This is a genomic window from Pseudoalteromonas carrageenovora IAM 12662 (genome assembly GCF_900239935.1).
GTDB classification, from domain to species: Bacteria; Pseudomonadota; Gammaproteobacteria; order Enterobacterales; family Alteromonadaceae; genus Pseudoalteromonas; species Pseudoalteromonas carrageenovora.
Window position 1 is genome coordinate 3,563,576 of sequence record NZ_LT965928.1, and the last position, 57,074, is coordinate 3,620,649.

Below are 57,074 nucleotides of genomic sequence, written 5' to 3' on the forward strand. Positions count from 1 at the left end.
ACAGAATATCGGCGCGTTATACCAACTCGCTTAATTAAGTAATCTATTTTGAGGCTGGAAAAACGTGTTGATAGCTAGGCAAAAAATTCGCTATTTAGTTATTCTAAATGAGAATTTTTTAACGCAGGTAGCGACACGTTTAGCCCCGCAAAATGATTAAGTATTATTGCACATTGGTATTATGTGCCTTTAGCAACGCCAATATGCGCTAAGCTATTTTCGTAACGCTTATGCCATCGGCGTACACTCCACCAGCTAAGCACTAAGGCTGTAGACCATACAGCAGCTAAACTTGGTACAAAGTACACACTGGTTCCACCAACCAATCCGAGTGGCGAAAATAATATATATAAGCTAACAATCAAGCTTACTAATACAATGGCGCAAGGTAATGCGTATTTCCAAGGATTAAGGTCTACCTCTGCTTTACGGGTAAATACCCAAGGTGTTGCAAGGGGTTTGTAGTAACCAATACCCAACATAATCGCGAGTTCTATAAAGAACAAAATGGCGTAAATATGGATAAAGTTAATGTCTACGTCCCACACAAATTTAAGCAAAGTGTAGGCAATAATATGGAAGATAATGGCCACTTTAGCGCCCAGTGCAGGCACTTTGCGGGTAAACAAACCCACTAATACAATTGTGATGACCGGAATGTTATAAAAGCCTGTAAATACACGAATAATGTGCCATAAACCTTCTGGCGCAAACATCAGTAATGGCGCAGTAATAAACGACAATATAGCAATTACAATACTGGTAATTTTGGCCACTTTAATTAGCTTTTCATCGCTTACTTTGTCTTTTTTCATTGGTTTGTAAACATCTAAACAAAACAATGTGGCTGCACTATTTAGCAGTGAATTAAACGAGCTAAATACCGCACCTAGTAGCACCGCTAAAAAGAACCCAGATAAGTACTGAGGCAGTACATCTTTAACTAAATGTGGGTAAGCTAAATCAATGGTTTGTAAGCTTTCGTGCTTGTAAAGGTGATACGCAATTACGCCTGGGATCATCATCATAAAGGGCACTAGCACTTTAAAGTACCCTGAAAACAACACGCCCTTTTGACCTTCTACTAAGTTTTTGGCGCCCAATGTACGCTGGATCACGTACTGATTTGTGCCCCAGTAAAATAAATTAGCGAGGATCATACCGGTAAAAATGGTGCCAAATGGCACGGGATCTTCACTGCTACCGATGGCGTTAAGCTTTTCGGTATCGGTGTTTACAAGTGTACTTAGGCCATCGGCAAAATTGCCATCGCCAAGGGCAATAAGCCCAAGTGTAGGCACTAAAATACCAATAATTAATAACCCAACACCGTTAATGGTATCTGATACTGCAACTGCCTTTAAACCGCCAAATACCGCGTAAATAGCGCCCACGGAGCCTACTGTAATAATGGTTACAATTAAGCTTGCTTGGTAGCTCATATTTAATAAGGTAGGTACATCAAACAGCCTAAGAACGGCGATTGATCCTGAGTACAAAACAGAAGGGATCGTTATAAAACAATACCCTACCATAAATAAGATCACCGTCATGCGGCGAACTGTATCGTCAAAACGATCCCGTAAAAATTCAGGTAAGGTAGAAAACGCACCGGCTAAATAGCGCGGTAAAAAGATCAGCGCCATTATAATAGTTGATACCCCAGCTGTTACTTCCCACGCCATTGAACTTAGGTTGTAACCATACGCTGAGCCATTAAGGCCAATAAGTTGCTCGGCCGATAAGTTAGTGAGGATCATCGACCCCGCTATAAATGTACCCGTTAAACCACGCCCCGCTAAAAAGTAGCCGTCTTGGGTGTTAACTTCCCCTTTGGTTTTTTGGTACGAGATATATCCTACCAGCGCCATAAACGCCAAGCACGATAGCAGTGTCATGGTAATGTTCATACCTTCCATCTTACGCCCCTTTTAGCTTACTTTACTCGGTAAAAAGTAAGCTAATATCTTTATTATTGTGTGTGTTACGTGTGTTGTGTGTGTTTGCTATTAACCGAGTTTTATTTTGGCCATGCTGTTAGCTGGCTCATGTCTTGCTCTGTGTGTTGAACCTCTGGGCCTAGCATGAGCGTATCGCCTTTACGAACAAATACGGCCATTTGTGTAAGCTCAAGTGTTTCTTCGTAATACTTGCCGCCTTGGAACGCCTGCCCATCAGGGAATCGCACCCACTCGCCTTGTGGTAAATAAAATTTAACTTTACCGTTTGGTACAACACATGGCACAACAAGGAGTTTTTCGCCGCACATAAATTGCTGATCGAAACTATGTGCCAGTACGTCATCAGGAAACGCCAGTGCCATAGCACGCTGAATAGGCAGCCCAGTTTGCTGCGCTTGCTCTGCACATTCTTGTAAGTAAGGAATTAACTGATAGCGTAATTTAAGCGCTGCAAATACCGCGTCACTTGCTTGCTCGGTGTATGACCACGGTTCGCGTGGGCCAATGCCATGTAAACGCATGTGCGCACTAAATACCGACGCTTGCGCCCAGCGAACATAAAGCTCTGCATCGCGCGTATCTTTGTAAAAACCACCAATGTCGGTTGCAAAAAATGGCCCGCCCGACATGCCCCACGCTAAGCTACCGCGAATGCTCGCTGCTAAACCTTGCCAATCGGCTTGTGGGTCGCCACCCCATTGTGCAGGGAAACGTTGGCTGCCAGTCCACGCTGAGCGGCTAAATAAAAATGGCCCTGTTTTGCAGTACTTTTCTGCGGCTTCATAAACGCAGCGGTTGTACAGCATGCTATAAACATTATGCAGTCTAATGCCGCTGTCGCCACTGTGCGATACCATGTTTTCGTCTTCTAGCTGTTCGCCAAAGTCTGCTTTTATCATATCTACGCCAAACTCAAACAATGGCTTGTGCGACTCCAGCCAGTATTCGTAAGCATCGGGATGAGTAAAATCTAAAATACCCGACTCCGGTAATGGCGTAAGTACTTCGCCAAATGGGCTTAAATCCCACTCGTATTGATACGCTTTACCTGTGCGTTTGTCTTTTATTAGCCAGCCGTTTTCGGCCGCTTTAGCAAATAATGGGTTGTTTACCGAGATCATTGGGTATTCCCACACGCAAATTTTAAAATCCATGGCTTTTAATTCATCAAGCACAGGTTTTGGGTCGGCGTAACGTGTTGGATCCCACTCAAAGGCAAAGCGGGTGTCGGTGTCTTGCCATGCACGGCCATCAAGAGTTATTACATCGCACGGCATATTTTTAGCGCGTACTTCGCGGGCGACACTTAATAGCTCGTTGGCGTCTTTGTAGTACGCTTTTGATAAAATAACACCAAAACTCCACTGTGGTGGTACCGGTGCAAAACCAGTTAGCTCGCAGTAGCGATTAATACTTTGTGCAGGCGTTTGCTCTTGGTATAAAAATACATCTAGCGCGTCGTCTTCTACTAAACACACATAAGCACGTTGCGACCAAAGCGCGTAACCTACACCATGTGTAACAGGCGCTGGTGTGTGTACAAATAAGTTCCAGCCCTCTGGGCTCCATGCATACGGTGTGTTTTTATAAGACTTTTCGGCGTTGACGCCTAGCGCATCGTGGTTGTATGAACGAATAAGTTGGCCGCGTTTATCAAGCTTGCCCCATTTTTCGCCAAGCCCGTATACGGCTTCGTCATAATTAAGCTCTAGGCTTAAAATCCAACCGTTATCGGTTTTAGCCAGTGGCGGTAAACGGTGCTGGCGCACAAAGTGGCCATCGGTTGCTGATTGCTGTACTAATTTATCGTTTTTATAAAGCTTAAAGTAAAACGGGTCGCTGTAAAATTCTAAGCGGTACTCACCGGCGGTGGCTGCAAAGCCTTGGTCTAATTTATTAAGTGATAGCGGTAAGTTTGAAGGGGTGGTGGTTAATATTTTAAACGTCTCGTCATGCGTGGTGCCTGCATTTAAACGTAAACCAAACTGGCTTATTGTAACGCTAACCTCGCCAAATTGAGTCGGTAAAACTAGCACATGGCCTTGTAACTTAGGCTCTGCAGTCAAGCGTGCTGGCTCTATTGCGTTCCAGTCTGGCTCACGTAATTCAAATGCATTCATGGGAGTTCCTTAACCAATTATTAGTCTTGTATAAGACACAAGTTAAATAATTGTAATCCCCATGTCAACGTAAATAAACTCAAGTTAAGTTAATTTACATCGTTACTTTTAAAATATACCCGGTGCCGATGTAGCCACCAGCGAAACGCCACTTAGGCCAAGCAATGCGATTGCTATTATACGAATCCATTTTGCATCGACGTAAGGCGTTAATTTACGAGCAAATTGCGTTACTAATAATACCAGCGGTATGGCCGCTGCAATTAAAAACATAATGTCGAGCTCGGGTAAGGTGCCAAATAAGGCAATACCAACACGGACTAAGCCACCAATGGTAAATACCGCAAGTAAGGTGCTACGTATGGCCTCAATAGACCAAGCTTGTTTATAGCACTGAAACACCAGCGGCGGCCCCGAAGTTGAAAACAGCCCGCCCAGCAAACCACTTACGCCGCCGGCAATTAAAAATGAGCTACTACTGCTTTGTTTGTTCGCTCTTTCACGGCCAATTAGCATTAAGCCACAACACAGCAAAATACTAATTCCTAAAATAAAGTTTAAAAATTGCGTTAAATGCGACGACATATATTCAAGCAGTATAAAACCTATCAGCATTAACGGAATGCCGGTATACAACATTAGTTTAAGCTCGGGAACTTTTACCGAGCTGCGGTTTTTAACCACCACCGTTGTGGAGTTAACCAAACCCAATAAGCTCACTAAAAATGTAGTCGCGGTGAGCGGTAAAACATCTAGCAGCGTAAAACTGGCAACCACCAGCAATCCAAAGCCAAACCCGCTAAGCGTTTGCATTATGGTGGCAAGGCTTAGGCACAGTGCCATAATCAATATGAGTTCTAACGAAATACTGAGCACTTTAAATTTCCTAGATGTGCGCTATTGTAGTGTAACGATTTGTTTTTAGGCATAATGTAAAAACAAACTGTATTGCAATAGTTCACAATTAATTGAGCTTGCGCAAAGATGCGCAAAAGTTTTCACCTATGATATAAATACAGGTGGATTATATTTAATGGTAAATAACAATGAGTAACTCTATGTTTGATCACAAATTAAGTGGCCCAAGCTTGGCTTTTCAACCACTTTACTTACAAGTGGCTGATTATATTAAACAGCTCATTGTAGAGAGACGCTGGGTTCCTGGCGAAGCATTACCAAGCGAATTTCGCCTTGCTGAAGAATTTAATGTAAGCCAAGGCACTGTTCGTAAAGCACTTAATTTATTAACTGACGATAAAATAGTCACTCGACGCCAAGGTGTTGGTACGTTTGTATCTGAGCATACCGCGCAAGATGCCTTGTTTAGGTTTTTTCCGCTACAGGCCGACGGTAAAGGCGCCGACCTACCTAAAGCCGAGCTATTATCAGTTGAGCTTTGCCCTGCACCACAGGATGTTATTGATGCGCTGCAACTTAATAAAAAAGACAAAGTCACTAAGCTTGTACGCAGACGCATTCTCGATAACGAATTTTGTATGAGCGAAACTATATATCTACCACAAAGCTTCTTTCCTGATATACATCAAAGTAGTGATATTCCGCACACATTGTATCATTACTACCAAACCAAATTTAACCAAACTGTACATAAAACCCAAGACAGCATTAAAGCCGTTTTAGCAGATGAAACCGACGCTAAACTACTGGCGATTAAAGCAGGCGAGCCACTTTTATTAGTATCGCGCATTACCGAATCAATCGAAGGTAAACGCATAGAATACCGTTTAAGCCGATGCCGTAGCGATCATTACCACTACCAAATTGAACTTGATTGATTCACCGCGTTTAGCCGCTAATTATTTATATTAGCGCACACTTATTAAATATTTTTTAAAGGCAGCAAACGCTGCCTTTTTGCTGCCTGCAGGTTTTTTAACTTAACCATTTACGACTTTAACGTTAACACAGTGTTGACACTGTTAGATTCGTATAATAACTTATGTCTTATACAAGACCTAAGTCATTATGCAATTTTAACAGGAATTCCCAATGAGTTCATTAAATAACATCCCTCCAGTAGGGTTCGGTTTATGGAAAGTAGCACAAGAAGATTGTGCACAAACAGTATACCAAGCCATTAAAGCAGGCTACCGCCACCTTGATTGCGCATCAGACTACGGCAACGAAGAACAAGTTGGCGATGGCATAGCCCAAGCAATTAACGACGGCCTTTGTACTCGCGAAGAATTATGGGTTACGTCAAAGCTATGGAACACCTTTCATGCGCCAGAGCATGTAGAGCTAGCCATTGATAAAACTTTGAGCGATTTAAAGCTTGAGTACCTCGACTTATACTTAATTCACTTTCCGATTGCGCAAACGTTTGTACCAATCGAAACACGCTACCCACCAGAGTGGTTTGTAGACCCAGATGCACAAAACCCACAAATGGAGCTGGCAAAAGTGCCGCTACACTTAACGTGGCAAGCAATGGAAGAGCAAGTACATAACAACAAAGCAAAACGCATTGGTGTGTGTAACTACTCAAGCGCACTTATTCACGATTTAATGACCTACGCAACAATTAAGCCTGCCATGCTGCAAATTGAGTCGCACCCTTATTTAACGCAAGAGCGAATAATAAGGCTTGCCAAACAGTACGATATTCCGGTTACTGCGTTTTCGCCGCTCGGTGCGCTTTCGTACCTTGAGCTTGAAATGGCCGATCAAACAGAGTCGGTACTTGAGCAAAGCGTAGTAAAAGCTGCGGCGCAAAACCATGGCAAAACACCAGCACAAGTTGTGCTGCGTTGGGGCGTGCAACGCGGCACTGCCATTATTCCTAAAACCTCTAAATTTGAACGCATGAAAGAAAATCTCGCGCTGTTCGACTTTGAATTAACAGAGCAAGAAATGGCGCAAATTTCTGCGCTTAATAGCAACCGCCGTTTTAACGACCCTGGGCACTTTTGTGAAGCTGCCTTTAACCGTTTTCACCCTATTTACGATTAGGATAATAAAATGTCAGCTACCGAACTTAACTATGCCCAAGTGCCTACTCAATTAACGTTTGATGACTCGGTTTTTCCGTGCATTGTGGTTAATAACAATAACGCCAGCACCGTTGAAGAAGCGGTAGCTTTTATTCGCGCTCACAAAAGCGAGTTGGCTAAAAAACTACGCAGCTCAGGCGCTGTATTGTTTAGAGGCTTTCCTGTTGATAGCGCCGAAACCTTTGATACGTTTTCAGCGGGGTTTGATTACGACAACTTTACGTACCAAGAGTCGCTATCTAACGCGGTACGTATTAACTTTACCGAGCGTGTATTTACCGCTAACGAAGCACCCAAAGATGTAGAAATTTACCTTCATCACGAAATGGCACAAACACCTATTTCGCCAAGTAAGCTGTTCTTTTTTTGTAAATCGGCAGCTGAGGAAGGCGGCGCGACACCGCTTTGTCGCTCAGATAAATTATTTAGCGCATTAAAGCAATTTGATAGCCAATTAGCCGATGACTTTGAGCAAAAAGGCTTAAAGTACACCACTTATATGCCCGCAGCCGACGATGCAACATCGGGCCAAGGCCGCAGCTGGAAAAGCACCCTAAGCGTTGAAACCAAAGACGAAGCGCATAGCAAACTTACCGAGCTAGGTTACGAGTGGGAATGGCTAGAAGATGGCTCTTTAAAAGCAATTACTCCGGTTTTACCTGCAGTAGTTACGCTTGAAAACGGCGTACAGGTTTTTTATAACCAACTTATTGCCGCTTACATGGGTTGGAAAGGCGTACGCGAAAATCCATCAGTTGCTATTACTTTTGGCGATGGTAGCGCTATTCCTAAACAAGGACTTGAAAAAATTGTTGAGCTATCAAAAGACTATACCTTTGATTTAGCATGGCAAGATGGCGATGTAGCCTTAGTTGATAACGAAATGGCTATGCATGGCCGTCGCCCATTTACTGGCGAGCGCAAACGCCAAGTACTTGTTGCCCTTACGGCAGCCAACGCCTAATGCAAAACTTAAGTGGTGCATTAAAAGTAAAAATTTCCCCGTTATGGCAAGGTGCCAGCATTGCTGCAATGACTGGCCTTGCCGCTTTATTTTTAAGTGAGCACTATGGCGCACCCGCTATGCTGTTTGCTTTATTATTAGGTATGGCGGTGTCGTTTTTATATCAAAGTGATAGCCCGTGCGCTAAAGGCATAGACTTTACTGGCACCACGGTTTTACGCGTAGGCATTGTTTTACTTGGCACACGTATAGCACTGGGCGATTTGGTTACACTGGGCTGGCAAACAGCCCTAATGCTAGCTGGCGCTATATTTACCACCATTATTTTGGGCGTAATACTTGCCCGTGTATTTGGTTTGCAAAAACGCTTTGGCGCACTCACCGGCGGCTCAGTCGCTATTTGTGGTGCATCAGCAGCACTAGCTATTTCATCTATTATGCCAAACAGCGAGCATAAAGAGCGCGATACGTTACTTACCGTAATTGGCGTAACGGCCATGTCGACCATTGCGATGATTTTATACCCTATTGTGGTTAACTACCTTGAATTTGATGCACATAACGCAGGCGTATTTTTAGGTGGCACTATACACGATGTAGCCCAAGTAGTCGGTGCGGGTTATTCGGTATCGCCCGAAACTGGCGATATAGCAACACTTACCAAACTAGTACGAGTGGCTATGCTGTTGCCAGTAGTACTTATTATGATGGTGGTTATTAATCGCTCAAATAAAGGTAACCATGGCGAGTTGCCAAAAGTACCAGGATTTTTAATTGGCTTTGTTATTTTAATGCTTATTAACAGCACCTTTAACCTACCAGCTATCGTGCTCGAAACCGCTAACGAGCTTTCTCGATTCTTTTTAATTGCCGCCATAGCCGCCATTGGTATGAAAACAAACTTAGGTAAACTCACCGAGGTAGGCTTAAAACCAATAATAATGATTATTGCTGAAACAATTTGGATAGCACTGTTAATACTTGGCTTTGTATTGTGTAGCTAAGCATTAAACCTTGAGCGTATTGAGTGGATTGCCTACAATAGCGCATCACTTTTTAATAAAGATTAAAACCATGACCGATTCAACAAAACCAGCATTACCTGATCAGCTTTCTATTAACCCACGTAGCAAGCATTACGTAGAAGAAGTGTTTGAACACGAAATTGGCGTAAGCTTAAATGGCAAAGAACGCTTTGACGTAGAAGAATACTGCATTAGCGAAGGTTGGATTAAAATTGCCGCACCTAAAGCGCTAGACCGTCGCGGTCAGCCATTACTTATGAAAGTAAAAGGTACGGTAGAGGTATTTTATAAGTAAGCTCAATCTTACTTAAATAAGCGACTCTCCTACGAGATGTCGCTTTTTTTATACCTATTGAAAAGCATTGAGCTTCTTTCATGTTAAATGTGATGAAGTTTCATTATGATTTTATTAAAAACATGGTTGAATAGCGCCATATTGTACAGATACACAAAGGCTTGTTATGAATAAACTCACTATTTTAGATGGCGGTATGGGACGCGAACTTAAGCGTATTGGCGCGCCTTTTACACAGCCACTGTGGAGTGCACAAGCACTAATAGAAGCCCCGCATTTTGTAACGCAGGCTCACCAAGGTTTTATAGACGCAGGCGCTGAAATTATTACCGTTAATAGCTATGCTTGTGTGCCCTTTCATTTAGGTGAAGCGCTATACCAAGCTCAAGGTGCAGCCCTTGCACAGCAAGCTGCCGTTATAGCAAAAGAAGTAGCTCAAAACGCTAAACAAAATGTATTAGTAGCAGGCTCATTACCACCCGCATTTGGCTCTTACCGCCCAGAGCTATTTGAGAGCGAACGCGCTTTTACTATTTTAGATACGCTATATAAAGCGCAAGACGAGCACGTAGATTTATGGATTGGCGAAACCATATCGAGCATTGAAGAAGCACACGTTATGGCAAGCGTACTTAAAGGCTCAAACAAGCCATGTTATTACGCATTTACCTTAAATGATGTGGTAAGCGAGCAAGCTAAACTTCGCTCTGGTGAACTGGTAAGTGACGCAGTAGCGGCTTTGCTTGAACAAAACGTTGCTGGTATTTTCTTTAACTGCTCAATCCCTGAGGTTATAGAGCAAGCCTTTAGCGATACTAACGCAGTATTAGCCAAGCAAAATAAAAGTGTTGTTTTAGGGGCGTTTGCTAATGGCTTTACACCTATAGCGCGCGACTACAAAGCCAACGAAGGATCGCAAGCGTACCGCGATATTTCACCTGCAGAATACCTAAATTTTTCAAAGACGTGGTACAGCCAGGGCGCAAGTGTTATTGGCGGCTGCTGTGGTATTGGTCCAGAGTTTATTGAAGTGCTGGCAAGCTGGAAGCAGGCACTTGAAAGCGCTTAAGCTTTTAGTGCCTTTATAAATATTAGGGCTTATTTGCTGTCACCCAATCAAGCCCTTGTATCGCCGTAGTAGGAAAGGCAGTTGAATGGCTCGCCCCTTCAATAACAACGCTTTTTAGTTCAATATTGTCACTGCTAAGTGCATTAATTTTTTGCATTAATTGCTTTGCCCCTTCCACCATATTTTGCCCTTCACTAAAGCTTGGGGTTTCCTTTGCCCCTACCGATATATAAACCTTTGTAGGCAATTTAGGTTTATTTGCTTGTAGCGCTAAAATCGCATTGTTATTAAACCAAACTGATGGGCTGCCAATTATATAATTATTAAATAAATCGGGCATCGTAAATAAAATAGTCACGCCAAATAAGCCGCCTAAAGAGTTACCTATATAGGTTTTTTGTGTGCTACTTGCTCGGTAGTTACTTTGTATAAACGGCAGTACAGTATTTTTTAAAAACAGCGCGTGGTTTTGAGCGTTACCTGTTTGTTTTTTCCAGCTTTTAGCCTTATTTGGTGTGTAGTCTCTAACTCGGCTATTAGACCCTTTGGAGCCTTTTTCGTAGCTAATGGCCACAATAATAGCCTGCTGCATTTTACCGGTATTCATAGGAAACCGCGTAGCTCCCGCCACAATAGGAAACGTATACGGTGCATCGGTTAAATAAATAACTGGATATATTTTTTCAGGGTGCTTTTTATATGACTTAGGGAGCTGAATAAAAACAGGATATACCCGATTGGTTGCGGGCTCAGTGAGCTCTATAACGCTGCTTCTAGGGATTTGGTAGGGGGTATTTGCGCTTAATTTAAAACACATTAAAGCGCAAAGTAACAGCAGGGATTTTAAAGCAGTATTCATTAACCTAAGCCAAGCATAATAAACCAATATTGGATGACTACTTTAACCCACTTATTACTTTAAGCTATTAAAAAATTTAAACACTAGGGTATTAATTTAAAGTGCTACACGTTAGTTGTTTGTAGCACTAACACCGCTAAGCTACCTGATCAGATTCATCGCCTGAACACGGGCAATTATCCTCATTTTGTTTAAGGCATTGTTGGTAATTAAACCAATGAGCCACAGCAATAAACGCTGATCCTATTAAGGTTAGCGCTTTTTCGGCTATTTCATGCCCTAGCAATACCGCACATATCATAAAAGACAGTCCAATAACGCCGCAGGCCATATAACGTTTACGCTTATGCTTTTTACAGCCTAAGCTCAGTGCTAATAAACTGGTGGGTAATACTGCTGCAAGAATCCATAAATGAAATTGTTCACTATCTATTTGCAGTACAGCAAAGCTTGGCAATAGCGCTAAAATAACCGGGGTTGCAAAACAATGCACTGTACACATTAACGATAACCCAATCGCCATACGATCCATAACACTTTGACTCGACTTCATTATTTCCTCTACTAAATTAGTGCCTCTACTCAAAAGCGTTACTTTTAAGGAGACATTTTAGTAACAACAGTTAATTACTATTGATACATTATAACATTTCTCGCATAATTGATATAATATAACATCTAACAAGGTAGTCAAATGAAACCTAGATCACAATTAGCTGTTCTCATCGCAGCTTTATTGCCAGCAAGTGTACTGGCATCCACAATTGAAGGCGTTGTTTTAAACAATCAAGGTAAAATAGTTACCAACGCAACCATAGAGGTTGAAGGTTCAGACCTTCAAGTAACCACCGACGAAAACGGTAAATTTGTTATTGCAGAGCTAAACAATGGCTTAAAAGAGCTTCATGTTGTGGCGCCAGGTTATGCGCATCTTCATCGCGATATAACAATAACGAATGATGAAACCCAATCGGTTACGTTTAATTTAAAGCGCTCGCCTATTGAAGTTATTGATATTGAAGCAACCCCTATTCATATGTCGGCAATGGAATCTGCCTCACCTGTTAGCGTTTTATCTGGCGAACAACTAAGACGACAACAAGCTGCAACACTTGGCGACAGCCTTGAAAAACTCCCAGGCGTTAATACTAACTTTCACGGTAAAGTAGCCAGTACACCAATTATTCGTGGTTTAAGCGGCCCGCGTGTACTCATAACTCAAAATGGCCTTGATGTAAGTGATGTGTCGCGCGTTGGTCCCGACCATTCTGTTGCATCAGAAGCGTCTACCGCACAACAAATTGAAGTATTACGCGGCCCAGCAACACTGTTCTATGGTAGCGGAGCGATTGGTGGTGTAGTTAATGTGGTAGATAGCCGCGTACCAACCGATAGCACAACACGCGGCGAGTGGAACGTAGAACATAACTCAGTAGATAACCAAAAAGTAGCCTCGTTTAATGCCACCACAGGCACAGACTCTGTGGCTTTTTACGCCGATGCATTTTGGCGTGAGGCCGACGACTACGAGGTGCCTGTAGCTGCCGATATAGATAGCGACGGTGAAGGCAATAGTGGCGATTACACTGTTGAAAACAGTAATGAAGAGTCTGACGGTTTTACTGTTGGCGCTAGCTACTTAATGGATAACGGCTTTATTGGCTTAGCAGTAGAGCAATTTAATCGTCAATACGGTATTCCGGGCCATACGCACGGCGATGAAGAAGAGGAAGAACACAGCGACGAAGAAGAAAGCGTATTTGCTGATTTAGAGCAAACAAAAGTGCAATTATTAGGTGAGTACAACCTAGATAATAAATGGCTAAACAAAGTAAACCTACGCGTTGGCCACACCGACTACGAACACGCTGAAATTGAAGGTGGCGCTGTAGGCACCACATTTAAAAACGAAACAAACGAATTACGCATAGACTTACTGCATAACCAATTTAGCGAGTGGAATGGCGGCATTAGCTTTCATTACAAACAAAGCGATGTTGAAGCACAAGGTGAAGAGGCCTTTACTCCTCCATCAGAAACCGAAAGCTTTGCTGTAGCGCTAATGGAAGAAAGACACTTTGGTGATTTTTTAGTGCAAGTAGGTGGGCGTATAGAGCGTGTAACCATTGAAGCAGGCGACGTGTTACTGCCAAATATTGACGCTCATGCACACGATGAGGCGCAAGAAGCCGACGAGCATGATCACGACCACGAAGAAAGCGCAGAAACCACTCGTGTATTTGACGTAGAGCACGAATTTACGCCAATCAGTTTATCGGCAGGCGTAGTGTGGGATTTTACACCTAACTATAATTTAGGACTTTCTGTATCGCGCTCTGAACGTGCGCCTTCTGCCTCTGAATTGTTATCGTTTGGGCCACACATTGGTACTGGCACTTACGAAGTAGGTGCACTATTTGATTTAGATGAAGACGGCCATTTAGGTTTATCTGATCAAACAATTGACCTAGAAACAGCCAATAATATCGATTTAACTTTTCGTAAAACCCAAGGTGATGTTGGCTTTATTTTAAATGCCTTTTACAACCAAGTAGATAATTACTATTACCAAATAGACACTGGTTTATTCGCTGAAAGTGGCCACGACCATGGTGATGAAGAAGAAGGCACTGACGAACACGACCATTCATCAGAACTACCGGTTTATTTATTTAAAACAGACGACGTAATTTTACACGGGTTTGAAGCGCAAATTGCGTGGCAGTTAACCGATGAATTTAAAGTAGATTTATTCTCAGATTACGTTCGTGCACGCCTTAAAGACGGCGGCGATTTACCCCGTACTCCACCGCTTCGTTTTGGCAGCGAGTTAAGCTATCAAACAGATAAACTCAGTGCACATATTCACGTTACTCGCTACCAAGAGCAAGACCGCACAGCCCCTCAAGAAACAGCAACAGACGGTTACACATTGGTTGATGCAAGCATCTCTTACGACCTTTCAGTATTAAATCAAGATATGTCTGTGTACCTACGAGGCACTAATTTAACAGATACAGAAGCACGCGTGCACAGCTCGTTTGTAAAAGATATAGCACCACGACCTGGGCGTAGTTTTGCACTAGGTATTCGCGGTTACTTCTAAAATAATTTTAAATAAAGGGAAACTAACATGAAAGAACTATACAAATTAAAGCTTATTGCACTGGCTATTAGCACTACATTTATTACAGCCTGTGGCGATGCAGAAACCAACATTGTAGAAAAAGATCCGATTGTTGTAGAAGACGAGCACGACCATGGCGATGATGATGATCACGACCATGATGACGGATACACAATTGATTCTTTAGGCAGGCTCGCTGTACTTGCAGATGACAACAACGAAGTAAGCTTTTTTGATTTAGACGACAACACACTGCTTGATACATTTACATTAAATGATGACTCAAACACCTTAGCAGCCTCGCCTGATTTTCGCTATGCGCTTATTGCCAATCGTACACAAGATTATTTAGGGTTTATTGATAGCGGCTTGTGGCGCGAAGATCACGGGGAGCACTTGCATGATTACAAACAAAGTCCTGCATTTAGTAGCTACGAGCTTACAAGTGGTAGTCGCCCTACACACTTAGTAAGTCACGACGGTCAATTAGCAATATTTTACGATGGTGATGCAGACTCAGGCACAGTTGCCTCTGTTGAAGTATTAACAGATAACGACATAACCAGCGCAACGACAACACTACCGGGTATTAGCTACGATATTAATATGCACGGTGTAGCAGAGCCTCGCGGTGAACATTTATTGTCAACACTTCGCCGCGATGATGCCGATAGCACATCGGTTGCTAAAGTACTGCCCGATCAAGTAGGTGTTTATCACTTTCATGATGGTGAATACGAACTTGAGCAAACTCTCAGCGTGACTTGTCCTGATTTACACGGCGCAGCACAAAACCACGACTACGTGGCATTTGGCTGTAGTGATGGTGTGTTATTAGCCCACCAGCACGATGAGGAATACGAAGCTGAAAAAATAGCGAACATTGCAGCCGTTGGCGATTTACGCATTGGTAGTATTTATGGCCACGAAGATAGCGAGACCTTTATTGGCGTAGCATCTGGCCATGGTGGCGGCGAAGCCGTAATTGTAACTATTAACCCAGCAACAGCACAAATGGAAGAACTAGAATGGCAACTAGCCGATGGCGCAAGTGCTGTGTCGTACTCTTTTTCTGCCCATGGCGAGCACTTTTTAATATTAGACAGCTTAGGTTTTTTAAATGTATTTAGCGCACACGACCATGATGGCGAAATGCATTGGGAGCTTGAAGGCCAAGTTGATATTACCGAGCAAGATGTATCAACCATGCCAGAGGGCATGAGCTTTAGCATGACAGTGGCGCAAAATGGTCAGTTTGCTTATGTAGCGGACCCTATTGCTCAGCACGTTGTGCAAGTACACCTTGAAGACTTAGAAATTGAAAGTGAGGTTGAGCTTACTTTTGCTCCTAGTGCAATTACTTGGCTTGGTATTGCGCAAGAGGAAGAAGAAGACGATCACGACCACTAATTTCACTCTTTAAAAAGAGTACTCCCTTGAAGGTTGGCGTTTTAATGCCAACCTTTTTTTATTCACATTTTGTAACAGACCTTTTATCGCAAGTGCATCGCTATTTATAACCTTATTGTTATGATGTAACAGCTATTAATATAGGATGTAATCCCATGAAAAAATTAACAACATTGGCGCTTGCCTTGGCTGCAGTTATCGCACCGAGCGTATCGGCCTATGAAACTAAAGACACTCGCTTACTACGCTTTCCTGATATTCATAACCAAAACGTGACCTTTGTTTACAGTGGCGATATTTATATTGCTAATACACAAACCGGCGAAAGCAAACGTTTAACCGACCACATTGGTTTTGAAACATTTCCTAAGTTTTCTCCTGATGGTAAGCGCATTGCATTTTCAGCCGAATATAACGGCAGCCGCCAAATTTATGTGATCAACAGCGATGGCTCAGGCCTTAAGCAGCTTACATACTACAACGATGTTGGCCCAATGCCGCCGCGTGGTGGCTTTGATTACCGCGTTTTAGATTGGACCGCCGATGGTAAAAATGTGGTGTTTAGAGCAAACCGCACACCATGGGGCAAACGTATGGGTCGCCCTTATATGGTCCCTGCCGACGGTGGCCTTGAGCAGCCTTTAGCTATTCCAGAAACTGGCGGCGGTATGCTCTCCCCAGATGGTAGCAAGTATGTTTATACGCCCATTGACCGTGAGTTTCGTACCTGGAAACGCACCCGTGGCGGCCGCGCGCAAGACGTATGGATTTACGATTTAGAAAATAACACCTCAGAGCAACTAACCACTAACCGTGCAACCGACCAGCAACCTACCTGGGTTGGCGACAACATTTATTTTGTATCTGACCGTGATTACACACTAAACCTTTACCAATACCGCAAAGGCAGCGAGCCTAAAAAGCTCACTAATTATAAAAACCTTGACGTACTTTGGCCCTCAGCAGGCCCTAATGCAATTGTGTATGAAAACGGCGGTTACTTATATCGCTTTGACGCAAAAACAAAAAAAAGCACTAAGCTGAGCATTAATATTGCCGGTGTGCGCCAATACGCTATGCCGTATAGCAAAAATGTGAGCGACTTTATTGATTCTATGTCGATTTCTCACGATGGCAAACGTGCTGTATTTACAGCCCGTGGCGAGCTATTTAGTGTACCTGTTAAACAAGGCCCTACGCGTAACTTATCGTACACAGATAAGAGCCGTGAAATAGACGCAAGCTGGTCGCCAAATGGGCGTTACATTGCTTACATGAGCGATGAAAGCGGCGAGTACGAAATTTACTTAAAAGATCGCAGTAAAAACAATGCCATTAAGCAACTTACTAGCAATGGTACCATTTGGCGCTTTACGCCTATTTGGTCACCCGATAGCGCTAAGCTATTGTTTGCAGATAAAAACAACACACTTTGGTGGTTAGATGCAAAATCGGGCAAGCAACACAAAATTGATACTGGCATTTACGACGAAGACGGCATTACTCAGTATACGTGGTCGCCTAATAGCCAAGACATTGTGTATGTTAAAAATAACGAAAACCGTTATGCCTCACTGTGGCACTACAACCTTAAAAAAGAAAAGGTGACGCGCCTAACAGACGAAATGAGTAACGAGCAAAACCCAACCTTTTCGCCAGATGGCCAATACCTTTACTTCAGCTCTGAGCGCGACTTTAACCTTGCGTTTAGCAGCTACGAGTTTGACTACATGTTTAACCGCGCCACCCGTATTTATGCGGCCGCAGTAAACGACAGCGTTAAACCGCTTATCGCCTTACAAAGTGACGAAACCACGATTGTAAAAGATAAAGAAGACGAAAAAGAAGATGACAAAAAAGTTAAAAACGCACTGCAAAGCAGCGACTTTATGCAGCGTGTTACCGCACTTAACGCGCCAGCGGGCGATTACCGTGGCTTAACCGCAGTAAAAGACGGCGTGCTTACACTTGCTAATGGCGCATTACAACTTATAGGTACCGAGCACGACAGTGAGCTAGAAACAGTCGCTAAAGGTGTTAGCAATTACACTATATCGAGCAATAGCGAGCACCTGCTTGTACATACAAGTGGCGGTTACAGCTTAATTGAGCCTAAACCCAAGCAAGACTTAGACGCCAACAAGCTCGATTTAAGCAAAATGACGCTTAAAATCAACCCGCAAGCTGAGTGGCAACAAATGTACGTAGAAGGCTGGCGCACATTGCGTGACTGGTTCTACGACGAAAACCATCACGGTCAAGATTGGGATGCTATTTTAGCTAAATACCAACCTATGGCTGATGCTATTAGCCACCGTAGCGACCTTGATTATATACTTAGCGAAATTGCTGGCGAAATTAACTCAGGCCATATTTACGTGCAATCGGGCGATATGCCAAAAGCCGAGCGTAAAAACCACGGTTTATTAGGCGCTAAGCTTGCAAGCGATCCATCGGGTTATGTAAAAATAGAGCAAATCTTTAAAGGTGAAAACTGGCATGACGATTTCCGCTCTCCGCTAGGCACTACAGGCGTAAAAGCACATAACGGCGATTACATAATTGCGGTAAATGGCCGCTCGGTTAAAGACGTGGCTAACTTTTACGAACTCCTTGAAAACACCCAAGGCGAGCAAGTGGAGCTGGTGCTAAACAGTAAACCGCGTAGCAAAGGCGCGTGGCAAGTAACAGTAAAACCTGTAGCCAGTGAGCAAGGCCTACGTTATTTAGGTTGGGTTAACTCGCGTGCAGCCTACGTAAATAAGCTATCAAATGGGCGTATTGGCTACGTACACCTGCCAAATACAGCGTATGAAGGTAACCGCGCCATGTTTAAAAATTACATGCCGCAAACCACCAAAGACGCCATGATTATTGATGACCGTTACAATGGCGGTGGCTATATTCCTGAGCATATGATCACCTGGCTTGCACGTAAACCACTTAACTATTGGAAACGCCGAGGCACCGAGCCGACTAAAACGCCACAGTTTGCACACGACGGTCCTAAAGCAATGCTAATAAACGGCTATTCAAGCTCAGGCGGTGACGCAATTCCTTACTACTTCCGCCAAGCGGGTTTAGGTAAGCTAATTGGTACGCGTACATGGGGTGGCTTAATTGGTATTTCTGGCAACCCTGCTCTTGTAGATGGCGGGCAAGTAATTGCTGCTACATTCCGTATTTTAGATACCCAAGGTAACTGGATTATAGAAAACGAAGGCGTTGCTCCTGATATTAAAGTGGTTGATCGCCCAGAGCTTATTTATAAAGGCCAAGATCCATCAATAGAACGTGCTGTACAAGAGTTATTAAAGGAGCTTAAAGAAAATCCTAAGCAACCTTTAGTGGTGCCACCAGCTCCGTCTAAGTTTTAATTTTCTGCAGAGCTAAACAAGCTAATACCAATAAAAAAACCCTGCAAATGTGCAGGGTTTTTTAATGGATGATTTAATTACTCATATAGTGTTAAAGCTTATTTTTTTCTCCAGCCACTCCATACGTCATCTTCTTGGTTGGATTTTTTCTTCTTTTTCTTACCTGTGCCTTCAGGCTTTGCCATTGGCTTATCGTTTTTAAGTGCTTGTGCTGCATCAAGATTTGCTTGGTTTACCGCAAAACCGGTTACTTCTTCACGCTCTAAACGCAGTTTGTTTTTTTTCTCGATTATTTTAAAGTGATGAAAGTCTTCGTAATCAATTAACGATAACGCTAGGCCAACTTCACCGGCACGGCCGCTTCGGCCAATACGGTGCATATAATCAGCGGGGCTGCGCGGTAAGTTAAAGTTAATAACAACAGGCAGTTTGGCAATGTCTAAACCACGGGCTGCTATATCGGTGGCTATAAGTACTTCGATTTCGCCCGCTTTAAATTTTTCTATTACGCGAGTACGCTCACTTTGGCCTTTATCACCATGAAATACCTGTGCGTTAATACCACGCTTTTCAAGCTTACCTGCTAAGTGCTCACAGTCTTTTTTAGCGTTTACAAAAATAAGCGCTTGGCGCCATTTATGCGCTTTAATTAAATGCGCTAAAACCGTAGTTTTTTCGCCTTTATTAACTGTAAATACGCGCTGTACAAGCGTGCTTTCGTCTTTACTTTGAACTTGTATTTCAACTGGGTTGGTTAACAGCTCTTGCGTTAATTGTGTGACTTGCTCTGGGAAGGTTGCTGAAAACAACATAGTTTGTTTTTTAGCAGGCATAAGCGCTAACAGCTCGGCAAGCTCTTCGGTAAAGCCAAGGCTTAGCATGCGGTCGGCTTCATCAAGCACTAAGGTCGTTACTTTATCGAGCTTAATAGCATTGCTTGAGATTAAATCGAGCAAACGCCCTGGTGTTGCCACGATAATATCGGCGCCGCCGCGTAGAGCCTGCATTTGTGTATTAACCGACACACCACCAAATACCGCCACCGTTTTAATCGCGCCATTAAAGTTAGCAGAATACGATTTAACGCTATCGGCCACCTGCGTAGCAAGCTCGCGCGTAGGTACCAAAATAAGCCCAGTGACAAAATTACCTTTGCTCGCTGCTTTTTTAGCGCCTTGCTCTAAAAATAGGGTTTGCAGCATAGGCAAAGCAAATGTTGCTGTTTTACCTGAGCCAGTATTTGCCCCCGCAATTAAATCGCTACCAGCAAGTACACTTGGAATCGCCTTAGCTTGAATTGGCGTAGGTTGGCTATATTCCAAATCGGTTAAACGAGCTTGTAGCTCTGGAATAAGGCCAAGATCGTTAAAGGTACTAGGGCTTGTTGCTGAGGTCATGAATATTACGGGCTCATTGCTAAAATAGTAGCCTGTAATTTTAGCGTATTTAGCGCTTATTAAGTAGGGATTAGTGATTTTAATGTGGTTTAAGTAATGGCTGCGAGCGTCGAGCTACAAGCTTCGAGGAAATTTGACTGTCACCGTGAGCACTCCAAACTTAAAGAGGCTTTCATAAAAAGCCAACAACTAAGTTAGCAATATTATTAGTTCTTGCTAAGTTCTGCTTGTAACCTAGCTTTTGTTTCTCTTAAATAATTTATATAAGGATATGAGTCATTTGTAATGGCTAAAGCAGATTCCATCTGTTCAAGCGCTTGACGAGTATCACCTTGCATTTCATAGCCATAAGATAAGGCTGAAAACGCATCGACTGATTTTGGGTGGTTTTTTATATTGTACTTAAACACCTCAATAGCACGGGAAAATTGCTTGCTGCCCGTTAGGTCATAACCAAGTGATCTAACAGCACGGTCTGGTGGCGCAGTCTGCTCGCCCCATTGTTGAGATAAGTTTTGATAATAAGCATCAATAGAGGTTACATCGTCAGTTAAATCACTTATGGGCATTTGTTTAGGCAAAAATAAGTTGTGATAGGCATTAAATGAACCAGCAACCGAAGTCAGGTTATGCGAGACACCATCAAACGCGTCACTAAAGAAGCGTAAATTTGGCAAGCTATTAGATTGCAAAGCTTGCTGCAGCTCATTATATCGCTCACGCATTAAGCCAGCTTCTTCACCAATATTTATATAAACATAGTTATTTAGGTTTTTTGATTTATTAATAAAGGCCTTAGTTGCTTTTACCGACGCACCATAGTTCCACCAAACGGCTGGGCTATACGCAATATGCGCTTGGAAAAGATCTTGGTTAGCTTGCATTGTATAAAGTGCAAACACGCCTGCCGCAGAGGCCCCTGCAATCACATTATAATTGTGCGTACGATAACTTTTATTAATTAAGGGCATAAGTTCTTGCTCAATAAATACTAAAAACTTTGCTGCACCACCACCTTCACCTACCGGGCCTTGTGGCTCTTTATTCACTGTAGGGTAAAAATCTCTGAGTCGATTGGTGTTTTCAACAGCGACAATAATAACCTCTGGCGCACGATTATCATTTTGCAAGCGCTCCATCACAGCACTTATAAGCGGTATGTTACCCGCACCATCAAGGCGATAAATGACCGGATAAACTTTGTTTGGATTAGCTTGATAACTCTTTGGAAGCTGGACTACAACTGTGCGCTCTTCGTTTAAAATTGCTGAATTAATAGTATGTATTTGTTGCGTATAGCTAATGGTTTGCTGTTTTAAATCAGGCTCTGCAAGTGTGCTACTAGAATAAAATATAAATAAACTACATATAAAAACAGCGGTTAATAAACGCATTACTAATCCTTTAGAAAATAGTGTGTTATTTAATCTAACAGGCTTTGAGGTACAAAAAAAGGCGCATTAAGCGCCTTTAATCTTCAACAAGTAATTACCAACCAATTGACCTTACTCAACCGTAACCGATTTAGCTAAGTTACGTGGTTGGTCAACGTCGGTACCTTTAATTACTGCTACGTAGTACGACAGTAACTGTAATGGCAGTGTGTAAACAATTGGCGCAATAATGTCGTCAGTATGGTTTACGTTGATTACACGCATTGTGTCGTCTGACTCAAAGTGTGAATCTTTATCTGCGAATACGTAGATAATGCCGCCACGTGCGCGTACTTCTTCTACGTTTGATTTAAGCTTTTCTAATAACTCATTGTTTGGCGCTACAACAATAATTGGCATGTCGGCATCAATAAGTGCAAGTGGCCCATGTTTTAGCTCGCCCGCTGCATAGGCTTCTGCGTGAATGTACGAAATCTCTTTAAGTTTAAGCGCACCTTCCATTGCAATTGGGTATTGCGAACCACGGCCTAAAAATAGTGAGTGATGCTTGTCGGCAAATTCTTCTGCAAGGTCTGCAATGCCATCAGCCAGTAGTAATGTTTCTTCAAGCTTAGCAGGTAGTACTTTTATAGCATTTACAATGGCACTTTGATCAAGCATTTTTTCTTGGGCTATAGACGCAGTAAGCATTAACAAACCAACTAATTGCGTTGTAAATGCTTTAGTAGAAGCTACGCCAATTTCAGCGCCGGCTTTGGTCATAAATGCAAGGTCAGATTCGCGTACAAGCGATGAACCCGGTACGTTACAAATGGTCATTGAGGCCATGTAACCTTGCTCTTTAGCTAAGCGTAATGCCGCTAGCGTATCGGCAGTTTCACCCGATTGAGAAATAGTCACAAGCAGGCTGTTTTCGTGTACATACGATTGGCGGTATCTAAACTCAGAGGCAATCTCAACATTACAGCTAACGCCTGCAAATTGCTCAAGCCAGTAACGGGCAACCATACCTGAATGGTATGACGTACCACAGGCAATAATTTGTACGTGTTTTACATCTTTAAATATTTGCTGAGCACTGTCGCCAAAGGCATCAATTGCTACGCGGTCGTCGTTTAAACGCCCTTCAAGGGTATTGCGTACCGCAAGTGGTTGCTCGTAAATTTCTTTTAGCATGTAGTGGCGGTAGTCGCCTTTGCCTGAAGCGTCTTGCGTGATGTTTGATTCAACAACTTCACGCTCTACAGCGTCGCCATTTTCATCAAAAATTTCAACAGTGTCACGTGTAATACGGGCTACGTCGCCTTCTTCTAAGAAGATAAAGCTACGAGTAACGGGTAATAGTGCTAGCTGATCAGAGGCAATAAAGTTTTCGCCAAGGCCTAAACCTATAACAAGCGGGCTACCTGAGCGCGCTACGATGATTTCGTTGTCGTTTGCTTTATCAAATACAACGGTACCAAATGCACCTTCAAATTGCTTAACAGCTGCTTGAACAGATGCAAGTAACGTAGTGTGTTGCTTACGAAGCTTATGAATTAAGTGCACCATTACTTCGGTATCGGTTTCAGATAAGAACTCGTAGCCTTCTTCTTTAAGTGATGCGCGTAAGCTTGCATGGTTTTCAATAATACCGTTATGCACAAGTGCTAGCTGGTTGTTTGATACATGCGGATGAGCGTTTTCTTCTGTAACACTACCGTGTGTTGCCCAACGTGTGTGTGCAATACCTGTATGACCGCTAACGCCTGCTTTCTCAAGTGCGGCTTCTACGTTCACAACTTTACCGACTGCTTTTACAGTATTTAGCGTAGAGCCTTCTAATAGTGCTACACCGGCAGAGTCGTAGCCACGGTATTCAAGACGTTTAAGGCCTTCAACTAAAATTTTGTTTACTGGACGTTCTGCAACCGCCCCAACTATTCCACACATAGTGTCTCCATTAATTTTTTAATTCTAGTAACTCGCTTTGTAGTTACTATTCAATAATCTCTGCACAAATTAGCTTTACACCACACGCCTCAATCGCTTTGCGTTTATCATCTGCTAAGCCAGTATCGGTTATTAATGTGGTTACTATTTTCCACGGTAATTCTAAATTTGGTATTTTTCGGCCAATCTTATCTGACTCAACCATTACTATTACTTCACGGGCGGCCTTTGCCATAACTTGGCTTAAGCCAACTAACTCATTAAAAGTAGTCGTGCCGCGTTTTACATCTATGCCGTCTGCACCAATAAATAGCTGATCAAAATCATAAGAGCATAATACGTTTTCGGCAACTTGCCCCTGAAACGACTCAGAATGCGGATCCCATGTTCCGCCAGTCATTAAAAGTGTTGGCTCGTTTTCAAGTGATAGTAAACGGCTCGCCACTTTAATCGCGTTGGTCATTACAACTAACCCGCGTTTATTTGCAAGCTCTGGGATCATGGCGGCCGTAGTACGCCCGCTATCAATAATAATGCGGTTATGATCTTTTATAAGTGCAGCTGCAGCCTTAGCTATTGCTACCTTGCGCTTAGAGTCTATTTCATCACTTACAATTTCTTTAGGCAGTGCAATAGCACCACCGTAACGGCGAAGTAACAGGCCACTTTTTTCAAGCGCGGTTAAATCTTTACGAATGGTTACTTCAGATGTTTGAAACTGCTCAGCGAGCTTTTCAACAGCCACTTCACCTAGCTCATTAACTTGAGCCAATATATTATGGCGACGCTGCTGTGTGTTTCGTTTAGTCATAAAGTAAGATATTAAGTTTCGTTTCGAAAGATGTGCAATTTTAAACGAAACAAGTTAAATGGCAAGTGAACGAGCAAAAATAAAGCAGCTTTCAACAAGTAATAATAAAGGTAAAATAGCTTTAGCATCTTTTAACTAAACAAAGAAACCATAATGCAGCCATTTAATAGCTTAAACAAAGAGCTTTTAGCCCTACGTAAACAAACAGGTGAAATATGCCGACTCTTTAATAAAAGCCCAAGTAAAGGCAATTTAAAACGTATTAAAGAGGTATTCGCTCAATGCGGTGAAGGGGTAATTATAGAATCAGGTTTTCATTGCGATTATGGTAATCAAATAACTATTGGTGATCGTAGCTTCATAAATATTAACTGTACTGTATTAGATGCCCCAATTAGTGAAGCTTCAATTACAATTGGTAATGACTGCTTAATTGGTCCTAACGTTCAACTCTTAGCGGTATCCCATGCCGTTAACCCTACACAGCGACTCAATAAAGAAAACTTTGCATCACCCATCACAATAGGAGACAACGTGTGGATTGGCGCTGGTGCAATTATTTTGGCGGATGTATCTATTGGGGATAACAGTGCTATTGGTGCGGGATCTGTAGTTACTAAAAATGTAACGGCTAATACGGTAGTAGCGGGTAATCCAGCTCGTGAAATAAGAGCACTATAAATTTTAATCAATGTGTTTTTTAGTGCTCGCCTTACAGACCTACGCGATAGGTATTGTATTGGATGAGTGTACATTACGTGTGCGTATTTTACTTTTCTTCAGACGTAAAAAAGCCCGACTATTGCTAGTCGGGCTTTATACAATTTGAAGTCGGTGCGCTACGCAGTAGAATGTCATGGTGCCCACAGCGCTCGAGAGTCACAGTGAAATGCTACACTATCTTTGTGTCGGGGCGGCCTTGTGCGGGGCTCGCCTTCGAGCTGTTTTGTTTGATGTATAGGAATACAAATGCCGTGGAGTACAGGATGTACGAGAGCGGCCACTACTGAGTTTGGCATGGGCTATTTACTAAACCCCAGACAGCAAAAAACCCGTTACATTGCTGTAACGGGTTTCTCTTATTTGAAGCCTGGTAATGTCCTACTTTCACATAGCAAATGCTACACTATCATCGGCGCTGTTTCGTTTCACTACTGAGTTCGGCATGGAGTCAGGTGGGTCCAAAACGCTATTGTCACCAAGCAAATTTGGGTGTCAGTTCGTATTTCTACGCACTAACTAAATCTGGAAAATATCTGATAATATTTTTTAAGTCTTTAAGTAATATCTACTTTAGTTATTAACTTCTGTCGCTTCACTGTCACAAAACGCGTTTGGCGTTGTATGGTTAAGCCTCACGGGTAATTAGTACAAGTTAGCTTAATGGCTCACACCACTTCCACATCTTGCCTATCAACGTTGTAGTCTTCAACGGCCCTTCAGAGACTTTAAAAGTCTAGTGAGAAATCATCTCGAGGCCTGCTTCGCGCTTAGATGCTTTCAGCGCTTATCAGTTCCGAACGTAGCTACCGGGCAATGCCATTGGCATGACAACCCGAACACCAGCGGTTCGTTCACTCCGGTCCTCTCGTACTAGGAGCAACCCCTCTCAATTCTCAAACGCCCACGGCAGATAGGGACCGAACTGTCTCACGACGTTCTAAACCCAGCTCGCGTACCACTTTAAATGGCGAACAGCCATACCCTTGGGACCGACTTCAGCCCCAGGATGTGATGAGCCGACATCGAGGTGCCAAACACCGCCGTCGATATGAACTCTTGGGCGGTATCAGCCTGTTATCCCCGGAGTACCTTTTATCCGTTGAGCGATGGCCCTTCCATTCAGAACCACCGGATCACTATGACCTACTTTCGTACCTGCTCGACGTGTCTGTCTCGCAGTTAAGCTGGCTTCTACCATTACACTAACCGTACGATGTCCGACCGTACTTAGCCAACCTTCGTGCTCCTCCGTTACTCTTTGGGAGGAGACCGCCCCAGTCAAACTACCCACCAGGCACTGTCCGTAACCCCGATTCAGGGGCCAACGTTAGAACATCAAAACTACAAGGGTGGTATTTCAAGGACGACTCCACAAAAACTAGCGTCTCTGCTTCAAAGTCTCCCACCTATCCTACACATGTAGGTTCAATGTTCAGTGCCAAGCTGTAGTAAAGGTTCACGGGGTCTTTCCGTCTAGCCGCGGGTACACAGCATCTTCACTGCGATTTCAATTTCACTGAGTCTCGAGTGGAGACAGCGTGGCCATGGTTACACCATTCGTGCAGGTCGGAACTTACCCGACAAGGAATTTCGCTACCTTAGGACCGTTATAGTTACGGCCGCCGTTTACCGGGGCTTCGATCAAGAGCTTCTCCCTAAGGATAACCCCATCAATTAACCTTCCGGCACCGGGCAGGTGTCACACCGTATACGTCATCTTGCGATTTTGCACAGTGCTGTGTTTTTAATAAACAGTCCCAGCCACCTGGTCACTGCGGCTCCCGTCCGCTTAGAGAGCAAGTCTCATCACAGATAGGAGCGTACCTTCTCCCGAAGTTACGGTACGATTTTGCCTAGTTCCTTCACCCGAGTTCTCTCAAGCGCCTTAGTATTCTCTACCTGACCACCTGTGTCGGTTTGGGGTACGATTCGGTATAATCTGAAGCTTAGAGGCTTTTCCTGGAAGTATGGCATCAACAACTTCATCACCTTGGTGACTCGTCTCGTGTCTCAGGTTTAATGTTCGTCCGGATTTACCTAAACAAACGCCCTACTCACTTTCACATGGACAACCATCGCCATGCTTGCTTAGCCTTCTCCGTCCCCCCATCGCAATTATACCAAGTACGGAAATATTAATCCGTTTCCCATCGACTACGCCTTTCGGCCTCGCCTTAGGGGTCGACTTACCCTACCCTGATTAACATGGGATAGGAACCCTTGGTCTTCCGGCGTGCGGGTTTTTCACCCGCATTATCGTTACTCATGTCAGCATTCGCACTTCTGATACCTCCAGCATGCCTCCCGGCACACCTTCAACGGCTTACAGAACGCTCCCCTACCACTCAACGTAAACGTTGAATCCGCAGCTTCGGTGCATAGTTTAGCCCCGTTACATCTTCCGCGCAGACCGACTCGACCAGTGAGCTATTACGCTTTCTTTAAAGGATGGCTGCTTCTAAGCCAACCTCCTGGCTGTCTGGGCCTTTCCACATCGTTTCCCACTTAACTATGACTTTGGGACCTTAGCTGGCGGTCTGGGTTGTTTCCCTCTTCACGACGGACGTTAGCACCCGCCGTGTGTCTCCCGGATATTACTTTACGGTATTCGGAGTTTGCAAAGGGTTGGTAAGTCGGGATGACCCCCTAGCCTTAACAGTGCTCTACCCCCGTAAGTATTCGTCCGAGGCTCTACCTAAATAGATTTCGGGGAGAACCAGCTATCTCCCGGTTTGATTAGCCTTTCACTCCTAGCCACAAGTCATCCCCTAACTTTTCAACGTTAGTGGGTTCGGTCCTCCAGTTGATGTTACTCAACCTTCAACCTGCTCATGGCTAGATCACCGGGTTTCGGGTCTATACCTTGCAACTAATCGCCCAGTTAAGACTCGGTTTCCCTACGGCTACCCTATACGGTTAACCTCGCTACAAAATATAAGTCGCTGACCCATTATACAAAAGGTACGCAGTCACCTAACAAGTAGGCTCCTACTGCTTGTACGTACACGGTTTCAGGTTCTATTTCACTCCCCTCACAGGGGTTCTTTTCGCCTTTCCCTCACGGTACTGGTTCACTATCGGTCAGTTGGGAGTATTTAGCCTTAGATGATGGTCCACCTATATTCAGTCAAAGTTTCACGTGCTCCGACCTACTCGATTTCACTTAAAATGTCTTTTCATGTACGGGACTATCACCCTGTATCGTGGCACTTTCCAGAGCCTTCCATTAACACATAATAAGCTTAAGGGCTGTTCCGATTTCGCTCGCCGCTACTTTCGGAATCTCGGTTGATTTCTTTTCCTACGGGTACTTAGATGTTTCAGTTCTCCGCGTTTGCCTCGTTAACCTATGTATTCAGTTAACGATACCTGCAAGCAGGTGGGTTTCCCCATTCGGAAATCCTAGTCTCAAGCGCTTTTTACTAGCTTGACTAGGCTTATCGCAAGTTAATACGTCCTTCATCGCCTCCAACTGCCAAGGCATCCACCGTGTACGCTTAGTCACTTAACCATACAACCCAAACGGGTCTTTGTTCGTGACAGTTTAACTTCGCCAGAAGTTAATATTGAATACTAAAGTAGATACCAATCAATCAACTCAAAGAGTGATTAAATGGCACTGAATGATACTGCTATCATTCTTTTTTACTTTTGAAAACTCTTGATAAATACGAATATTTATCAGAATTTTATTATCAGCTTTTCCAAATTTTTAAAGAGCATATTAATTAGTAAGCTCAAAGAGCAGTACTAACTAACAATCATCTGTGTGGACACTACGAACAAATAAGTTCTAAATCGTATAAGGAGGTGATCCAGCCCCAGGTTCCCCTAGGGCTACCTTGTTACGACTTCACCCCAGTCATGAATCACTCCGTGGTAAACGTCCTCCCGAGGGTTAGACTATCTACTTCTGGAGCAACCCACTCCCATGGTGTGACGGGCGGTGTGTACAAGGCCCGGGAACGTATTCACCGCGTCATTCTGATACGCGATTACTAGCGATTCCGACTTCATGGAGTCGAGTTGCAGACTCCAATCCGGACTACGACGCACTTTAAGTGATTCGCTTACTCTCGCGAGTTCGCAGCACTCTGTATGCGCCATTGTAGCACGTGTGTAGCCCTACACGTAAGGGCCATGATGACTTGACGTCGTCCCCACCTTCCTCCGGTTTATCACCGGCAGTCTCCTTAGAGTTCTCAGCATTACCTGCTAGCAACTAAGGATAGGGGTTGCGCTCGTTGCGGGACTTAACCCAACATCTCACAACACGAGCTGACGACAGCCATGCAGCACCTGTATCAGAGTTCCCGAAGGCACCAAACCATCTCTGGTAAGTTCTCTGTATGTCAAGTGTAGGTAAGGTTCTTCGCGTTGCATCGAATTAAACCACATGCTCCACCGCTTGTGCGGGCCCCCGTCAATTCATTTGAGTTTTAACCTTGCGGCCGTACTCCCCAGGCGGTCTACTTAATGCGTTAGCTTTGAAAAACAGAACCGAGGTTCCGAGCTTCTAGTAGACATCGTTTACGGCGTGGACTACCAGGGTATCTAATCCTGTTTGCTCCCCACGCTTTCGTACATGAGCGTCAGTGTTGACCCAGGTGGCTGCCTTCGCCATCGGTATTCCTTCAGATCTCTACGCATTTCACCGCTACACCTGAAATTCTACCACCCTCTATCACACTCTAGTTTGCCAGTTCGAAATGCAGTTCCCAGGTTGAGCCCGGGGCTTTCACATCTCGCTTAACAAACCGCCTGCGTACGCTTTACGCCCAGTAATTCCGATTAACGCTCGCACCCTCCGTATTACCGCGGCTGCTGGCACGGAGTTAGCCGGTGCTTCTTCTGTCAGTAACGTCACAGCTAGCAGGTATTAACTACTAACCTTTCCTCCTGACTGAAAGTGCTTTACAACCCGAAGGCCTTCTTCACACACGCGGCATGGCTGCATCAGGCTTGCGCCCATTGTGCAATATTCCCCACTGCTGCCTCCCGTAGGAGTCTGGACCGTGTCTCAGTTCCAGTGTGGCTGATCATCCTCTCAAACCAGCTAGGGATCGTTGCCTTGGTGAGCCATTACCTCACCAACTAGCTAATCCCACTTGGGCCAATCTAAAGGCGAGAGCCGAAGCCCCCTTTGGTCCGTAGACGTTATGCGGTATTAGCAGTCGTTTCCAACTGTTGTCCCCCACCTCAAGGCATGTTCCCAAGCATTACTCACCCGTCCGCCGCTCGTCAGCAAAGTAGCAAGCTACTTTCTGTTACCGCTCGACTTGCATGTGTTAGGCCTGCCGCCAGCGTTCAATCTGAGCCATGATCAAACTCTTCAATTAAAAAGTTTTATGTCTTTCGACAGCTCAATGAATTCTGAATTTATTTAATATCTTTCGATATTGAATTGACTGTGCTGAATAACTACCGAAGTAATTATTCTGTTGGTCACTCAGTTTCAATTGAGACTCTAATTTGTTTGCCTCACTACCGAAGTAGGTTGGCTGTTAGAACTCAATCTGTACGAGTGCCCACACAGATGATTGCTTTATATTATTAAAGAACGTTTTGAGTCGCTTTAGCGTCTCAAGGGGTGCGAATAATACACCCTTTATTTTTCGAGTCAACACTTTGTTTTAAACTTTCTTTTTAGAAGATTCAAAACCGAAGTTTTATTTAACTCTCTGAGCCGCTGCTGCCTTGCTATGCATCGGCGTTTCCCGTCTCAGTGGGGTCGCATTATAGGGAGATTCGAGCGGGGGTCAATGTTTTATTTCAGCTTTTTGACAAATAAATGAATTTAGTATGAAACGCATACAAACAAAGGGCTTCGGAGTGATTTTAGATTAAAAAACGCGCACATCATATCGCTATTTTATAGCTATTATTTGTGCGTTAGAAAAAGCAGTACACTTAGTAATCGCTATACTGCTTTGTTGGTTTTAATTTGCTGCAATTTGCCATACAGCTATAGAACCTGAGATCTCATTACCTATTATAAGGAGAGGCTCGCCTGTCGCACTTTGTTCAGCAGGTACAAACACCATGCCTTCGGGTGCAAGGTCGCCGGTTATATCTGCCCCTTCTATTACACCTCGGTTATAAAAGTAATCTTCAAATTGCACATCGTAAGGGTTGGTAATATCGTAAACCATAATCCCGCCCATGCGCTCAAGACCTATAAAGGCAAAAGTGCGTTCGTCTATCGTACCTATTATTAGCGCTTCGGGTTCTGCGCCTTTATCATCTGAACGTGTGTCACCTTCGTTTTCATCTTCATTGTTATTAAAGGCTTCACCATGAACCGATGCGGTAATACGACCTATGTCATCGCCTGAGTCAAACACCACCAGCCCATTACTGTCCCAAATGGTAAACGACCGTGCACCATAGGCATAAAGCGATTCGTACTGGCCATCGCTATTAGCATCGCCTTTTACTGTACTTACTTTCAAACGACCAATATCGTTATCGTCATTATTTAAGTAATCAAAATTAGCAGCAAGGGTTAAATCTTCAACACGGCTTTCATCTATATAAGCAAGACAGCCATCATCTTCATCGTAATCTAGGCCGCCCTTTGCTGTACAGTCTGCTTCATCTGTTACATTAAAGAAGTATTCACGTGCATCACCTTCATTAGCCGATACTATAAAGTTTGCGCCTTTCCAGCTAAAGCTTGAGATAGTATCTGGCTGATACATACCGTAAAGCCCTGGGTACGATTTAAAATTAACACCGCCGTCTTTATCTGATGCATCTATTTGTAAATTTGACCAATCTTTAAAGCCTAGCGCTTTTAGCTCTACGCTATTATCTTCTAGGTTAATAATAGCGAGACCGTTATTTTCTTGAATTGATACGTAGGCATATTTGTTATCTTTAGAAATGCTGACGTACTCAGGCTCTAAGTCCATAGCTACTGTCGTATTTATTACATTTCCGTTAATAGTGCGCCCAGTAGGGTTAGCAAACACAAATCCATCAGACTCAAGTTCAGCTTGCTGACTATTGTAAGTAGTAAAGTCAATATTAGTTGCCGTATCGGCTACTACACCCTCTACTATATTAATTATGCTTACAGAGCCTTCTGGGTCGATACTGTAATCGCCATTAGGTTCACCTTCATTGGCTACAACTACTTTTGTACCGTCGTGGTTAAAAGTCACCATGTCTGGTAAAAAGCCCGCAGGTACATTTTTTATGAATGCCGGTGCATCGCCGCTTATATCGTAAAATGCAATTTGACCCGCTTCGCCCACATTTTTAGCAGCCATAGCCACAGCTAGCATTTGGTTGTTTTCATCTATTGCTATGCTGTTGGCATCGCCTGGGGTGTTGTCATTTAAGGTAAGGGTAATGGTTGATGTTAGGTTAATTGCACTCACTATCCCTTCGTTATCTTGAACAAGGGCCGCCTTATCAAAGGTGTCGGCCGGTATAATATTAACAACGGATTCATCACCAGAGCTGTTAATGGCGTATATCCACTTTTTAGATGCTTGATAAGCGACTATTTCGGCTGCACCCTCGGGGCTTTGGGCATTAAGTACAGCGCGGCCTACTAAACTTATATTTAACGCTGAGTTTGCATTAGTGCCGTTAGTACCATTTTGACCCGCTGTACCTTGCTCCCCTTGGATACCTTGCGTGCCGTCTTGGCCGTCATCTCCATCTAGTGAGCAACCTGTTAATATTGATATAAGTGAAAGTGCTATAAGTGACCTTTTTAACATTGTTATTTTCCTTAGTGTGGTATTGAACAAAATAACAACACACAGGTATGACAAAGCTATGGCACTTTTAATAAAGCTTTTTTAACTTAAAAAACGAGTTTAAATGCTAAGGGGCACACAAGAATAAGGCTTACTGTATAACCTAATAATTTATAAGGGTTGGAATAGCTATTTTGAGTTTTAACACCTATTAAAGGCCTTAAAATATCAATACGTGTCACTATTAATGTAATAACCGCGCAAATACACCATGTACCAATAACAACCAAGAGTGGTTCAATAAAAGAACCTACCTCTAAAGGCTGCAAAACAAAACATAGGATTATGAGTACACTTTGATGTAATAGATAAAAAGGGAACACCCAGCTATTTAATGTTTTTAAGTAGCGAGTTTTAAAGTTTAAAAAATGCTGTGCGAGTGCAAGCATGGTTAGCACTCCCAATACTCTTTGAATGTTGTAAACAGTAGTAAAAACATAGCTAGGTAAATCAAACACGTTTTGATAAGCCATTACTATGTATATAAACAACAGGGCAAAGCTTACACATAGCAGGCAAAAATAGTGTTTTAAGCTCGCCCAAAAATAAACGTACTTTGCTAACAGGTACCCTATCAATAAAAATATAAAGCCGTTAGTTTCACGAATTGCATCTCCTTTTAAATAGTTATTAGTAAGCAGCATTGCTATGACTAATAAGCTTGCTAGTAGGGGTAAGCTTATTTTAACCAACTTGAGCAAAGGCGTAAAAATAGGAAGCTTCACAAATAGTGAAAATAAAAAAATGATAAGCATAAACTGCCAAAGAGAACGTAAATACCATAAATGATTTACATCTACGTGCGGCCATACTCCAGATTGGTAACTAGCAAACATTTCATTATTAATATCTAAAAACGCAGAGTAAAACTGCCAATACGATATGTCTATAGCGCTTTGTTGCGACATTTCTGCATACAGCTGAAAGGGAACTATTAACCATAAGCCCACCAGCAAAGGTAGTAATATAAAAATAGAGCGATTTAAAATAAAAAAGAAGTTTGATTTTACGCCACTTACCTTATCAAGCATAAAGCGAAGTGCTACCCCAGATATAAACCATATAAGTAGCATTCTCCAAGGAGCAAACATCAACATAAAATACTCTACGTATTGAGATATATAAGTACTTTTAAAGTGAAAACCCCAATTTTCGCTGTACAACATACCTATGTGATAAAAAATAAGTACAGCAAACGCAATTACTCTTAGCCAATCAAGAAAGTAATGACGATTATTTAAATGAGTTGTGAGGTGTAATTGTTTATTCATGCTTAAGCCAATGTATGCGTATTGGTACTAGTAAGGCTTAAACAACTCGCAAAAACTATTCATAAGTGCTTATATTACAAGCAATAGTGATAAAAGGTGGTATTTAGGGATAAACCCACCACATAAATATAAGCACATATTATGAACCTACAACACTTTCAGCGTTTTCAAACCCTATATGCCTCTGCATTACTTTGCGCATATATTTTGATAAACAATACAATAAACGCTACAACCCAAATAATGGAGGCAAAAAGAGCAGGAGATTTACCATTTTTAATTTGGGAGCCATTTGTATGGGAGTATTCAAGCGCGCTAGGATCATTGCTAATGTTTCCGGCTTTAATTTGGTTTTTGAAAAACACACCTTTTAATTGGCAAAAAGTACCTGCTTCATTGGCTATGTATTTTGGCGCTTCGATTATATTTAGCATGTTACATATTGCTATTATGGTTGGTAGCCGCAAGCTTGTATATTTAGCTTATGGCCGCTCATATGATTTTGGACTGAGTTGGTTTGAATTAATATACGAATACCAAAAGGATGCTATTAGCTTTGTATTTTTTATTACGCTAATAAAAGTATATCAATATGTTGTTCAGCAGTTATTAGGGGAGGCATCTTCTATAGAAGAAAGTGAGCAACAAGCAACACCCACTCTAAACCGTTTGCTCATAAAAAAGCGTGGCAAAGAATTTATTGTAAAAATAGACGATGTTGACTGGCTTGAATCATCAGGTAACTATGTAAACTTGTATATTGGCACGTCTATTTACCCTTTAAGAACGACCCTTACAGCACTAAGTGAGCAACTAGAAGATAAAGGCTTTTGCAGAGTACACCGCAGCCATGGCGTAAACCTTGATAGAATAGAGTCTATTACACCGCTACCTAGTGGTGATAGTGAAATAAAACTAACTACAGGTGAAGTACTTAACCTATCTAGACGCTACAAAGAGCAATTTAAGCTAAAGCTGAAATAAAAAAGGCTACCTAAGTAGCCTTTCATTATTATTTTTTAACTGGTCGTTTCCAGCCGGTTAAATTACGCTGTTTAGAACGTGCTATTGCAAGCTGCTCATCTTCAACGGTATTGGTGATCACAGAGCCTGCTCCTATTGTAGCTGTTGCACCAATATTTACAGGAGCAACAAGTGATGAATTTGAACCAATAAAGGCGTTATCACCAATAATGGTTTTTGCTTTATTAACACCATCGTAGTTACAGGTAATAGTACCCGCGCCTATATTCACTTTTTCACCAATTTCAGCGTCGCCTAAGTAACTTAAGTGGTTTGCTTTAGAACCCTTACCTAGTCGGGTTTTTTTCATCTCTACAAAGTTACCAATGTGCGAGTCTTCTTCCATAACCGCACCAGGGCGAAGGCGAGCATATGGCCCAAGCGTACATTTAGCTGCTACGCTTGCATCTTCAATTAGAGTATTCGCTTTTATTACAACGTTATCGCCTATGGTACAGTTTTTAAGTACACAGTTAGGGCCTATTTGTACGTTATTGCCAAGAGTTACATTACCCTCAAAGATAACGTTGATATCAATTAATACGTCTTCGCCTGTTTTAACATTGCCACGTACATCTATACGGGCAGGGTCGGCGAGGGTAGCACCATTTAACATTAACTCTTCTGCCTGCCACGCTTGATAAGCTCGTTCAAGGCCTGCAAGTTGAACGCGGTTGTTTGCGCCTTCAACTTCCATTGCATGATCTGGCTGCGCTGATGTGATTTCTACACCTTCACTGTGCGCCATAGCAACAATATCTGTAAGGTAGTATTCACCCTGCGCATTATTGTTAGATAAGTTGCCTAACCATGTTTTTAAAAGTTTGCCGTTAACCGCCATAATGCCGGTGTTTACTTCGCTGATAAGTAGCTGCTCAGCGCTTGCATCTTTTTGCTCAATAATACCTACAAGTTTGCCATCTTCTCGTAGCATACGGCCATAGCCATTTGGGTTAGCCAAGGTTACTGTGAGTACTGCTAAACCATTTTCAGGGGTTGCAGCTAATAAGCGCTCAAGCGTTGATTGTTTTGTAAGGGGTACATCGCCGTATAAAACAAGTACAGCGTCGTCATCATTAATGTGTGGATTAGCTTGAGCTACTGCGTGGCCAGTACCAAGTTGCTCTGCTTGCAGTACCCAGTTTACGTCGTTATCGGCAAGTTGTTGTTGTAATAGTTCGCCGCCGTGCCCGTAAACTAAATTAGTGGTGGTTGCACCAAGTGCCTTTGCATTATCTATAACGTGCTGCACCATAGGTTTACCTGCCACTTTATGCAGAACTTTAGGTAGAGCAGAGCGCATACGAGTACCTTTACCCGCAGCAAGAATTACTGTTGTTAGAGCCATTAAAACAATTTCCTTTTTCCGTTGTTTTATTGAGTAGTTAATGAAAATAAGCTAACTAGATTACGCATGTCACTCCATGTATACATACTCAGCCATATTATAAAAAATAATGACTGAATCTATGATAAACAAACTGTTCATAATAATTACACTTATTGTAACCAGCTTTGCTAGCCGATATAAGTGTAAAGCCAAATTACAGCCACAAAAAAGCCCACATAAAGTGGGCTTTTTAAAACCGGATAGGCTTACTTTTTACGTAATTGCTGAATTACGCGAAGTTGTGCAATAGCTTCCGCTAGTTGCATAGCTGCTTTTTGATAATCAAATTCAGCAGCTGACGCATTAGCCATTTGGCTTTCTGCGTCACGTTTAGCTTGCTCTGCAGCTTGCTCGTCAAGGTCTTCACCACGAACAGCTGTATCAGCAAGTACGGTTACTATGTTCGGTTGAACTTCTAGTGTACCGCCAGCAATATAGATGAGTTCTTCTTCACCAAATTGCTTAACTAAACGTACCATACCAGGTTTAAGGGCAGTTAGTAGTGGGGCGTGGCCGGCATTAACACCAAGCTCACCTTCACTACCAGATACTTGAATCGATTCAACTAGACCAGAGAACAAGCTCTGCTCTGCGCTTACTACGTCAAGATGTACAGTCATAGCTGCCATACTACCCTCCTAATTACATGCTTTTAGCTTTTTCTTGAGCTTCTTCGATAGAGCCAACCATGTAGAACGCTTGCTCTGGAAGGTCATCAAATTCACCGCTTAAGATGCCTTTAAAGCCAGCAATTGTATCTTTTAGTGATACGTATTTACCAGACGCGCCTGTAAACACCTCTGCCACGAAGAATGGCTGAGATAGGAAACGTTGGATTTTACGTGCACGAGATACAAGTTGCTTATCTTCGTCAGAAAGCTCGTCCATACCTAGGATCGCAATGATGTCTTTAAGTTCTTTGTAACGCTGAAGAACTGTTTGAACGCCACGTGCTGTATCGTAGTGCTCTTGACCAATTACTAATGGGTCAAGTTGACGTGAAGATGAATCAAGTGGATCTACCGCTGGGTAAATACCAAGTGATGCGATATCACGTGAAAGTACTACTGTTGCATCTAAGTGAGCAAAGGTAGTTGCTGGAGATGGATCCGTTAAATCATCCGCAGGTACGTATACCGCTTGGATTGATGTGATTGAACCCGTCTTAGTTGAAGCGATACGCTCTTGAAGCACACCCATTTCTTCAGCTAGTGTAGGCTGGTAACCTACCGCTGATGGCATACGACCAAGTAGTGCAGATACTTCTGTACCAGCAAGTGTGTAACGGTAGATGTTATCTACGAAGAAAAGTACATCGCGACCTTCGTCACGGAACTTTTCAGCCATAGTAAGACCTGTTAACGCTACGCGTAAACGGTTACCTGGAGGCTCGTTCATCTGACCGTATACAAGCGATACTTTATCAAGTACGTTTGAATCGTTCATCTCATGGTAGAAATCGTTACCCTCACGAGTACGCTCACCAACACCTGCGAATACTGAGTAGCCGCTGTGCTCGATTGCGATGTTACGGATAAGTTCCATCATGTTTACGGTTTTACCAACACCGGCACCACCGAATAAACCAACTTTACCACCTTTAGCAAATGGACATACAAGGTCGATTACCTTGATACCAGTTTCTAAAAGCTCAACTGAACTTGATTGCTCTTCGTATGAAGGCGCTGCACGGTGAATAGACATACGGTCTTCTTCGCCGATTGGGCCAGCTTCATCGATTGGCTCACCAAGTACGTTCATGATACGACCAAGTGTTGCTTTACCAACTGGAACTTGAATCGCTTCACCTGTGTTTGATACTGAAGCACCACGACGTAAACCGTCTGTAGTACCTAGTGCGATAGTACGTACCACACCGCCACCTAGCTGCTGTTGAACTTCTAAAGTCAAACCAGCTAAATCGCCATCTGTTACTTTTAGCGCGTCATATACGGCTGGCACGTTGTCTTGAGAAAACTCAATATCCACAACGGCACCGATAATTTGGACGACCTTACCTAAACTCATGTCTATTCCTCTCGTTAATCTTTGCCTGAAGCATTAAACTGCGGCTGAACCAGAAACAATCTCACTAATTTCTTGTGTGATTGCCGCTTGGCGGGCCTTGTTATAAACAAGCTGTAACTCATCCATAAGGTCGCCGGCATTATCTGTTGCAGCTTTCATTGCAACCATACGGGCAGCCTGTTCAGAGGCAGCGTTCTCAACCACACCTTGGTATACCTGAGACTCTACGAAACGTACTAACAAAGACTCTAAAATAGCCTCTGGGTTTGGTTCGTATAAGTAGTCCCATGTGTGGGCAGATACTTCTTTTTCAGCTTTTGGCAAAGGGAGTAACTGATCTATTGTTGGCTCTTGCTTCATGGTATTAACGAAGTTGTTATATACCAGGAATAAACGGTCAATTTTACCTTCAGAGAATGCATCAAGCATTATTTTTACAGGACCAATAACGTCTTGTACTGAAGGTTTATCTCCTAGGCCTGCTTTTTTAGCAAGCACTTGACCACCAAAGCGTTGAAAGAAACCAGCAGCTTTGCTGCCTAAAGTTGCAAACTCTGCGTCTACACCTTTTTCTTTCCATGCTTTAATATCTAATGCAACTTTTTTAAACTCGTTTGAGTTTAAGCCGCCACATAGACCACGGTCAGTAGAGATAACAATATAACCAACTCGCTTTACTTCACGTTCTTCTAAGAACGGGTGAGTAAAATCAAGATTTGCTTGAGCAACACGACCAATCACTTTGCGTAATTTGTCAGCGTATGGACGGCTAGAAGCCACTCGTTCTTGCGCCTTTTTCATTTTAGACGCAGCAACCATTTCCATTGCGCTAGTGATCTTTTGAGTATTTTTAATACTCCCGATCTTGCTTTTAATCTCTTTTCCGCTGGCCATGACTCTCTCTCCGAATCAAGGTGTGCTTTAGTAAACTAAAGCGCACCATTAATAACTAAATTACCAAGTTTGCGTAGACTTGAACTTCTCTAGAAGTTCTTTAAGTTTCGCTTCGATCTCGGCGTTGTAGTTACCAGTTTCATTGATTTGAGCCACAAGCTCTGCGTATGTGCTACTTGCATAAGAAAGTAAAGCTGCTTCGAAATCCATAATTTTAGGAATTTCGATATCTTTAAGATAGCCTTTCTCAGCTGCAAATAACGACAAAGACATATCAGCAACAGACATTGGTGCGTACTGTTTCTGCTTCATTAGCTCTGTTACACGCTCACCATGCTCAAGTTGAGCACGTGTAGCATCATCAAGGTCAGACGCGAACTGCGAGAACGCAGCTAATTCACGGTACTGAGCTAGGGCTAGACGGATACCGCCACCTAGTTTCTTAACGATTTTAGTTTGTGCAGCACCACCAACACGCGATACCGAGATACCAGCATTTACTGCCGGACGGATACCTGAGTTGAATAAGTCAGTTTCTAAGAAGATCTGACCATCGGTGATAGAGATAACGTTTGTCGGTACGAACGCAGAAACGTCGCCGCCTTGAGTTTCAATGATTGGCAATGCCGTCAATGAACCAGTTTGTCCTTTCACTTCACCATTGGTGAACTTTTCAACGTAATCTGCGTTTACACGCGATGCACGCTCTAAAAGACGAGAGTGAAGGTAGAATACGTCACCTGGGTATGCTTCACGACCTGGTGGACGCTTAAGTAGTAATGAGATTTGACGGTAAGCAACTGCTTGCTTAGATAAATCATCATATACGATTAATGCGTTTTCACCACGGTCACGGAAGTATTCACCCATAGTACAGCCCGAGAACGGTGCTAAGTACTGAAGTGCCGCAGACTCAGAAGCAGATGCTACAACTACGATAGTATTTGCAAGTGCACCGTGCTCTTCTAATTTACGTACTACGTTCGCAATAGTAGATGCTTTTTGGCCAACCGCTACGTACACACACTTAACGCCTGTGTTCTTTTGGTTGATGATTGCATCGATTGCTAGTGCAGTTTTACCTGTTTGGCGGTCACCGATTACAAGCTCACGCTGACCACGACCAACTGGGATCATAGCATCAATAGATTTGTAACCAGTTTGTACTGGTTCATCTACAGATTGACGCTCGATTACACCTGGTGCAATTTTTTCTACAGGTTCAAAACCGTCGTTATCTAAAGCGCCTTTACCGTCAATAGGAGCACCTAGCGTGTTTACAACACGGCCAAGTAAACCAGCACCAACAGGAACTTCTAAGATACGACCAGTTGTGTATACTTTTACGCCTTCAGTAAGGTCAGCGTAAGGACCCATTACTACTGCACCAATTGAGTCGCGCTCAAGGTTTAGTGCGATAGCATAACGGTTGCCTGGAAGCTCAATCATTTCACCTTGCATACAGTCAGCAAGACCGTGGATGCGGATGATACCGTCAGTAACAGATACAATTGTACCTTCGTTACGAGCTTCACTTACAACTTCGAACTGCTCAATACGTTGTTTGATCAGATCTGAAATTTCAGTGGAATTAAGTTGCATGCTCTTTTTCCCAATTACGATTGTAGTGTTGTGGCTAAGCGGTTTAATTTACCGCGTACTGAGCCGTCGATTACAGTGTCACCCGCCTTAATAATAAGGCCGCCAACAACTGCAGCGTCTTCACTACAATTCAGCTTAACTTTGCGTGCGAAACGTTTTTCAAGAGTCGCTACCAATGACTCTTGCTGCGAAGCAGCAAGAGGGGTTGCCGAAATCACATCTACGTCGATTTCTTTGTCATACTCTGCTTTAAAAGCAGCGAATAACTGAGCAACCTCAGGCAGTGCAATCAAACGTCCATTTTCAGCCATCACCTTCACTAGGTTCTGACCTTGTTCGTTGAGCTGCTCTGCACATATGTTAATAAATAACTCAGCTTGTGCAGTAGCAGTAGGCAATCCAGCTAAAATGGCTGATGCTTGCTCATTGCTGGCAACTTCGCCTGCAAAGAACAACATGTCATTCCAGCTTTCAATTGTGCCTTTTTCAACGGCAAGCTCAAAAGCCGCTTTAGCGTATGGGCGAGCGATAGTAGTCAATTCAGACATGCTCATACCCTCCTAATTACAGCTCAGCGACAAGTTTTTCAACGATGTCACTATGTGCGGCTTGATTGATTTCACGCTCTAAAATTCTCTCTGCGCCAACCACAGCCAGTGTTGCTACTTGCTTACGTAGCTCTTCTGTCACGCGGTTACGCTCTGATTCAATTTCAGAGTGCCCTTGAGCAATAATTTTTTCACGTTCTTCTTGTCCACGAACAGTTTCTTCGTCAACAATTAGCACGGCACGCTTTTTAGCTTGTTCAATGATATCTGCCGCTTGAGCTTTTGCATCTTTAAGCTGTTCTGCAGCTTTTTGTTGCGCAAGTTCTAAGTCTTTTTCGGCTCTATCAGAGGCAGCTAAACCATCTTCAATTTTCTTCTGGCGAGCTTCAATTGCATCATTCAATGGTGGCCATACATATTTCATACAAAATAGTACAAACACCGTAAACGCAATTAATTCACCGATAAGAGTGGCTGTTATATTCACGACCGCTCCTCCTTAAAATAGTAAGCTGTTCAAAAAATTAAATTAAAGTACGAACAGGATTACCATTGCGATACCAACACCGATCATTGCTACCGCATCGATTAGACCAGCTAGGATGAACATCTTAACTTGTAATGAAGGTGCAAGCTCAGGCTGACGCGCACATGCTTCTAGGAATTTACCACCCATGTTACCGAAGCCGATTGCAGTACCGATTGCACCGAAGCCGATTAGTAAAGCAACTGCGATGTACTTAAGACCTAATACTAGTTCCATTTTTTTCTCCAAAGTTTCAATTGTTAAAGTTAAATATAAAAAGTGTATAAATTAGTGATTATCTGAACTTGCCATGCTTAGGTAAACAATGGTTAGCATCATAAATACGAATGCTTGTAACACGATTACTAAGATATGGAATACAGCCCAAACAAAGTGCAACGGAAGTTGCATTAAACCAACTGCGCCGATAAGTATGAAAATCAATTCACCAGCGTATAAGTTACCGAATAAACGCAGTGCTAACGAGAAAGGCTTAGACACTAAAGCGATTGTTTCTAGTAATAAATTACAAGGAATTAAGAAAATCATAGCTACTTTGCTATTAGAGCTAAATGGGTGAAGTGTAAGCTCTTTAATAAAGCCGCCAACCCCTTTAATTTTAATAGAGTAGCCAATCATCAGAATAAACACACCAATAGCTAAAGCTGCGGTTAAGTTTATGTCTGTGGTTGGTACAATTTTCATGTATACGTCGTGCGAATCCATGCCGAAGGCTTGTTCACCAACAAGACCAGCAAGTGCAGGCAAGAAGTCAACAGGGATTAAATCCATTAGGTTCATTAAGAACACCCAAACAAAGATTGTTAAGGCTAATGGAGCAATTAATTTGCTTTTACCGTGGCAAGTGTCACGTACGTTGTCGCCAACGAACTCAACAATCATTTCAATAAAACATTGAAATTTACCAGGCACACCTATGTGTGCTTTTTTTGCGGCACTACGGAAAGTCCATAAAAATAATAGACCTAGTCCGATTGACCATGCGAGGGTATCTATATTCCATGTCCAGAAACCACTGTCTGCACACGCTTTGTTGAAGGCAAGACCAGAGTCGGTCATACACATCTTAGCGTTTGTTAAGTGATGCTGGATATGGCTTGATATAGTAACTTCTTCTGCAGCCATGTTATATCCCAAAAGTTAATGTTTAAAAAAAACGGGTGCGAACAATCCTGTAAACAACACAAATACATAAACACAAAAAAACGGCATTAATATTACCGTGGTTGACTTGAGTATCAGTGCGAACAATACGATTGTTAGCATAAATTTTAATCCGTTACCGCGTTTTAACGAGGTATACGCTTGATTTGCTTGGCTTGCACCCATAAATCTGAATGCATAAAGCGCAAATACTAGGTGAGGGAGTATTGCAACGGCGCTTCCAGCTAATGCTGATAAGCTGGCACTTACTCCCCAACCAATAAAAATAATAACTGCAGCTACTAAAGCCACGATACCCTGTAGACAAATTAATTTAAATGCGGCAAGCCTGTAAGGTCTTGCTAACTTATTAGTCACGTTTAGTTAACCTTTATGGCGTTCTAATTGTTAGGGTGTGAAAACTGGCGAAATTATACTTAATCCTGCCAGTTTTGCAACTTGAGTAGACGCTTTGTAACACAAAATAGCTACAAATGTCTCTTATTGGACATGTAGAAAACTAATGCTGGGTATTGTCTTGGTTGATGCGGTTTAAAATACCGTCGAGCTCATCTAAATTAGTGTAAGAAATGACCAACTTGCCTTTGCCTTTTTTGTTGTAATTTATTTCAACTTTGGCACCTAGGTTTTCAGCAAGCTGTTGTTCTAACTGCTTCACGTCAGGGTCTTTCTCTACTACTTCTTTTGCTGGCGCAGGCTCTAAAATAGAACGTACCAGTTTTTCAGTTTCACGAACCGTGAGTGCTTTTGCAACAGCTAAACGCGCGGCATCTGATTGTGATTCACCTTCTAGGGCTAATAAACAACGTGCGTGGCCCATTTCAATGTCGCCATGTTCTAACAGAATTTTTACATCGCTATTTAAATTATTTAAACGTAGTAAATTAGTTACGGTTGTACGCGATTTACCAACAGCATCAGCTACCTGCTGATGTGTTAGTTCAAATTCATTAAGTAGGCGGTTTAGTGCAACAGCTTCTTCCATTGCGTTTAAATCTTCGCGCTGAATGTTTTCAATAAGCGCAATAGCAACAGCCGCTTCATCTGGCACATCTTTGATAATACAAGGTACACTTTCAAGCTTTGCAATTTGCGCTGCTCGCCAACGACGTTCACCGGCAATTATTTCATAACTATTTTGTGCAACTGGCCGCACAACAATTGGCTGAATAATGCCTTGTGAGCGAATAGAGCTGGCTAATTCTTCAAGTGCCTCTTCAGACATGTCTTTACGAGGTTGATATTTACCCGAGTGTAAAAACTCGATAGGCAATTTTTGTAGTTCGCTGTTATTAACTTCTACTGCTTTTTGTACAGTTTCAGTAACAGTTGGTGTGTCTTGATCCTTGCTTACGCTGGGTGCAGGTTTTGACGAACTTAAAAGTGCATCGAGTCCTCGGCCTAAACCTCGTTTTTTAGCAGACATGTTATTTTTTTACCTCAAAGTTAGGCGACAACGGACGCTGTTTTTTCTTTTCTGCGTAACATTTCACCCGCAAGTGCTAAATATGCTTTAGCGCCACTTGATGCTCGGTCATAGTACATAGCTGGTGCACCAAAACTTGGCGCTTCTGCTAATCGTACGTTACGTGGAATTACAGTGCGGTATACTTTATCACCAAAATGTTGTTTTAATTGTTCTGATACGTCATTAGCTAAACGATTACGCGGATCGTACATAGTCCGAAGTATGCCTTCTATTTTTAAGTTAGGGTTAACCAACTTGGCAAGTTGCGTAATGGTATCCATTAATGCAGTTAAACCTTCTAAAGCATAATACTCACACTGCATTGGAACTAAAATAGAGTCAGCAGCGGCCATAGCGTTAACGGTTAACATATTTAAAGAGGGCGGGCAGTCGATAAAAATAAATTCGTACTGGTCCTGAATTTTTTCAAGTGCATTACGAAGGCGAACTTCGCGTGCAAATAATTCCATTAATTTAACTTCTGCAGCGGTTACATCACCGTTTGCAGCAATCATATGGTATTCGCCAGAGGTTTCTTTAATTATTACCTCTTCAATGGGCTTATCTTCTATGAGTAAATCGTAGATAGTAGGTACGTCGCCGTACTTATCTACGCCACTTCCCATTGTCGCATTGCCTTGCGGGTCGAGATCAATTAACAGCACTTTACGTTTCGTTGCAGCCATAGATGCAGCGAGATTAACGGCGGTTGTAGTTTTACCCACTCCACCTTTTTGATTTGCTAATGCGATGACTTTTGCCACAGTGTCTCTGATCCCTAGTCTTTAGAAAGAATAATTAAATGTCGTTGTGCATCTAACTTTGGTACTTCCAATGCAATTTTTTGCTCAAACTTAACACCTTTAGGTAACGACTCTAGCTCTTCACTAGGGAACACACCTTTAAGTGCTATAAATTTACCTGAATGATCAATTAAGTGCGAACACCAGTCAACCATATCTTGTAATGAAGCAAATGCACGACTGAGTACGCCATCTAATTTAACACTTGGCTGATATTCTTCAACTCTTGACTGAACAGGGGTTACGTTATCAAGGCCAAGCTCATGTTTAACATGCATTAAAAATCGAACGCGTTTACCTAGGCTATCTAGTAATACAAATTGTGTATCAGGTAATGCAATAGCTAAAACAATACCTGGTAAACCAGGGCCCGTACCAACATCAATATAATGATGACCGGGTAAATGAGGAGCAACAACTAAGCTATCCATAATATGCTTAACCATCATTTCTTCAGGTAAGCGTACAGAGGTTAAATTATAAGCTTTGTTCCATTTGTTTAATAACTCGACATATTGAACTAGCTGCTGCTGTTGTTTTTCTGTTAGCGCAATATCAGTTTGCGCTAACAATGTAGTTAATTGTTGCTGTAACACAGTGTACCTTTACCGTTACGCAGTTTTGCGTAACAAGCCTTGCTTCTTCAGATACACTAATAATAGCGAAATCGCCGCTGGGGTGATACCAGAAATACGCGAAGCTTGACCAATAGTATCAGGACGAGCATCAGTTAGCTTAGCAACTACTTCGTTTGATAAGCCAGATACTGTTTTATAGTCGAACTCTTTTGGTAAGATTGTTTGTTCATGACGGAGCTGCTTATTGATCTCATCTTGCTGACGCGCAATGTATCCAGCATACTTAGTATGAATTTCAACCTGTTCAAGTGCGGCTTTATTTGTGTGCTCAGATCCTAATCCATCAATAGCAACAAGATCGTTATAACGAATCTCAGGACGACGAAGAAGATCCTCTAAACTCGCTTCACGTGTTAATGGTGTTTTCAGTAAAGCATTTACTTGATCAACAACAGGGTGATCTTTATGGATCCACGTATCTTTCATACGTTGTTTCTCTTTTTCGATCACTTCCATTTTTTCGTTAAATGCCTGCCAACGTTCATCATTAACTAGCCCTAGCTCACGGCCTTTTTCTGTTAAGCGAATATCAGCATTGTCTTCACGCAATAATAAACGGTATTCAGCACGGCTAGTAAACATACGGTACGGTTCTTTTGTACCAAGCGTTGCTAAGTCGTCAATTAATACGCCAACATAAGCTTCATCTCGACGTGGTGTCCATGCATCTTTGCCTTGAACTTGCAACGCGGCATTCATACCGGCAATTAAACCTTGCGCACCAGCTTCTTCGTAACCAGTAGTACCATTTATTTGACCCGCAAAAAATAACCCGTCAATAAATTTAGTTTCTAATGACTGTTTTAAATCGCGAGGGTCGAAAAAGTCATACTCAATAGCATAACCAGGACGACAAATATGCGCATTTTCAAATCCGCCAATTGATCGCACTATTTCTAGTTGCACATCAAACGGTAAGCTTGTCGAAATACCATTAGGGTATAACTCGTTAGAAGTTAAACCTTCAGGCTCTACAAATATCTGGTGTTTATCTTTATCGGCAAAACGAACTATTTTATCTTCAATTGAAGGACAGTAGCGAGGGCCAATACCTTCAATAACACCTGAGTACATAGGTGAGCGATGTAAGTTTTTACGAATAACATCATGTGTTTTTTCGTTAGTGTAAGTGATGTAACACGGTATCTGTTGTGGGTGATCACTTTGTTTGCCCATAAATGAAAATACAGGTGTAGGCATGTCGCCAGGCTGTTCTTCCATTTTACTAAAATCAACTGTACGGGCATCAATACGTGGAGGTGTACCAGTTTTTAATCGATCGACTCTAAATGGTAGTTCACGTAATCTATTAGCTAATGCAATTGAAGGTGGATCGCCTGCGCGTCCGCCTTTAAAGTTTTCTAAGCCAATATGTATTTGACCACCTAAAAATGTACCTACTGTTAAAACAACACTCGGTGCACTAAAACGTAAACCCATTTGGGTTACAACGCCAACAACACGATTATCTTCAACGATTAGATCATCACATGATTGCTGAAATATTTTTAAGTTTTCTTGGTTTTGTAAAGTGTCTTGGATAGCCGCTTTGTATAATGCGCGATCAGCTTGTGCACGAGTTGCACGAACAGCTGGTCCTTTAGAAGAATTAAGCGTACGAAACTGGATCCCACCTTTGTCAATAGCTTGCGCCATTGCACCGCCAAGGGCGTCAATTTCTTTAACCAAATGACCTTTGCCAATGCCACCAATTGCAGGGTTACAAGACATTTGACCAAGGGTATCCATATTGTGAGTTAGCAGCAGGGTATTCATCCCCATGCGTGCAGCTGCCAATGCGGCTTCAGTGCCAGCATGTCCACCGCCTACTACGATAACGTCAAACTTTTCGTGAAAAATCATTAATGGGATCCTACTTAAACCAAACCAGTAAACTTCAAAAGGGAGCGTATTCTACCTAGAATTTAGCAGAAGATAAATGATTAAACAGTGCTCAAGATCTAAGTCACTGATCACTTATAATATAAAGGATCTTTTAAAGAGATCTTTTAATACTATTACTACTACTGATCGGGTTTTCTGTTGATAAGGTATATTTCTATATTTAAAACATGGAATTAGATCGGATCTAAAGGTGTTAATATGATCGGATCATCAGGCAAATAAGCTCTGATCAAAATAGGACTTTATACACAGGGGTATATCAAGTCGATCTTATCCAATGGATAAGCATGCTTGAAATCGCAGTTTGATCAGCGGTTATCCACAAAAGTAACTAAATTATTAGTAAATTGTGGGTAACTTTTTTATTGCTTTATTTAGATCGTGTTACTTTAATTGTGCTTTTTCTACCCAAGAATCAAGCCATTCTAGGGCTGTATCTTCAGGTAATGCTTCATCAAGAATATTTAATTCAAGCCTTGGGGCTATGCAAGTAGCGCCTAAGCTCGCCATTAAGCTATCTATATTACGTCCGGCTAAGTTATAAGTGTCATAACTTGTGTCACCCAAACCAATGACTGAATATTTTACAGTTGATAGATCACTTTGTTGATTTAACTGTTCTATAAAGGGTAAGAGGTTTTCAGGGTAATCACCTGCACCATATGTAGATGTACATATAAGCCATACTGTATTGTGTTGATCAATATCAGATAAATTTGGATGATCGTGTATTTCAGTGCTAATCCCTTGGTTATTTAATTCATCACAAAGTTGCTCTGCAACATATTCTGCAGATCCCATTTGGCTACCAACGATTATATTTACTGAACTCATATTTTTACTGATCACACATTACTAATTTGCCCGCTATGATAGCTTAGTTAGTGTTTCAGTAAAGGGCTTGAGAGTATTTTGTATAACTATTTTCGCTAAGTTTTTAAACTGTTACTTTAGCTGTGTTTTAAGTTATTGAATTTAAATGGTTTAACATATTTACTTCAAATGTAATCTTATGATCAAGTTGTTGATAAGGTTGGGGGAACCTCTGTTTAAGTTAACTTGTTCACTGTTTACTTAATTGCTAAGTTATTGATATTTAAATTAACTAGATCCACCAGCCAGCATTTTGTAACTCATGTATAGCTGTTGATCACAATGTGGATAGTAATCTTGTTGATAACTTAAAAACGCGATCAAAAATAATTTTCAAAAACGATCTATTTAATGAGATCTGCTTTAAAAAGCTAAAATTAATTTTATAAACAGCTCCTTTTTTAAAGATCGTCGTCGCTTTGATTCTTTAGTGAGCTAATTTTTAGTATTGTTTGCCATAAATCTGCTTATTGTGGATAACCTTTTTGAATAATTTTTTATTTTGAACAATTTATGAAGATTTATTGCTGGTGGATGGGGGATTAAAACTTAAGTTTATTTCAAAATCGCAGTGGTGATTTTATATTTAAGTAATCGGATCGTATTAAAATATGAAAGGAGAATTGCTTTTTAGTGCATTTTAATAGCCATTTAAACTCGATTTTTGATTACTATTTTAGCATTTTAGCGATTTTAGTTATGGCTAATTAGAGCGACAGTGCTTAGTATCAATTCAGTTGAACCTACTTATTAAATACTCTTTTTAGCTCTTAAATTCATCATTTTGATAGCTTTTATAGTAGTAATTAGATGAGCTTATTTTGGTTCTTTTAAACCCAATTGTCTTAATATATTTAGGCATAAAAAAGGGCACTTAAGTGCCCTAAATTAGATTGTATTTGTGACTTATTTACCAATACAAAACGAGCTAAATATTTTGCCAAGTAAGTCGTCTGAGGTAAATTCGCCGGTTATTTCATTTAAGTATTGCTGCGTTAAACGAAGCTCTTCAGCCAAAATTTCGCCGGCTACGTGCATTTCTAACTGATAGGCCGCGTGCTCAAGCGCATCTAAGTGACGACGACGTGCCATAAACCCGCCCTCTGTAGCTCCTTGAAAGCCTATACAGGCCTTTAAATGCTCTCGTACAAGCTCAATACCATCTGCATTTTTGGCGCTTAAACTAATTACTGGGTACTGCTGTTCTTGCTCCATACCTACAACATCGCCCGACAGATCTGCTTTATTTCTTATAACCGTTACACCCATACCTTGCGGTAATTTAGCCATAAATTCAGGCCAAATAGTGTGTGGGTCAGCGAGCATTATTAAACACAAGAGATTGTCCAAGCGCATCGTGTTCTGGTTTTATGGCCTAGGAATGCGCTAATTACTAGGCAATCTGAGACTGTCTATAAAAAACTACGTTGAAGCATAATTTGATAATGGGGTATTACAAAATTGAGTTCTAGGGTAATTAGGTACGGCTATTATATAAGTTATGCCTGTTCTTGTTATATTACTTTAACTTATTTGTGTTTTATTATACGGTTTATAGATTACAAACTATCTTAACTTTTCCTATAAACGGATTTAAAAAATATATATGGAGATGAAATTATGTCAGCTTATGCGAATAAAGCTCTAAATCAAAAAGCACGCTTAGAAAGAACGACACGTGAGATAAAAAGTGCAGGACATTATACTTATATACAGATGAATAGTGATGAGTTTTTGGATCTTTACGTGCATTCTAAGCTTAAACAAGGGAAAACGAGACAAGAAATTGCCGATAATATGCGCCATTTATTTGAAGCGAACAATAGTTTGCCTATAAACTGGACAGCAATATATGATTGGATAAAAAAAATAACTTTTCAAACTCCACTCATAGGCGACATTAAAAACTTAGCTATTTTAGCTAGAGATTTAGGTGTTAAAAGTGGAATTTTATCAAAGTACAAAGTTAAAGTTTATTCCGGCACCCCGACTATAATAATGGAAGTTACGCCATCACTTAAAAGTCATTTAACAGGCACTTTATACTTAGCCAAAAATCCAAAGATATTTACGATCGGTTTGGGTTACCAAGCGGCTAAAAGTGCTCTGAAAGGGGGGGGTGTGTTTACTCTATTGGCTTCTCCGGTATTTCGTTCTATAGACCAAATGTTAGAAGACCGTTTAACATGGCATCACTTTGTAGGTGGAGTTGCTGTCGACTTGACTATAGCTTTAGCTTCTGTTGCCGCTTCTGTTTTGACATTGGCGGCTGGCGCAGTTTTAGTTGGTACTACTATAGCTGCCGTTCCTTTGCTGATTGTAGTATTTGTCGGGGGAGCCATAGGTATCACTGCTACATTTTTTTTAGAAGATGAGCTTAATTATTCAGTTGAGGAAATTGCACAGTATTTAATTAAGCATGAAAGCGAGTTATTGAAAAAAATTAGCAGAAGAACATTTATTTCTCCTGAAAAGCAACCTATTGAAAAATTTAATAAAATAAAGCGGTTATTTGGAATTCCTAATATAGGAGACATGCTTTGAGAGCGTATGAAACTGTTTTTAAACCAGAAGATAGTTTAATAAAAAAAGTAACTTTTATTACTCTTTTTATAAGTCTCACATTTCTATTTCTTTTTCTCGCATACTTATTTTTTATTGAAGCTTTAAAGATGAAGCAAACTATAAATGATATAAGTGAGGGTAAAGTTTATTTTCTGAAACAAAAAGGAAAAGTTTTTGGTTTTATTTGCTTTACTCCACTTTTACTTATACTTGCATATATGTTTGCGCATGGTGTGTGTAATAAACGGCCAACGAAAATAATAATAGGCTTAGTAGTGAAAGTGGCTGTATTTTGTTTTTTTATAGCTATACCTACGAGTATATTTTCCAGTATATATATGGCAGATTATTTACATGAAAAAGGGTTTGTTGAATGTACTTCTTACTCACCGGGGATATCGTCAGACTTTTATGTTTATGATGAGCAGTTTTGTGATGAAGAAGGTGTTGTAATAAGCTACAAGATAAAGAAGTGGTTATTGAAAAAAAATGGGCAAGGTGAGCCAAGCTTAGATGAATTTAAAGAAATAATGACTCTCTATTTATCTGAATATTATGAGCTATTTAATTAAAGGGGTAAACTATACATACCCCTTTAAGAGCTTACTTACCAATACAAAACGAGCTAAATATTTTGCCAAGTAAGTCGTCTGAGGTAAATTCGCCGGTTATTTCATTTAAGTATTGCTGCGTTAAACGAAGCTCTTCAGCCAATATTTCACCAGCTATGTGCATTTCTAACTGAGTTTTACCTGTGTCTAAATGGTAGGCCGCGTGCTCAAGCGCATCTAAATGACGACGACGTGCCATAAACCCGCCCTCGGTAGCTCCCTGAAAGCCTATACAGGCTTTTAAATGCTCTCGTACAAGCTCAATGCCGTCTGCATTTTTTGCGCTTAAGCTAATTACAGGGTACTGCTGTTCTTGCTCCATACCTACAACATCGCCCGATAGATCTGCTTTATTTCTTATAACCGTTACACCCATACCTTGCGGTAATTTAGCCATAAATTCAGGCCAAATAGTGTGTGGGTCGGTGTCGGTTGTGTCGGTACCATCAAGCATAAATAACACGCGGTCAGCTTGGTTTATTTCATCCCATGCGCGCTCTATGCCTATTTGCTCTACGCGGTCTGGGCTCTCACGTAAGCCTGCGGTATCAATAATATGTAGTGGCATGCCATCAATATGAATATGCTCTCGTAGTACGTCGCGAGTAGTACCTGCTATTTCGGTCACTATGGCGGCTTCGCGTCCTGCTAAGGCATTTAATAAACTTGATTTACCCGCGTTAGGGCGCCCAGCAATAACTACGCGCATACCTTCTCGCATAATGCTGCCTTGCTTAGCTTGGCTAGTTACTGTGTTTAATTGACTGATTATGGCATCTAGATCGCCTGACACTTTGCCATCGGATAAAAAGTCGATTTCTTCATCAGGGAAGTCAATTGCAGCCTCTACATACATTCGTAAGTGAATTACTTTTTCTACTAGGGTTTCTATATGTTTAGAAAATTCACCTTGTAGCGATTGTAAGGCACTTTTAGCGGCCTGTTCTGAGGTTGCATTAATTAAATCGCTTATAGCTTCTGCTTGGGTTAAATCAAGCTTATCGTTCATAAATGCGCGTTCAGAAAACTCACCTGGCTTAGCTAAGCGAACGCCTTCAATTTGGCTAATTTCTTTTAATAGCATGTCTAGTACAACAGGGCCGCCATGACCTTGTAGCTCTAATACATCTTCGCCGGTAAATGAGTTTGGGCCTGCAAAATAAATAGCAATACCTTGATCTAGCTGCTCGCCACTTAAGCTTTTAAACGGAACATAATCGGCGTATCGAACTTTAGGTATTTTACCAATTACTTTTTCAGCCACGCTTTTGGCAAGACTGCCAGAAACCCTGATTATACCTACGCCACCACGCCCTGGAGCGGTTGCTTGTGCTGCAATTGTATCTTGATTGATCATGCTATTAATTTGCCAACAATGAGTAACTTTATGGCCGTATTGTAACCTATGCATTTATTTGTAGCGAATAGCTGTGGTAAAAAATAGGCAATAAAAAAGGCGACCTAAGTCGCCTTTATATAAGTAATATACTCAAACCATCTTGATGTAGCTTGGGTATAGGCAATTAGCCTCTTACTTTTATTCCTTTCTTTTCCATGCCACGATAGATGATAAGCATCTGGACAATAGAAATAAGGTTAGACACTAACCAGTAAAGTACTAAACCAGATGGGAACCATAAGAAGAATACAGAGAAGATAACCGGCATAAAGGTCATCATTTTTTGCTGCATTGGATCGGTAACCGTCATTGGTTGTAGTTTTTGCGTCACAAACATACTTGCACCAAATAATATTGGTAATACGTAGTATGGGTCTTGTGCTGAAAGGTCAGTCAACCAAAGTACAAACTCTGCATGGCGAAGTTCTGTAGACTCTAAGAATACGTAAAATAACGCTAAGAAAATTGGCATTTGTAACAAAATAGGGAAACAGCCGCCCATAGGGTTAACTTTTTCTTTTTTGTACATTTCCATTGTAGCTTGGCCGAATTTTTGACGGTCATCACCATATTTTTCTTTAAGAGCAGCCATTTTAGGCTGTAAGGCACGCATTTTAGCCATTGAGGTGTATTGCGCTTTAGTCAGTGGGTACATTAGCGATTTAACGATAATAGTGATGGCAATAATTGCTACACCCCAGTTACCTAAAATACTGTGTAACCATTTAAGTAGTACAAATAAAGGCTGTGAAATAAACCATAACCAACCGTAATCTACAGTTAAGTCTAAGTCTGGGTGAATCGCTTCAAGAATATCAGACTCTTTAGGACCCATGTAGTAAATAGCACTTAGTGTTTGTTCGCTGCCTGCTTGTATATTTACAGGTTCTGCTTTAGAACCAATAATAGCCGCGTTACTTTTTGTAATTAAGCTATAAATAGTATGTGTTTCGTCTTGCTTAGGTACCCATGCACTTACAAAGTAATGCTGAATAAAGGCAACGTAACCACCTTGGGTATTTTTATTTAGGTTTTTGTCTGCCATATCTGAAAAACTATATTTTTCGTATGGTTCTTCATCCGTGCCGAATGCAGACCCTAAATAGTTTTGATCAACTAAGCTGCCTTTTTCTTGTACAGTTCGCTTAATTTGCGTGTATAGCTGTACTTGAACAGGGGCGCTAGTGGCATTGTTAATTTTGTATTCTAGTCCTACATCGTATTGACCTTTTTTGAATACATACGTTTTAGTAAAGCTTACGCCATTACTATCAACATAGGTAAGAGGTACGCGTAGTTCATCACCACTTAGCGTGTAGGCTTTTTGCGGTGCTTGATAAGTAGGGCGACCATTTGCTGATGCATCTGGGCCGTTTAAGCCAATTAAGCCACTTTGTGAAAAGTACTGATTGCCATCAAACTCACCTAAAAGCATAAATGGTGTTTCTTCACCTTTTACCTCTTCGTATTGGAGTAAGTCTGCTTCAACAATGTCACCGCCTTTGGTGTCAATTTTAACTTTAAATACATCAGTTGTTATTTCAATAACTGAACGTTTAGCTAAAGTGGCTGAAGCAGGTAAACCTGAATCTGATGATGACGGTATGAAGTCATCCGATTCTGGTGAATTTGCTTGTTGTGTTTGTGTTGTGGCACTTGGATCGGCTTTAGGTGCGTTGTAATCGTTATTCCATTCTTGAAATAATAAAAACGACACTAACATTAGGCCGATTAATAAAAACGTGCGTTGCGATTCCATAACAGCTCTTATTTCTCGTGTTGGTGGTTAATATGGGTTAATTTTTCAGGTACGGGGTCATCTCCGCCTGAATGTAAAGGATGGCATTTTAATATGCGTTTAAGTGCTAACCAACTCCCTTTTACAAATCCATGCAAATTAATTGCTTGAATCGCATAATGAGAGCAGCTTGGATTAAAACGACAATGCGGGCCTAGTAGTGGGCTTATCCACATTTGATAACCGCGGATAAATAACACTAAACAACGCTTTGGAATAGCAACAAGTGGTTTTAGTAACCTCATGGTGTTTATGCCCCTGCGTATATTTAGTGAATAGATACCATGTATTTAAAGGCTCAATTAGAGATTTTAAACGCATGATTAAAAGGTGAGCTAAAGATACATTAATTAACCCTGCAATTCTATTGCTATCGGGGTTGTTTATTAGATTTAGCTGATTTGTTTGGGCGTTTTTTAAATGGTGGTGGTTTAGGTGCACCAGGTTTGCAGCGTTCATTTATTTTACGCCACAGTTTAGTTAACTGTTTGGTTAACTCTTCATTAGACTGCTCATCAACACCAGATTTAACCATTAGCACAATATCGATATTATCTAAATTGTGTTTATTTAAACGAAAACTTTCGCGAGCGAGTCGTTTAATACGGTTACGTTGGCATGCCTTTTTTACACGTTTTTTAGCAACAGTAAGTCCTAACCTAGGTTTATCTTGGTCATTGGGTTTTGCTAAAAGAGTAAAGTAAGGAGTTGCAGCCCGAGCGGGTTCATTAAATATGCGAGAGTAATGCGAGGGAGTTAACAGACGTAACTCCCTGCCAAAGCTAAAGTCTTCCACTTATAAATTAAGCAGAAAGAACTTTGCGGCCTTTAGCGCGGCGACGTGCTAATACTTTACGGCCATTTACAGTTGCCATGCGAGCACGGAAGCCGTGTGCACGTTTGCGTTTTAAAACGCTAGGTTGAAAAGTTCTTTTCATAACAATCTCATCCGATCGGTTAAAGTTAAAACATCCTATACAGGTCGCGATCCTGGCATAGGTGCCATTGCGAGCGCGAGATATTATAGATTAAGTAATGTAAAGTCAATCATAATTACGTTAGCCCTATAGGGTTTATTTACTGTTTTATAGGGATCGTATAAGGGTGATCAAGTAGGATCATCATAAATAAAGAGTTTTCCACAGCCCTTGTATAAAAAGTGAATAAAAGCGGGGGAAAAGTAAATTGGATCGTAAATTTGGTTCGCGATCTTCGTGTTATTTTGTTATGATCTCTCTTCAGTCTTAAAAATAAAAGCTGTTTTAAATCAGTCTGTTAATGATTTTATACATCGATA

The 57,074-nt window shown here is 41.8% G+C and carries 44 protein-coding genes, 3 rRNA genes and 1 pseudogene; 13 read left to right on the forward strand and 35 right to left on the reverse strand.

From position 1 onward, the window contains the following. Positions 1 to 179: 179 nt before the first annotated feature. From ALFOR1_RS16140 to ALFOR1_RS16150, 3 genes are all read right to left on the reverse strand, one after another. Entirely contained in the window at positions 180 to 1,919 is a 1,740-nt protein-coding gene (locus ALFOR1_RS16140; protein ID WP_173827062.1) for a solute:sodium symporter family transporter, read from the reverse strand. 101 nt (positions 1,920 to 2,020) lie between these two features. Beyond that, a complete protein-coding gene (locus ALFOR1_RS16145; RefSeq protein WP_104643567.1) occupies positions 2,021 to 4,081 on the reverse strand; it encodes a glycoside hydrolase family 31 protein in 2,061 nt (686 codons plus the stop codon). 108 nt (positions 4,082 to 4,189) lie between these two features. Beyond that, entirely contained in the window at positions 4,190 to 4,957 is a 768-nt protein-coding gene (locus tag ALFOR1_RS16150) for a sulfite exporter TauE/SafE family protein (RefSeq protein WP_227006924.1), read from the reverse strand. Positions 4,958 to 5,127: 170 nt separating this feature from the next. Between ALFOR1_RS16150 and ALFOR1_RS16155 the strand changes: the two genes are divergently transcribed. The 6 genes from ALFOR1_RS16155 (at position 5,128) to ALFOR1_RS16180 (ending at position 10,448) form a co-directional block, all read left to right on the forward strand. Then, positions 5,128 to 5,877, forward strand: a complete 750-nt coding sequence (locus ALFOR1_RS16155; RefSeq protein WP_058547765.1) for a GntR family transcriptional regulator — start codon at positions 5,128 to 5,130, stop codon at positions 5,875 to 5,877. 214 nt (positions 5,878 to 6,091) lie between these two features. After that, positions 6,092 to 7,054 (forward strand): aldo/keto reductase, encoded by a 963-nt coding sequence (locus ALFOR1_RS16160; RefSeq protein ID WP_104643568.1) that lies wholly within the window; start codon positions 6,092 to 6,094, stop codon positions 7,052 to 7,054. 9 nt (positions 7,055 to 7,063) lie between these two features. After that, positions 7,064 to 8,059 carry a TauD/TfdA family dioxygenase gene (locus ALFOR1_RS16165; RefSeq protein ID WP_104643569.1) on the forward strand — a complete coding sequence of 332 codons (996 nt, stop codon included), beginning with the start codon at positions 7,064 to 7,066 and terminating at the stop codon, positions 8,057 to 8,059. After that, the gene (locus ALFOR1_RS16170) at positions 8,059 to 9,063 is read left to right on the forward strand and encodes a YeiH family protein (protein ID WP_104643570.1); all 1,005 of its coding nucleotides are present in this window, start codon (positions 8,059 to 8,061) and stop codon (positions 9,061 to 9,063) included. Before ALFOR1_RS16165 ends, ALFOR1_RS16170 begins: the two co-directional genes overlap by 1 nt. Before the next feature lie 70 nt (positions 9,064 to 9,133). Next, entirely contained in the window at positions 9,134 to 9,379 is a 246-nt protein-coding gene (locus tag ALFOR1_RS16175; protein WP_004586033.1) for a DUF3297 family protein, read from the forward strand. A 166-nt stretch (positions 9,380 to 9,545) separates the two neighbouring features. Then, complete coding sequence (locus tag ALFOR1_RS16180; RefSeq protein WP_058547769.1) at positions 9,546 to 10,448, forward strand: homocysteine S-methyltransferase family protein; 903 nt, start codon at positions 9,546 to 9,548, stop codon at positions 10,446 to 10,448. A gap of 22 nt (positions 10,449 to 10,470) precedes the next feature. Here the strand turns inward: ALFOR1_RS16180 and ALFOR1_RS16185 are convergent, their stop codons facing one another. Beyond that, positions 10,471 to 11,307 carry an alpha/beta hydrolase gene (locus ALFOR1_RS16185; RefSeq protein ID WP_104643571.1) on the reverse strand — a complete coding sequence of 279 codons (837 nt, stop codon included), beginning with the start codon at positions 11,305 to 11,307 and terminating at the stop codon, positions 10,471 to 10,473. A gap of 136 nt (positions 11,308 to 11,443) precedes the next feature. After that, a complete protein-coding gene (locus ALFOR1_RS16190) occupies positions 11,444 to 11,860 on the reverse strand; it encodes a MerC domain-containing protein (protein WP_104643572.1) in 417 nt (138 codons plus the stop codon). 141 nt (positions 11,861 to 12,001) lie between these two features. Here ALFOR1_RS16190 and ALFOR1_RS16195 point away from each other — a divergent pair, with 141 nt between their 5' ends. The 3 genes from ALFOR1_RS16195 to ALFOR1_RS16205 all read left to right on the forward strand — a co-directional run bounded on the left by ALFOR1_RS16195 (position 12,002) and on the right by ALFOR1_RS16205 (position 19,221). Next, positions 12,002 to 14,413 carry a TonB-dependent receptor gene (locus ALFOR1_RS16195; RefSeq protein ID WP_104643573.1) on the forward strand — a complete coding sequence of 804 codons (2,412 nt, stop codon included), beginning with the start codon at positions 12,002 to 12,004 and terminating at the stop codon, positions 14,411 to 14,413. A gap of 27 nt (positions 14,414 to 14,440) precedes the next feature. Next, positions 14,441 to 15,844 carry a 5-methyltetrahydrofolate--homocysteine methyltransferase gene (locus tag ALFOR1_RS16200; RefSeq protein WP_104643574.1) on the forward strand — a complete coding sequence of 468 codons (1,404 nt, stop codon included), beginning with the start codon at positions 14,441 to 14,443 and terminating at the stop codon, positions 15,842 to 15,844. Positions 15,845 to 15,999: 155 nt separating this feature from the next. Further along, on the forward strand, positions 16,000 to 19,221 hold the full coding sequence (locus tag ALFOR1_RS16205; protein ID WP_104643575.1) for a S41 family peptidase: 3,222 nt from the start codon (positions 16,000 to 16,002) through the stop codon (positions 19,219 to 19,221). 98 nt (positions 19,222 to 19,319) lie between these two features. Here the strand turns inward: ALFOR1_RS16205 and ALFOR1_RS16210 are convergent, their stop codons facing one another. The 4 genes from ALFOR1_RS16210 to ALFOR1_RS16225 form a co-directional block, all read right to left on the reverse strand. Further along, positions 19,320 to 20,618 carry a DEAD/DEAH box helicase gene (locus ALFOR1_RS16210; protein ID WP_104643576.1) on the reverse strand — a complete coding sequence of 433 codons (1,299 nt, stop codon included), beginning with the start codon at positions 20,616 to 20,618 and terminating at the stop codon, positions 19,320 to 19,322. 206 nt (positions 20,619 to 20,824) lie between these two features. Next, positions 20,825 to 22,012 carry an alpha/beta hydrolase-fold protein gene (locus ALFOR1_RS16215; RefSeq protein WP_104643577.1) on the reverse strand — a complete coding sequence of 396 codons (1,188 nt, stop codon included), beginning with the start codon at positions 22,010 to 22,012 and terminating at the stop codon, positions 20,825 to 20,827. Between the two features lie 111 nt (positions 22,013 to 22,123). After that, positions 22,124 to 23,944: a glutamine--fructose-6-phosphate transaminase (isomerizing) gene (gene glmS / locus ALFOR1_RS16220; RefSeq protein WP_104643578.1), complete on the reverse strand. Its 1,821-nt coding sequence runs from the start codon at positions 23,942 to 23,944 to the stop codon at positions 22,124 to 22,126. A gap of 46 nt (positions 23,945 to 23,990) precedes the next feature. Next, a complete protein-coding gene (locus ALFOR1_RS16225; RefSeq protein ID WP_104643579.1) occupies positions 23,991 to 24,755 on the reverse strand; it encodes a DeoR/GlpR family DNA-binding transcription regulator in 765 nt (254 codons plus the stop codon). A gap of 153 nt (positions 24,756 to 24,908) precedes the next feature. Here ALFOR1_RS16225 and ALFOR1_RS16230 point away from each other — a divergent pair, with 153 nt between their 5' ends. Continuing rightward, positions 24,909 to 25,436: a sugar O-acetyltransferase gene (locus ALFOR1_RS16230; RefSeq protein WP_104643580.1), complete on the forward strand. Its 528-nt coding sequence runs from the start codon at positions 24,909 to 24,911 to the stop codon at positions 25,434 to 25,436. Between the two features lie 407 nt (positions 25,437 to 25,843). Here ALFOR1_RS16230 and rrf read toward each other — a convergent pair. The 5 genes from rrf to ALFOR1_RS16255 all read right to left on the reverse strand — a co-directional run bounded on the left by rrf (position 25,844) and on the right by ALFOR1_RS16255 (position 34,521). Then, positions 25,844 to 25,958, reverse strand: a 5S ribosomal RNA gene (rrf, locus tag ALFOR1_RS16235). A 141-nt stretch (positions 25,959 to 26,099) separates the two neighbouring features. After that, positions 26,100 to 28,989: ribosomal RNA gene (locus ALFOR1_RS16240) — 23S ribosomal RNA — on the reverse strand. A gap of 292 nt (positions 28,990 to 29,281) precedes the next feature. Further along, positions 29,282 to 30,817: ribosomal RNA gene (locus ALFOR1_RS16245) — 16S ribosomal RNA — on the reverse strand. The 16S, 23S and 5S rRNA genes sit together here, the layout of an rRNA operon. A gap of 600 nt (positions 30,818 to 31,417) precedes the next feature. Then, positions 31,418 to 33,211 (reverse strand): choice-of-anchor I family protein, encoded by a 1,794-nt coding sequence (locus tag ALFOR1_RS16250; RefSeq protein ID WP_104643581.1) that lies wholly within the window; start codon positions 33,209 to 33,211, stop codon positions 31,418 to 31,420. Between the two features lie 86 nt (positions 33,212 to 33,297). After that, complete coding sequence (locus ALFOR1_RS16255; RefSeq protein ID WP_104643582.1) at positions 33,298 to 34,521, reverse strand: acyltransferase family protein; 1,224 nt, start codon at positions 34,519 to 34,521, stop codon at positions 33,298 to 33,300. Between the two features lie 141 nt (positions 34,522 to 34,662). Here ALFOR1_RS16255 and ALFOR1_RS16260 point away from each other — a divergent pair, with 141 nt between their 5' ends. Beyond that, positions 34,663 to 35,505, forward strand: a complete 843-nt coding sequence (locus ALFOR1_RS16260; protein WP_104643583.1) for a LytR/AlgR family response regulator transcription factor — start codon at positions 34,663 to 34,665, stop codon at positions 35,503 to 35,505. Positions 35,506 to 35,533: 28 nt separating this feature from the next. On the opposite strand, the gene glmU is transcribed toward ALFOR1_RS16260, so the two are convergent. The 16 genes and pseudogenes from glmU to trmE form a co-directional block, all read right to left on the reverse strand. Beyond that, positions 35,534 to 36,892 carry a bifunctional UDP-N-acetylglucosamine diphosphorylase/glucosamine-1-phosphate N-acetyltransferase GlmU gene (gene glmU / locus ALFOR1_RS16265; RefSeq protein ID WP_058548206.1) on the reverse strand — a complete coding sequence of 453 codons (1,359 nt, stop codon included), beginning with the start codon at positions 36,890 to 36,892 and terminating at the stop codon, positions 35,534 to 35,536. Between the two features lie 248 nt (positions 36,893 to 37,140). Then, complete coding sequence (locus ALFOR1_RS16270) at positions 37,141 to 37,563, reverse strand: F0F1 ATP synthase subunit epsilon (protein ID WP_058548205.1); 423 nt, start codon at positions 37,561 to 37,563, stop codon at positions 37,141 to 37,143. 13 nt (positions 37,564 to 37,576) lie between these two features. Then, positions 37,577 to 38,962, reverse strand: coding sequence for a F0F1 ATP synthase subunit beta (gene atpD / locus ALFOR1_RS16275; protein WP_058548204.1), 1,386 nt, complete (start codon positions 38,960 to 38,962; stop codon positions 37,577 to 37,579). Positions 38,963 to 38,995: 33 nt separating this feature from the next. Continuing rightward, positions 38,996 to 39,856 (reverse strand): F0F1 ATP synthase subunit gamma, encoded by an 861-nt coding sequence (gene atpG / locus ALFOR1_RS16280; protein ID WP_058548203.1) that lies wholly within the window; start codon positions 39,854 to 39,856, stop codon positions 38,996 to 38,998. Between the two features lie 60 nt (positions 39,857 to 39,916). Further along, on the reverse strand, positions 39,917 to 41,458 hold the full coding sequence (gene atpA / locus ALFOR1_RS16285) for a F0F1 ATP synthase subunit alpha (RefSeq protein ID WP_058548202.1): 1,542 nt from the start codon (positions 41,456 to 41,458) through the stop codon (positions 39,917 to 39,919). Between the two features lie 14 nt (positions 41,459 to 41,472). Then, a complete protein-coding gene (atpH, locus tag ALFOR1_RS16290) occupies positions 41,473 to 42,006 on the reverse strand; it encodes a F0F1 ATP synthase subunit delta (protein WP_104643686.1) in 534 nt (177 codons plus the stop codon). 16 nt (positions 42,007 to 42,022) lie between these two features. After that, entirely contained in the window at positions 42,023 to 42,493 is a 471-nt protein-coding gene (atpF, locus tag ALFOR1_RS16295) for a F0F1 ATP synthase subunit B (protein ID WP_058548200.1), read from the reverse strand. A 42-nt stretch (positions 42,494 to 42,535) separates the two neighbouring features. Further along, positions 42,536 to 42,769 carry a F0F1 ATP synthase subunit C gene (gene atpE, locus ALFOR1_RS16300; RefSeq protein ID WP_004588071.1) on the reverse strand — a complete coding sequence of 78 codons (234 nt, stop codon included), beginning with the start codon at positions 42,767 to 42,769 and terminating at the stop codon, positions 42,536 to 42,538. 51 nt (positions 42,770 to 42,820) lie between these two features. Then, complete coding sequence (gene atpB, locus ALFOR1_RS16305; RefSeq protein ID WP_104643585.1) at positions 42,821 to 43,678, reverse strand: F0F1 ATP synthase subunit A; 858 nt, start codon at positions 43,676 to 43,678, stop codon at positions 42,821 to 42,823. Positions 43,679 to 43,693: 15 nt separating this feature from the next. Further along, a complete protein-coding gene (locus tag ALFOR1_RS16310; protein ID WP_058548198.1) occupies positions 43,694 to 44,074 on the reverse strand; it encodes an ATP synthase subunit I in 381 nt (126 codons plus the stop codon). Between the two features lie 142 nt (positions 44,075 to 44,216). After that, the gene (locus ALFOR1_RS16315; RefSeq protein WP_104643586.1) at positions 44,217 to 45,143 is read right to left on the reverse strand and encodes a ParB/RepB/Spo0J family partition protein; all 927 of its coding nucleotides are present in this window, start codon (positions 45,141 to 45,143) and stop codon (positions 44,217 to 44,219) included. A gap of 20 nt (positions 45,144 to 45,163) precedes the next feature. Further along, positions 45,164 to 45,949 (reverse strand): ParA family protein, encoded by a 786-nt coding sequence (locus ALFOR1_RS16320; RefSeq protein WP_058548196.1) that lies wholly within the window; start codon positions 45,947 to 45,949, stop codon positions 45,164 to 45,166. Positions 45,950 to 45,963: 14 nt separating this feature from the next. After that, positions 45,964 to 46,584 (reverse strand): 16S rRNA (guanine(527)-N(7))-methyltransferase RsmG, encoded by a 621-nt coding sequence (gene rsmG / locus ALFOR1_RS16325; protein ID WP_058548195.1) that lies wholly within the window; start codon positions 46,582 to 46,584, stop codon positions 45,964 to 45,966. A gap of 15 nt (positions 46,585 to 46,599) precedes the next feature. Then, a complete protein-coding gene (gene mnmG / locus ALFOR1_RS16330; RefSeq protein ID WP_058548194.1) occupies positions 46,600 to 48,489 on the reverse strand; it encodes a tRNA uridine-5-carboxymethylaminomethyl(34) synthesis enzyme MnmG in 1,890 nt (629 codons plus the stop codon). A gap of 426 nt (positions 48,490 to 48,915) precedes the next feature. Further along, the gene (mioC, locus tag ALFOR1_RS16335; RefSeq protein WP_104643587.1) at positions 48,916 to 49,365 is read right to left on the reverse strand and encodes an FMN-binding protein MioC; all 450 of its coding nucleotides are present in this window, start codon (positions 49,363 to 49,365) and stop codon (positions 48,916 to 48,918) included. Positions 49,366 to 50,310: 945 nt separating this feature from the next. Further along, positions 50,311 to 50,721, reverse strand: a pseudogene (gene trmE, locus ALFOR1_RS16340) (tRNA uridine-5-carboxymethylaminomethyl(34) synthesis GTPase MnmE); the annotation flags it as partial. Between the two features lie 303 nt (positions 50,722 to 51,024). Between trmE and ALFOR1_RS16345 the strand changes: the two are divergent. Next, positions 51,025 to 51,948, forward strand: coding sequence for a hypothetical protein (locus tag ALFOR1_RS16345; protein ID WP_104643588.1), 924 nt, complete (start codon positions 51,025 to 51,027; stop codon positions 51,946 to 51,948). Continuing rightward, positions 51,945 to 52,541 carry a DUF1240 domain-containing protein gene (locus tag ALFOR1_RS16350; RefSeq protein WP_104643589.1) on the forward strand — a complete coding sequence of 199 codons (597 nt, stop codon included), beginning with the start codon at positions 51,945 to 51,947 and terminating at the stop codon, positions 52,539 to 52,541. The genes ALFOR1_RS16345 and ALFOR1_RS16350 overlap by 4 nt, the downstream gene beginning before the upstream one ends. Positions 52,542 to 52,572: 31 nt before the next feature. On the opposite strand, the gene mnmE is transcribed toward ALFOR1_RS16350, so the two are convergent. The 5 genes from mnmE to rpmH form a co-directional block, all read right to left on the reverse strand. Continuing rightward, the gene (gene mnmE / locus ALFOR1_RS16355; protein ID WP_104643687.1) at positions 52,573 to 53,937 is read right to left on the reverse strand and encodes a tRNA uridine-5-carboxymethylaminomethyl(34) synthesis GTPase MnmE; all 1,365 of its coding nucleotides are present in this window, start codon (positions 53,935 to 53,937) and stop codon (positions 52,573 to 52,575) included. Between the two features lie 166 nt (positions 53,938 to 54,103). Beyond that, positions 54,104 to 55,738 carry a membrane protein insertase YidC gene (gene yidC, locus ALFOR1_RS16360; protein ID WP_058548192.1) on the reverse strand — a complete coding sequence of 545 codons (1,635 nt, stop codon included), beginning with the start codon at positions 55,736 to 55,738 and terminating at the stop codon, positions 54,104 to 54,106. Between the two features lie 8 nt (positions 55,739 to 55,746). Further along, positions 55,747 to 56,022, reverse strand: coding sequence for a membrane protein insertion efficiency factor YidD (gene yidD / locus ALFOR1_RS16365; protein ID WP_058548191.1), 276 nt, complete (start codon positions 56,020 to 56,022; stop codon positions 55,747 to 55,749). 125 nt (positions 56,023 to 56,147) lie between these two features. Continuing rightward, entirely contained in the window at positions 56,148 to 56,573 is a 426-nt protein-coding gene (rnpA, locus tag ALFOR1_RS16370) for a ribonuclease P protein component (RefSeq protein WP_058548190.1), read from the reverse strand. 7 nt (positions 56,574 to 56,580) lie between these two features. Further along, positions 56,581 to 56,715: a 50S ribosomal protein L34 gene (rpmH, locus tag ALFOR1_RS16375; RefSeq protein WP_004335215.1), complete on the reverse strand. Its 135-nt coding sequence runs from the start codon at positions 56,713 to 56,715 to the stop codon at positions 56,581 to 56,583. Between the last annotated feature and the right edge of the window lie 359 nt (positions 56,716 to 57,074).

Bases quoted from the DNA above. Each gene is read 5' to 3' on its own strand.
- ALFOR1_RS16200 (WP_104643574.1), top strand. From the start codon at position 14,441: ATGAAAGAACTATACAAATTAAAGCTTATTGCACTGGCTATTAGCACT.
- mnmE (WP_104643687.1), bottom strand. From the start codon at position 53,937: ATGATCAATCAAGATACAATTGCAGCACAAGCAACCGCTCCAGGGCGT.
- atpB (WP_104643585.1), bottom strand. From the start codon at position 43,678: ATGGCTGCAGAAGAAGTTACTATATCAAGCCATATCCAGCATCACTTA.
- atpD (WP_058548204.1), bottom strand. From the start codon at position 38,962: ATGAGTTTAGGTAAGGTCGTCCAAATTATCGGTGCCGTTGTGGATATT.
- mnmG (WP_058548194.1), bottom strand. From the start codon at position 48,489: ATGATTTTTCACGAAAAGTTTGACGTTATCGTAGTAGGCGGTGGACAT.
- glmU (WP_058548206.1), bottom strand. From the start codon at position 36,892: ATGGCTCTAACAACAGTAATTCTTGCTGCGGGTAAAGGTACTCGTATG.
- ALFOR1_RS16145 (WP_104643567.1), bottom strand. From the start codon at position 4,081: ATGAATGCATTTGAATTACGTGAGCCAGACTGGAACGCAATAGAGCCA.
- ALFOR1_RS16160 (WP_104643568.1), top strand. From the start codon at position 6,092: ATGAGTTCATTAAATAACATCCCTCCAGTAGGGTTCGGTTTATGGAAA.
- ALFOR1_RS16155 (WP_058547765.1), top strand. From the start codon at position 5,128: ATGAGTAACTCTATGTTTGATCACAAATTAAGTGGCCCAAGCTTGGCT.
- ALFOR1_RS16345 (WP_104643588.1), top strand. From the start codon at position 51,025: ATGTCAGCTTATGCGAATAAAGCTCTAAATCAAAAAGCACGCTTAGAA.
- ALFOR1_RS16190 (WP_104643572.1), bottom strand. From the start codon at position 11,860: ATGAAGTCGAGTCAAAGTGTTATGGATCGTATGGCGATTGGGTTATCG.
- ALFOR1_RS16260 (WP_104643583.1), top strand. From the start codon at position 34,663: ATGAACCTACAACACTTTCAGCGTTTTCAAACCCTATATGCCTCTGCA.
- ALFOR1_RS16180 (WP_058547769.1), top strand. From the start codon at position 9,546: ATGAATAAACTCACTATTTTAGATGGCGGTATGGGACGCGAACTTAAG.
- yidC (WP_058548192.1), bottom strand. From the start codon at position 55,738: ATGGAATCGCAACGCACGTTTTTATTAATCGGCCTAATGTTAGTGTCG.
- yidD (WP_058548191.1), bottom strand. From the start codon at position 56,022: ATGAGGTTACTAAAACCACTTGTTGCTATTCCAAAGCGTTGTTTAGTG.
- ALFOR1_RS16230 (WP_104643580.1), top strand. From the start codon at position 24,909: ATGCAGCCATTTAATAGCTTAAACAAAGAGCTTTTAGCCCTACGTAAA.
- ALFOR1_RS16185 (WP_104643571.1), bottom strand. From the start codon at position 11,307: ATGAATACTGCTTTAAAATCCCTGCTGTTACTTTGCGCTTTAATGTGT.
- ALFOR1_RS16250 (WP_104643581.1), bottom strand. From the start codon at position 33,211: ATGTTAAAAAGGTCACTTATAGCACTTTCACTTATATCAATATTAACA.
- rpmH (WP_004335215.1), bottom strand. From the start codon at position 56,715: ATGAAAAGAACTTTTCAACCTAGCGTTTTAAAACGCAAACGTGCACAC.
- ALFOR1_RS16205 (WP_104643575.1), top strand. From the start codon at position 16,000: ATGAAAAAATTAACAACATTGGCGCTTGCCTTGGCTGCAGTTATCGCA.
- ALFOR1_RS16270 (WP_058548205.1), bottom strand. From the start codon at position 37,563: ATGGCAGCTATGACTGTACATCTTGACGTAGTAAGCGCAGAGCAGAGC.
- ALFOR1_RS16170 (WP_104643570.1), top strand. From the start codon at position 8,059: ATGCAAAACTTAAGTGGTGCATTAAAAGTAAAAATTTCCCCGTTATGG.
- ALFOR1_RS16210 (WP_104643576.1), bottom strand. From the start codon at position 20,618: ATGACCTCAGCAACAAGCCCTAGTACCTTTAACGATCTTGGCCTTATT.
- ALFOR1_RS16175 (WP_004586033.1), top strand. From the start codon at position 9,134: ATGACCGATTCAACAAAACCAGCATTACCTGATCAGCTTTCTATTAAC.
- ALFOR1_RS16225 (WP_104643579.1), bottom strand. From the start codon at position 24,755: ATGACTAAACGAAACACACAGCAGCGTCGCCATAATATATTGGCTCAA.
- ALFOR1_RS16215 (WP_104643577.1), bottom strand. From the start codon at position 22,012: ATGCGTTTATTAACCGCTGTTTTTATATGTAGTTTATTTATATTTTAT.
- ALFOR1_RS16255 (WP_104643582.1), bottom strand. From the start codon at position 34,521: ATGAATAAACAATTACACCTCACAACTCATTTAAATAATCGTCATTAC.
- glmS (WP_104643578.1), bottom strand. From the start codon at position 23,944: ATGTGTGGAATAGTTGGGGCGGTTGCAGAACGTCCAGTAAACAAAATT.
- atpH (WP_104643686.1), bottom strand. From the start codon at position 42,006: ATGTCTGAATTGACTACTATCGCTCGCCCATACGCTAAAGCGGCTTTT.
- mioC (WP_104643587.1), bottom strand. From the start codon at position 49,365: ATGAGTTCAGTAAATATAATCGTTGGTAGCCAAATGGGATCTGCAGAA.
- ALFOR1_RS16140 (WP_173827062.1), bottom strand. From the start codon at position 1,919: ATGGAAGGTATGAACATTACCATGACACTGCTATCGTGCTTGGCGTTT.
- atpE (WP_004588071.1), bottom strand. From the start codon at position 42,769: ATGGAACTAGTATTAGGTCTTAAGTACATCGCAGTTGCTTTACTAATC.
- atpG (WP_058548203.1), bottom strand. From the start codon at position 39,856: ATGGCCAGCGGAAAAGAGATTAAAAGCAAGATCGGGAGTATTAAAAAT.
- ALFOR1_RS16195 (WP_104643573.1), top strand. From the start codon at position 12,002: ATGAAACCTAGATCACAATTAGCTGTTCTCATCGCAGCTTTATTGCCA.
- ALFOR1_RS16165 (WP_104643569.1), top strand. From the start codon at position 7,064: ATGTCAGCTACCGAACTTAACTATGCCCAAGTGCCTACTCAATTAACG.
- ALFOR1_RS16315 (WP_104643586.1), bottom strand. From the start codon at position 45,143: ATGTCTGCTAAAAAACGAGGTTTAGGCCGAGGACTCGATGCACTTTTA.
- atpA (WP_058548202.1), bottom strand. From the start codon at position 41,458: ATGCAACTTAATTCCACTGAAATTTCAGATCTGATCAAACAACGTATT.